This is a genomic window from Thalassospira tepidiphila MCCC 1A03514, assembly GCF_001662875.1.
GTDB classification, from domain to species: domain Bacteria; phylum Pseudomonadota; class Alphaproteobacteria; order Rhodospirillales; family Thalassospiraceae; genus Thalassospira; species Thalassospira tepidiphila.
This window is the reverse complement of record NZ_JPVZ01000009.1, coordinates 57672-114607: the sequence shown is the minus strand read 5'-3', so window position 1 is coordinate 114607 and position 56936 is coordinate 57672. Positions and strand designations below refer to the sequence as shown.

Below are 56936 nucleotides of genomic sequence, written 5' to 3'. Positions count from 1 at the left end.
ATCAGGGCAGCAAATCGGCCCACGCCGCCCGTCTTGAGGAACTGACAGTGCAAGGCCCGCTTGAATCCGGCAGATGCATCGAACTGGGCGCGCTGCAAAACCTGATGCGGCGGATCAGTCATCAGGCCCGCGCCAGCGATAAGGACACAGGTAATGATGCCGATACCGCAATGGGCGAAGGCAAGTGCCGGATCGAAATCATGGTCATTGCGGTCTATAGCTCGGAAAAGGGCGTGATCGGTGCCAGCCGGGCCTTTGTCTGTGACGAGGATGGGCAGTTGCACCCCGAAATGGTTCAGACAACCCAGCATGCAGGCTTTTTCGCGCGCAGACGCATGGCGCGCCTGCATGCGCAATATGCCTGATCCGCTCAGTCAATCGCCAAACGGAAAACGGGCCCCGCAAAGGGGCCCGAATTGTTTGTTCGATTGTGGTGTGTGCCGATCAGGCCGCCGTTTTGGCGTCCTCGGACTTGATGACCTTGTGGGTGTCTTCATTCATGCCAAGCTTCCAATAGCTTGAGATATAAAGATCATCCTTGCCAAGGCCGCGTTCCTCGCGGAAGTAGCTGCGCAGTTCCCGCATGGAGGTGAATTCGCACGCCGCCCAGACTGAAAGCCGACCGTCTGCGTGCCAGGGGATGCGTTTGACCACATCACTCAGGACCGTGTTCTGTGCGCCCGGACGCGGATTGATCACCCATTCGATTGTGATGTTGTCGGGCTTTTTCAAATCCTGCATGTCGGCTTCTGACCGGACTTCGATCACGGCATAGCCGCGTGCGTCACCCGGCAGGGTTTCCAGATTGACCGATACGGCCGGAAGTGCCGTCATATCGCCAACAATCAGGAACCAGTCGGCGGTCGGATCAACAAGCTTTTTCGGGCCGGGGCCCCCGATGGTGATCACATCACCGGGCTTGCAATTGACCGCCCAGTTTGAGGCGGGGCCGCCATGGTCATGATCATCCACACCATCATCACCATTGCCAGCACCATGCATGACGAAATCAATATCGATCTCGCGGCCCTGATCGGTCACGCGGTCATGCCGCACGGTGTATGTCCGGCGCAAAACGCGGCCCTTGTCGTCGCCTTCAATCGGGAACATCAGTTTGACATAGGCGCTTTCCTGATCGTCTGGGAAGTCCTTCATGCCGTCACCGCCAAGGGTAACGCGTAGCATATTGGGGGTGACGTATCCCTTTCTGATCACGGTCAGATCGCGTGTGGAAGGTTTACTCATTTCTTCACTCCTTGGTCCTTTGGGCCATCGGCCGCAAAGTCCAGTTTCTTGCATTTGTGGGTTTCCAGATTGTCGGACATCAGATTGGCGATCTCGACAAAATCATGGATCTGTTGTGGCGTAAGGCCGCTGGTCATTCGGGATCTGACTTCTTTTTCAACAGCGCGGAAATCTTCCATTTTTGCGCTGCCGGCGGCCGTCAAATGCAGTGTTTGGCTCCGTCGATCTTCGGGGTGCGGGCGGCGTTCAATCAGCCCGTCATTTTCAAGTTCTTTCAAAAGCCGCGTGATCCGGCCTTTGTCCTGACCGGATTTTTCGGCCATTTGCTGGGCGGTGATGCCGGGGATTTTGACAATCCATTTCATCACCCGCTTGTGCGAAATCGGCATCGGCATGTCGGCTGCCTGCATCGCATGCATCAGTCTGCGTTTATAGGCATGCACCAACCGATGCAGGGTTTCACCCGGGACGTGGACCTGATCTTCTTCGGTCATGACAATCGTTTCTTCCTCACAGGCCAGCCGGGCTGGCAATCAAGCCGGAACGAAGGGCATGGCGGCGTCCTTCGCATATGATGGCGGAAGTAACGGCCGAGCCACTGGCGACCACCATGATGGTCGCAAGGTCAAAGCCACCACCGGTACCAATCAGAATGGCGGCAAGCGCCGCACCAACCGACTGGCCAGTCAGGCGCGCAGTCGACAAAAGCCCGCTTGCCCCGCCAGAACGTTCACGCGGCGCACTGGTCAGCATCAGGCGGTTATTGGGTGCCTGAAACAGTCCAAATCCCGCACCACAAAGCGCAAGGGCGGCAATGATCGGCGCCAGCCCACCGGCATCGGCCGCCAGCGTCGTGCCATACAGCCCGATGGCAAAGACCGCCATGCCAATCCCGGTCAGACGGATCGGCGAAAACCTGTCGGCCAACCGTCCGGCAATCGGGGCAATGATCGCGGTCGCCACCGGCCATGGCGTCATCAAAAGACCTGTCATGGTGGCACTTTGTCCCAACACATCGTGGAAATAGAACGGCAGGGTGACGAACGCAATCATCTGAGCACAAAAACCGGTGATTGATGACCCGATGGAGCAGGCAAAGACCGGAATTTTCAACAGATCAAGCGGCAGCATCGGGCGGGTGCGTGACAATTGGCGATGCACCAGAAAGACACCGGCAACAAACGATACTGCAAATTGTACGCCGATCAGGATCGGGTTGCTTTCGATGCCCATATTGCCAAGCGCCGCGACAAGCCCGCCAAAGGTCAGGACATTTAAAAACGCACTGATGAAATCAAACCGTGCGCGGCTTGGCGTATTGAACGGCAGGCTGAAATAGCCAATCACAACCGCCAGAACCGACATCGGCAGATTGATCAAGAACAGCCAGTGCCAGCTGGCAACCGCCATGATGGCCGAGGCAATGCTGGGCCCGGCGGCGGCCGAAACCGACACCGTCATCGCGATCCAGCCAATCGCCTGACCGAGTTTCGCATGCGGGAAAACATGGCGCATGATGGCGGCATTGATGCTCATGATCGCAGCCGCCCCAAGGCCCTGCAATACGCGCGCTGCCGTCAGAAGCTCGATCGTCGGGGCCATCGCACACAGGGCGGATGCCACCCCGAACAGGGCAACCCCACTCAGGTAAACCTTGCGAAACCCGATGGCTTCGCCAAGGGCTGCAAACGGCAAAAGGGCCACCACGATGGCCAACTGATACGCCGTAATCACCCAGATCGCGTGGGCCGGTGTTGCGCCCTGATCATGGGCGATGGCGGGCAGGGCGACATTCATGATCGTGCCATCAAGCACCGCCATCATGATTGTGATCAAAAGCGCCAGTGCCGCATAAATGCGCCGTGGTCCCGGCAGCCCATCGGGATGCACTTCGGGTGATATCTTAAGTCGGGGGATATGAGGGATCGGCATGGGGCAGTCTCTTTATCAAATGGTGTGCGCGAAGGGGCCTTTATTTCAGGCACGGCATGTCGCCTTGGTATCGCGTCGGCAAAGCGTGGGGCGCTTGTGGGGGCAGACGCGATCCTTAATTGGTTGATACTGTCAACTATATAAAAATGGTTGATCATGTCAACTATCTTTTTGACCTGCCCTTAAAGCTAGTATGTCTGCCGCGTGAGGATGTTATCATCACGGGATAAACAGGGAGGATAACGATGAAAACAGTTCTGATGATTGCCGCCGCCTTGCCGTTTGCGCTCGGCCTGGCGGTTATGCCGGAACCGACAAACGCGCAGCCGGTGACTGTGGATCAGGCGATTGAACATGGTGGCGGATGCCGCAAAAGCTCCCCACCCGGTCAGTGCTGCCACATGGATCGCAAGGCGGGCACGGTTCATTGCCACTAGGCGGGTGGGCATAGAGCCCGGATCGCAGGGTTATTTCACCCGGTACAGATCATAGAAAATGTGCTTCTTGTCGGCGAAATCTTCGTGGTTGGGCAGATAGGGCATCGGGTCGGAATGGGAAATCATCTCCCATTTTTTGGCCTTGATGGTGGCCTGAATGGCCTTGATGAAGGCGTCGTCATAAAGATCGGTGCGCTGGGTAAAGCACACAATCCCGCCGCGCTTCACAACCCGGCAAAATTCCGAAAACAGCTGCTTTATTTCGCGGACATAGGTCAGGGTGCCAATACATTGAACAGCGGCAAAGCCATTGTCGCCAAAGGCCAGCGTTTGGTTCATGTCGCGCTTCTTAAGGTGACGATAAACGCCCTTGGCCTCGGCCGCCTGCAGGGATTCCAGCGAAAGATCAATGCCGGTGATATCGCTATATCCGGCCTTTGAAAGCTCCAAACCCGTCAACCCGGTGCCACATCCGGCATCCAAAACGGGTGCGTCAAACGGCACCCCGTGCTCAACCATGATGGCCGCCGCCCGCTTGGGCGCGTCATAGCCCATCTTGGGCAAATCCGCATCATAGCTTTCCGCCCACTTGTCGTAATAGGCGGCAAGGGCCTCCGGTCCTGCATCGGTCATCCGCGTCAGGTCGGATGCGCTATCGGAAATATCCGTACCTCTGGAATTGCCATCACTGGCACCCGTCATGGCTCACCTCTCTGTTTTTATTCTTGGATTTTTGAAATTTGAAGGTGGGTATTAAGGCATAGACGATGTTGCATTGCAAATTTTGCCCCATCTTTTGATGGCGTGTGCCTTTTGGCCGGCTTTGGTTTGGTTGGTCATGTCTTTTATGACCTTTTAGTCGTAAAAGATGCATTTCGAACGGTATTGTTATCCTAATAGTATATATTTTCGGCGACCACATTCGAACAAGATTTGTTGTTGTTTGTTTGTGTTTATGTTATTAAAAGTTTGTATTTGAGGTGCGTGAGATGCTTCAGATCGTCTATGCAAGGGATGCGCGCAAAGCATTGCGCAAGATACCCAAAAAGACGCGTGACAGTATTTTGCAGAAAATCGACCTGATCGCCCAAAATCCACTGCGCACCGATCTCGATATAAAACCGCTTAGGGGTGTTTCGGCCCATAGGCTGCGCGTTGGGCAATACCGGGTGGTCTATACCGAGGATGGCGTCATTCTTGATGTGCTGAAAGTTGGCCCGCGTGGTGACGTTTACGACAAGCTTTAGGAGACAGGCGATGAATGTGCCTCATCAGATCATTTACAAAGATGAAAAACCCGAATTCGCCGTCGTGCCATGGGATGAATATGTAAAACTCTTCAAGCCGACAGAAGATGATCTGGACAGAATGGCCTATGATCAAGCCGTGGCGCACGATGATGGTGTGCGTTTTCCTGCTGCGGTGATCAAGCGTCTGAGTGACGGTGAAAATCCGGTGCGCGTATATCGCGAGTATTATGATCTCACACAGGAAGAATTGGGCGCGAAAGTGGGGGTGACCGGAACCTATATCGGTGCTGTTGAACGGAACGCGCGTCCGCTGTCAAAAAAGCTGGCGACGAAAATTGCGTCTGTCTTCAAGGTTGATGCGGATGATTTGGAACCTTGGTCGCAAGAGTGACCTGACGTTTTGGGCAGAAAATAAATCTGTCCCTTTTTTTCTATGGAGGAGTGGGGTTTGGTGACACAGCTACAGAATGTCTCCACTACTGATCTTTACTACATTTGTCAGATCGTCGATACAGTCACACGAAATCCATCCAGCTATATTAGAAATATAGAAGACATTTTTGGCGATATGGCATCAATTAGTCTTACTCACAGCTTTCCAAAATGGACGCCTTTTCACATATTCATAGAAAGTGTAATATCAAGCGTTATTTATGAGGAAGCTGAAAAAAGCAAAACCATCGGAACCTTCTGGGTTGATTATTTGCTTGATGCAAACGACATAAAAGTGAGCTCAGCATCAAACGACCCTCATGGGGGCAGCCTTGTATATGGGTATGAGTATCTTGAGCAACTGTCTCAGGACAACTTGATCAATGACGTTTGTGAGAATGTTACCAAGCAAGTGTTTCATGTGCTTTTTTCAAACCGAGCTACTCTTGCAGCATTCTGGGACGTTGTATCTTGGTACGTCTCGGATACCGCTCGGCTATTTAGGCCTGAAGCATTTACTAGATCAGGTCATCTAAAAAGGTCTCGTATCCCGATGTGGGCCCAAAATTCCATTTATCACAGAGATAAGGGGCGCTGCGTTCTGTGTAAGACGGATTTAACAAAGTTGGTCACGCAAGAAAACTCTCTACATTTTGATCACATCATCCCTTTAGCAAAAGGAGGCGGAAATTGTGTGACAAACCTTCAGTTGACATGTTCATCCTGCAATACCCGAAAGGGAGGGCGTGCATCCACCACTTCGAAAGATTATGAAGCTTGGTATAAATACGACTAATGAGATGAAAATATACGCCATAAATTAACTAACATGTATGGTGTCATTTTCTGTCCAAATCAGAGTAGGGAATGATATTTGTGAAAATTGGAGCCGGAAATGATTCGCTTACAAGAGGTGCGAATTGAAACGAATAAAAAATGTTCTTTTTCAATTCATTTAGTGGAAAATGTTGCGAATAAAACAGATTTCAGTTGTGAAGTGGACGTATTTGACTTTGTATCAAATCATCCGGGAAGTTACCGGATATCAACAAAAAATACTTTCCCGACACCTATTGAAGCTCTTGAAGACGGGCTGAATCAAGCTAAAAATTATAGTAAAAATTCTCATGTCACGATTTGCGTAATTGATAATCCTTGTAATTGCGAACTGGTTTCAAAGAAAGACCAACAAGATTTAGTACGCAAATTAAACCTCTCAGCACAGGTAACTGAAAACGGCAGTACTGAAGACGGCAGTTAAGTACGTCCAAATTAATTTGGCATTCAATTAGTATTTGATTAGGCACCCACTCAACAAATACCCACCCGTTGGTGCTTCCCAATCAATCATTTCGCCGAGGCAGTAGGTGCCGGGGCGGTTGATTAGTTGGAAGGTGTCGTCGAGTTCTTCCCATGCGACACCGCCTGCGGTGCTGATGGCCTCGTCCAGTGGACGGGGCTTTTTGATTTGGAGTTTCAGGTTTTTGATCGCCGTGGCGAGGGCGGTTGGGTCGTTCAGGGTTTCGCGCGGGGTGACTTCGAAAATCAGTGCTGTTTTGGTGGCATCAAGGCCGAGGGTTTTGCGTAAATGGTTACCCAGTGAGTTTTTGCCGCGTGGCTTTGACAGGCGGTTGGTGACGTCACCCAGCGTGCGGTCGGGGCAGAGGTCAAGCGTGAGGGTGCCAACCCCGGTTTCAAGCCACTGATCACGCAGCGTTGCCGAGATGGCGTAGACCGCGCTGCCTTCGATCCCGGTTTTGGAAATGACGAATTCGCCGCGCACGGTTTGGTCGCCACAGGTGAGTGTCACGGCCTTAACCGGAGAGCCAGCGCATTTGTCGATCAAATGGTCGGTCCAATTGAGTTCAAAGCCGCAATTGGCCGGTTTGAACGGGTTGCACTTGATCCCGGCGTTAAGCAGGATTTCCATCCATTTGCCGTCTGAGCCCAGCCGTTTCCAACTGCCGCCGCCAAGGGCCAGAATGGTGATGTCGGCGGTGGCGGTGATTTCGCCATCGGGCGTTTTGAAAACCGCCTGATCAGCGTCGTTCCAGCCGGTCCAGTAATGGCGATAGTGGATGGTGCAGCCCAGATCATCAAGTCGCCTAAGCCAGGCGCGCAAAAGCGGGCTTGCCTTCATCGCGGTCGGGAACACCCGGCCTGACGAGCCGACAAAGGTTTCAAGACCCAATCCCGCACACCATTCGCGGATTTGATCGGGCCCGAATTTGCGCAAATGCGGTTCAAGCCGTGCGCGTGATGTGCCATAGCGGGTGAGAAAGGTTTCAAGATCTTCGCTGTGCGTGATGTTAAGCCCCGATTTCCCGGCCATGAGCAACTTGCGCCCGGCACTTGGCATGCCTTCATAGATCGTGACCGCGTAGCCATCACCGGCCAGCCGTTCGGCCGCCATCAGGCCAGCCGGACCGGCACCGATCACCATGGCGGTTTTGCCATTCGGGGCAGGGCGGGCGTGCGGCGCATTCGGTGTTGGGCTTGGCATGTGCGGCCTTTGGTCAGGGTTGATATCGGCTGGTTTTAGCGGCTTTGGGTCCTATTGGCAATTTGTCCGGCGTCAGATGATGGGATGCGGGTGGGTTCGTGGTGCTTGACCGCACAGAGCTCGCTGTTTACCACTGCCATCTTGTAACGCCACCACCAGCCCATCAGGACCACAGCCATGATTACCGGAACCTGGCAAACGCCAACCGATGAAGAACTTCTGCGCATTCGCGACATGATGGAAGATGCGCAGTTTTATGACGCGATTGCGCGTGTGCCCGATGATGCCCTGAGCGCGGCACTGGCGGGATCAGAGGACACCGCACTTTGGGTGTTTCGTGTTGATCAGAAGGCGGTTGCCTATGTCTATATGACCGAGATGGCAACAAGCCTGCCAAAGGTCGATGAGTTTGGGGTGTTTGAACGCGGGCAGGGCTTTGGCAAGGCGGCATTATCAAGCTTAGCTGCCAAGATTGCCGAAACGCCTGATTATGAAAAGCTGTGGCTGAATGTTGTGGATGGCAATGACAATGCGCTTAATCTGTATCGCAAGGTCGGGTTTGGCGAGGAAAAGTTCATTGCCAAGGGTTGGAAAACGCGGTCTGGCCGGGTGGTCGATCAGGTGCGCATGTGGCTAACACTTGATACGTTGCGAAGCTAGGAGCCCCAACGCCTAAAGCCTATCGATTATCGGTGCGAAACCGGGCAGGGGATACCCCGGCCTTTTTTGTAAAGAAGCGCGAAAAATATCCGGCATCGCGAAAGCCCAGACTATCTCCGATCTGTTGAATGGCGATGTCGGTATAGATCAGGGTCCGCTTGGCTTCCAGCATCAGGCGGTTTTGCACCACCTCGCTTGCGGTCATGCCATAAATGTCCTTGGCAATGCGGTTAAGCTGGGTTGTGGTGACGCCGATTTCACGGGCATAGAAATCAAGCGATTTGTGCTGCTTATAGAACGTTTCGACCAGCGTCTGAAACTTGCGGAATTTTTCGGCCTTTTGTTCCTGGCGCGACAGGCGTGCCGAATGATCCTGCGGCACGGTGCGTCCGATACCAAGCAACAGCAATCCCAGAATATGACGAAGCGCAAACAACCGCCCGGTATTGTGGCTGTAATATTCCGTGACCAGTTGCGATATCAGGAAATCGGTCGGGCTGTTGGCATCGCCAGAGGATGACCGCGTATCAACGCAGATCGCCTGATCAAGCCGGGCGAGGAGTTTGGGTGCGGGGCTGAGAATTTCCTGCAGGTGATAGTCGGTCAGAGAAATCACCCAGCCATCAATATCATCACTGAATTTAAAGCCATGTACGGTGCCGGGCGGCACCGTAATCAACTGGCCTGCCTGCATGGTCAGATGTTGATCATCAAAGCTGATCTCGGCCGTGCCATGGGTGATATACAGCAGCTGAAACAGGTTGGTATGGCGGTGCGGTTTGATGTGCAAATCATGCAGGCGTGATCGTTCCGGGATGCTTTCAAGATGAAAGAATTCCGGTTCGGTGATCGGTTGCGGATCGGATGCGGGGATATTTTCCAGATCATAGCCATCACGTGCGCGGGGGCTCGTTGCCGCATCGCGTTCGCCGTAAAGCTTATAGATCGGGATGGTGTTGCGCATGGATGCTCTGATTTGCGATTGGTTAATCTTCGTTATGTCAGGGCGGTTTAGACTGTTTTCGAGCCGGAAAAAAGAAATGCATGTGCCAAAACTGGCGCGGGCTTATCACCAAAGTAGACAGTCAAATCATAGACAACTGGAATCTCATCGCATACTCCGAAACAACTTTCGCATGAGATGACCGGTATCAGAATAGTCACTTCGGATCTGACGAAGTTGAGCACTCAAGCACTGCTCCGCAATCATACAGAGACTAGTTGCAGTAGTTATGCTGCTGATCGTTGTACTATGGGTTTTGTCCCGCTGTGACCTCCGAAGATCCCATGTATCAATACTGGATACCGCCAAAGCGCATTTCTCTTGCACCTGCAGGAGAGCAGCAGCCGTTTCACCAGTAAATTCCCTTGGCCCAATCTGTCTAACGATATCACCGACGTGCGCCAGAAGTGGGTTTATCTTTCTGCATTCATTTGTGTAACGATCAATATATTCTGCTTCATAGAACTGCTGGTTTGTGATTTTGTCGGCGTCTCCCGCAGTCCGCACCAACACAACGTGCAGTTCTTCCAATGCAAGCCTCAACTGCTCAACTGCTGTTTTCGCGTTGGAAATTGGCCGTTGCAACGTATCGCTGTGTATGTCGTATGTCTGGTCGACAAGCCGCATCGTCGACCGCAACTGAGCGGATATTTGCAAGCGGGTCGCAGATATTACAGACAGGCCGCCTGCCAAGCCAAACAAACCAGCACTCATGGCTTCCCATTCTAAGGAGCGGATAGCATTGCAAATAGGGGACGTGCACCCTCCCACCATGGAGGGTCCCCATATTCCAGCAATAATAACCAATGCAGCTGCGAGGACAGCGACGTACACCAACATCCAACTCTGGAAATGCGCCCACGTCGCCCAAAGAACGTTTTGCAATCGGACACGAAAATGGTCCTTATCTTCTGCCAAACTCCACGCCTTTCAAACATTGTTTGTGCAAAAGATTTTACACCACCGAACACCAACAGAAAAGCCCGCCAAGATGATGGGCGGGCTTTTCCGAGTTCTGTTAGCGTCGCTAATTGCCAAGCAGCGTTGGCACAAACAACGTTAATATCGGCGCAAAGATCAGAAGCAGAATACGAATGATCTCGGCGCCAAAGAACGGCATCACACCGCGGAATGTCTGGCTCATCGGGACTCCCTTGGCGAGTGCGTTAATGATAAACACGTTCAGTCCCACCGGTGGCGTAATCAACCCAAGCTCAACGACAATGAGTGCGAGGATCCCGAACCAGATCTTCAGATCCTCGGTCCCCATGCCATAGGCCGCTGTTGCCGCCGTCGCCCAGTCGCCGCCATTGATATCAACAAGGGCCGGCCAGAAGAACGGGATAACCACGACAATCATCGACAGGCTTTCCATGAAGCAGCCCAGTAGGATCAGGGCAAGCAACATCAAAACCATGACAAGCCACGGATCAAAGCCGCTGGTGGCGGCGGCTTCTGCCATATAGGCCGGAAGGTTGGCACGGCTAAAGAAGCCCTTGAGGATTTCTGCACCCAACAGGATGAAGAAAATCATCGAGGATGTGATCGCGGTGTCTTTAAGCGACTGGCGCAGACCTTTCCAGGTCAGGCCACCTTTGCCACGAATGCGCATATAGACGCCGTAGACCAGAATGGCGAACACGCCCACACCCGCCGCCGGTGTCGGGGTAAACAGACCGGCACCGAGCCCCAGAATGATCGATCCAAAGATCACCATCACCGGGATCAGGCGCAGCAATGCTTCCTTGCGCTCAGCGGCTGGCATCGGTTCGGGTTTCGGGGCCAGTGACGGGTTCAGGCGCACCTGAATGGCAATCACCGCCATAAAGAACAGAACCGCAATCAGGCCCGGAATGATGGCGGCCTGAAACATCTGAATGATCGATGCTTCGACCGTGACCGCGTAAATCACAAGGGCGACTGACGGCGGGATCAGAATGCCAAGCGTACCACCCGCAGCCAGCGTACCGGTTGCCAGACGCGGCGAATATTTCAGCCGATCAAGTTCGGGCAGGGCGACCTTGCCCATGGTCGATGCGGTGGCAAGCGATGATCCACACACCGCGCCAAAACCGGCACACGCCCCGATGGCCGCCATGGCAACGCCACCACGGAAACGGCCAAGGATGGCATTTACACCCTGAAACAGATCGCGCGACAGGTTGGCCTGACTTGCGAGATACCCCATCAGAACAAACAGCGGCACGACCGACAGTTCGTAGTTCGACACAATCCCGTACAACAGGGATTTAAACTGCTGCAGATAGGGATCAAAGCGCAGGAACGGGAAAAACAGGCTAAGCACATAGTTGCCGCCGATGCCGACACCCACCATGGCAAGGCCGACGGGCACACGCAGTGCCAGGATCACAAAGAGAAGGGCAAGGCCACCAAGGCCGATCAATTCACGTTCAGACATCGGCCTCTCTCTCGAAAATCTGGTTTCCGGCAATTGCCGCCCACAGGAACATCGCAATGATGCCCGGGACATAGAACGGCCAGATCGGCCAGCCCAAAATTGCCGAAAGGGTATTGTCGCTGCGCACTTCGATCAGGCCATTGACCATCATATACCCCAGGAACAGCGCAAGTGCGGTCATCAGAACGGACGACAGGGTATCGACCACCCGCGCAAACCAGTCGGGAAACATCTTGATGAAAACGTCCACCGCGACATGGCCGCGATGTGCCTGACAATAGGGGAAAAACATCAACGCCGCCGAACTGACGATCATGCTGACAAAGTCCTCATAGCCGATAATGGCCGGGACGTTGGCATCAAACAGCCGGGCGATCTTGTCGAGACCAAAGGCGGTCACGTTAACGATCGTAACAATCGAGATCAGCAGGGCAAGCATGCCACCGGCAATAGCAAGCCACGAAGCGGCCTTGTAGAGCACGTTTTTCATATCTCTAACATTCTTGCGGGAACAGAGGGTCACGTATCGACATGATACGTGACCCCACAAGATTTACCAGCAACGTCGGGATGTTACTTGGTGTGGCTCTGAACAGCGGCCTTGGCATCTTCGACAAGTTTCGCGCCATCGATGCCGTTGGAATTGGCTTCTTCGATCCAGCGATCAACAACAGATGCAGACGCATCGTCAAAGGTTGCCTTTTCGGCAGCGGTGATCTGAACGACCTGACCTTTGCCTTCGTTGACCATGCGCTTGCCGACTTCTTCAACGCCGTTAAACACGTCACCGATTTCAGCCGCAAAATCACGGCCGGAATTACGGTCGATGATTTCTTTCAGGTCGTCGGGCAGGCTCTCATACCGGTCCTTGTTCATCGCAAACAGGAAGGTCGAGGTGCCAAAGCGTGAATTTACGCCTTCGCCTTCAACAGAATAGGAAATCAGTTCAGCCAGTTTCAGCGGCGGAACAACTTCGAACGGCACCAGACCGCCATCAACCACGCCAAGCGACATGGCCTGCGGCAGGGCCGGAACCGGCATGCCAACGGGCTCGGCACCCCAGGATTCAATCACCCAGGAACCGGTACGCGTCGGGGTACGCAGCTTCAGGCCCTTGACGTCATCAACGGTGCGGACTTCCTTGCTGGTCAGGTGGATTGCCTGACCGGCATGCACGTGAACGGCAAGCGGGTGAATGTCAGTAAGGTCTTCGGCATATTCATCACGAAGATCCCACATCGCAAGGTTGGTTGCGCGTGCATCGCCAAGGTGAACACCCGGAAGTTCAAACACTTCAAGGCGCGGGAATACGCCCGGGGTGTAACCCGGAAGGGTCCAGACGATGTCGGCAACGCCGTCGCGGACCTGACGATACAGTTCCGGCGGATTGCCGCCCAGCGACATGGACGGGAAGATTTCAAACTTGATACGGCCGTTTGATTCTTCTTCGATTTTCTTGGCCCACGGTTCGATCATTTTCGACTGGGCCGGTGCTTTCGGACCCAGGAAATGGTGGACGGTCAGGGTGACTTCCTGTGCGTGTGCGCCGAACGACACCATCGTCGCGACAGCTGCACCGGCAAGCAATTTGGTGATCTGTTTCATTCTCTTCCTCCTTTGAACGTCTTGTCGCGTTCATTGCGCTGACAAACGTTCAGCCACGATGCGCATCTAGCGTGCGAAGTTTTCCAAGAGTTCTTTTTGTTATTGTTTTTGTTCTTCTTTTTATCACATGACTTGCGTTTGGCGCATTTCAGCCATGTCGAATTAAAGGCAATCTAATCGGTACGTGATGGTTATGTATAATGATATGTAAGCACATATCCATAACCAAATGATTATCCTTTCGCCCCTGCCTGTGCACTGTGATGACGTTGTGCTTCTTCGCGCACAGCATTGATCAGCATTTCAACCGGCGGCGAAATTGGCGAATCAATTCTGGTCGTCAACCCAACGGGACCAAAGGTATCGCTGGTATCGATCGGCAGTTCGACCAGATGCCCTTCGGCAATGTCGGATGCCACAGCCCCGTTCGAAATGATCCAGATCGCGTCGGTTTCGCGCGTAAAAGCACGCCCGAAAGATGTCGAAACGGTTTCGATACGGTCGGGGATCGCACCAATGCCATGCGCAATCAGCATCTTGTCGACCGTTGGGTGAATAATCGCGTGTTTCGGCGGCACCAGAACGGTGAATTCGCGAATGCGGGTAATGTCCGGGTTCTTGTCGGCCAGCAACGGATGGCCCGGTCTGGCGACCAGCGAAATATGCTCGGAATATAAATGTATGAACGACAATCCCGACATCTGATCGGGTTCGGCCAGTCGTCCGACCACCAGATCAAGTTCACCCACGCGTAATTGTCCCATCAACATCACGTTCGGACCAGCCACGACCTTGACCGTCGTATCGGGGCTCAGCGTTTTGAAATGACGAATGGCGTTGGGCATCACGCTGGCGGCAACTGTGGGCAGGACCCCAAGATTGATCGAAAGCCCGCCTTGCATGCGCACCTGGCTGATGCTGTCGACACCTTGGCGAAGGGCCGTAACACTTGCCCCGGCATAGCGTAGGAAAACCTTGCCAAAGTCGGTCAGGGTGACGCCGCGCTTTGATCGGTCAAACAACCGCGCATCAAGATGTTCTTCCAGCTCGCGAATGGTTTTGGAAACAGCGGGTTGGGTGATCGAAAGCGTATCGGCTGCCTTGACGACACTGCGTTGGCGCGCGACCTCAAGAAAGCAGGTCAGATGGCGGAATTTAATGCGTTGATCAAGCATGGGTGCCCTATACATCAACAGTTTAGAATGTTCTTATGGCTGGTTCATGCATAATTATATAGTTATGCAAATTACGCAATTCCTCATTTTACATAACCAAAACCATCTGCGAATGTGAGTGCAAACAAGCAGGGTGGAAACGATAATGAGTCTGCAAGTCGCCCCGGTCAACGGGACACACATTCATTACAGCCAGTCAGGCCCGAAAAACGGCCCGGCACTGGTCTTTGCAAATTCTCTGGGGACGGATCTTCGCATCTGGGATGATGTCGTTGATGCGCTTTCCTCAACGTTCAACATCGTGACCTATGACAAACGCGGGCATGGCCTGTCGGGGATTGGTGATGCGCCTTATGACGTCGCGCTGCATGCCAATGATCTGATCGGGTTGCTTGATTACCTTGGCCTTGATCAAGTGATCATTTGCGGTCTGTCTGTTGGCGGTCTGATCGCCCAGAAAGTCACCGAACTGGTGCCAAACCGCGTGCGGGGTCTGATCCTTTGCGATACCGCCGCCAAGCTTGGCGATTATGACAGCTGGAACACCCGGATCGAGGCGATCAAGGCCGACGGGATTGCATCCATGGGCGATGCGATCATGGAACGCTGGCTTTCGCCGACCTTCCGCAAGGAACGGGTTCTCGAAACCGCGATGTATCGCGACATGCTGGTGCGTACCACGGTTGAGGGTTACATCGGGACCTGTATTGCGCTGCGCGATGGTGATCTGCGCGATGCGGCGGCAAAAATTGCTGTGCCGACATTATGTATCTGTGGATCGGAAGATCTGGCAACGCCGCCCGATGTGGTACGCGCCACGGCAGACATGATCCCCAATGCCGAATTCGAATTGATTGACGGGGTCGGGCATTTGCCATGCATCGAAACCCCGGAATTGCTGACCCGGTTGATCGACCGATTTACCAAGGAGAAGAACCTTGTCTGAGAGCCGGTATGACGTTGGCATGAAAACCCGCCGTTCCGTTTTGGGCGATGCACATGTGGATCGCGCCACCCAAAAAATTACGGAAATCGACGAAGGTTTTCAGCGCTATATCACCGAGAATGTCTGGAACGGTGTCTGGACAAGCGACGCCTTCACCAAGCGTGAACGCTCCATCGTGACCATCGCACTGCTTGCGGGGCTTGGCCACGAAGAAGAACTTGCCATGCATATTCGGGCGACTTTGAATACCGGGGCAACACGCGATGATATCCGTGAAACCCTGATGCATGTTGCGGTTTATGCCGGCGTTCCCGCCGCCAATACGGCCTTCCGCATTGCCAAACAAACCTATGCCGAAATCGACGCGGCATCAGACGCGTCACCCAAGGGAGAGTAAGCCTCATGTCCACCTTTAAACCGCGTGACTGGGGCTCCCACGCCCCCTATATCGCACCCGGTTACAAATCGACCCTGTTGCGTGGTCCGACCCAAGCACCGCTTGCCATCAAATCGGGACTGACCGAGGGCACCGGTCCGCGTTTTGCCCCGGCATCTGTGCGTGAGCTTGATTTCGATCTGACCAAGAACGGTGTCGTCAATGGCGAGCCGCTTGGCGAACGCATTGTTGTGCATGGCCGGGTGATGGATACCGATGGTCGTCCGCAGCCCAATATCCTGGTCGAAGTCTGGCAGGCGAACGCAGCAGGCCGTTACGTGCACAAGGTCGATCAGCATGACGCGCCGCTGGATCCGAACTTCCGCGGGTCGGGGCGTTGCTTTACCGATGATCAGGGCAACTACAAATTCTATACCATCAAGCCGGGGGCCTATCCGTGGGGCAACCACTTCAATGCGTGGCGTCCGAACCATATTCACCTGTCGTTGTTTGGTCCGGGTTTTGCCACCCGTCTTGTGACCCAGATGTATTTCCCGGGTGATCCGCTGCTTGATCTTGATCCGATTTTCCTTGGCACCGAGGACGCAGCAGCCCGTGAACGCCTGATTGCCAAATTCTCGATCGACAAGACCGAGGAGGGCTTTGCCCTTGGTTATCAGTTCGACATTGTCCTGCGTGGACGCAACGGCACCCCGATGGAGAATTAAGTCATGGCTTATGGTGAAACCCCCTCTCAGACGGTTGGTCCGTATTTCGCCTATGGCTTGACCGCAGGCCAGTACGCATACGACTTTACCGACATCGCCGATCCGACCGTTGCCGGCCCGGATGCCAAGGGTGAACATATCCGCATTACCGGTACCGTCTTTGATGGCGACGGCAACCCGGTCAATGACGCGATGATCGAAATCTGGCAGGCCGACGCCGACGGCAATTACAACGAAAAGCCGATTGATGTGGCTGATACCGGTTTCCGCGGGCTTGGCCGTTGCGGCACCGGCACGGATGCCAAGCTGCGCTTCTGGTTTGATACGGTAAAGCCGGGTGTTGTTGCCGATGCCGAGGCGCCGTTTGTCAACGTTATCGTCTTTATGCGCGGCATGCTGGTTCACGCCTTTACCCGTTTTTACTTCGACGATGAGGCGGATCTGAATGCCAAGGACCCTGTCTTGCAGTCGGTGCCAGCGGATCGTCGCGACACCCTGATTGCCAAGCGTGTCGAAACCCCGACGGGGATTGAATACCGGATCGATATTCACATGCAGGGGGACGCGGAAACCGTGTTCTTCGACGTGTAAGTCGATCTGGCCCGATGGCTGCGTCCGCTGCTTTGGGGAAAGCCGGCGGTCGCAGCCATCGACCTGAATTTCCTGCACTGCCGGGGCAGTTGCCCCGCGTTTCTAATGTTTTGGATTGATGCCACAGGAGTTTTGCCGTGGTTGCACGTTTCATGTCGCTTAAAGAGGCCGTCGCATCCTGCGTTAAGGATGGCGACACCATCTCGATGGAAGGCTTTACCCATCTGATCCCGCACGCCGCAGGGCACGAGATTATCCGTCAGGGCATCAAGAACCTGACCTTGGTCCGCATGACACCTGATGTGATCTATGATCAGTTGATCGGTGCCGGTTGTGCCAAGAAGCTGATCTTTTCCTGGGGCGGTAACCCCGGTGTCGGCTCGTTACACCGTCTGCGCGATGCCTATGAAAAAAGCTGGCCGACCAAGCTTGAAATCGAAGAACACAGCCACGCAGCGATGGCAAATGCCTATGACGCGGGTGCGGCTGGCCTGCCTTGTGCGGTGTTCAAGGGCTATCGCGGGGCGGAACTGCCGCGTGTGAACCCGAACATCAAGTTCATCGAATGCCCATTCACTGGCGAAAGCCTTGCCGCTGTTCCGGCGATCCGCCCGGATGTCACTGTCGTGCATGCCCAGAAAGCCAACAAAAAGGGCGACGTCCTGTTTGAAGGTATTGTCGGTGTGCAGAAAGAAGCCGTTCTGGCCGCTAAAAAATCGATCATCACTGTCGAAGAGATCGTCGATGATTTCGGCGATATTTCACCCAACGCCGTCATGCTGCCGAACTGGGCGGTGACTGCGATTGTTGAAGTGCCGGGTGGGGCGCATCCGTCCTACGCCCAAGGATATTATAAGCGCGACAACGCGTTCTATAAGGCATGGGATCCGATTGCACGTGATCGCGAAACGTTCCAGGCCTGGCTCGAAGAGCATGTCATTAATGGCGGTCCCGAAGATTTCGCGGCCAAGCGTGAAGCAAACAAAGGCTAAGCGGAGGAAAAATCATGGTTGAATATACCCCGACTGAAATGATGACGGTATCCGCTGCACGTGCGCTTAAAAACGACGATGTGTGCTTTGTTGGCATCGGGATGCCGTCGGCTGCGTGCAACTTGGCACGCCTGACCCATGCGCCCGACATTACGCTTATTTATGAAAGTGGCACGATTGGTACCAAACCGGACGTCCTGCCGCTGTCGATCGGTGATGGTGAGTTGTGCGAAACCGCTGTGAACACCGTCGCCGTGCCGGAAATGTTCCGTTACTGGCTGCAGGGTGGCAAGATTTCGGTTGGCTTCCTTGGTGCGGCCCAGCTTGACAAGTACGGCAACATCAACACCACCGTGATCGGCGATTACGACAACCCCAAAGTCCGTCTGCCGGGTGGCGGTGGTGCGCCGGAAATCGCGACCAGCTGTGGCGAAGTGTTTTTGGTGATGAAGCAAAGCAAACGTGGCTTTGTCGAAAAGATCGATTTCGTGACATCGCTTGGTCACGGCAAGGGTGGCAATGATCGTGCATCGTACGGCGTTGATACCAAGGGGCCGTCGCGTCTGATCACCGATCTTTGCATCATGGAACCGCATCCGGAGGGCAAGCAATTCGTTGTGACCTCGATCCATCCGGGCGTAACCCGCGAAGAAATCATCGAAAATACCGGTTGGGATGTTGAGTTTGCCGACGAAGTCGCGGAAACTGCGATCCCGTCCGAGAAAGAATTGCAGGTTCTGCGTGAACTGCATGCTCGTACCGCCAAGGCCCACGGGGACCAGCAGTAAGAGCAATAATAAGGATCTTAGAAATGGCTGACGCATATATTTGCGATTATATCCGCACCCCGATTGGCCGCTTTGGTGGCAGCCTGTCGCAGGTGCGCGCCGATGATCTTGGCGCTGTTCCGCTTAAGGCGCTGATCGACCGCAATCCGGATCTGGATTTTGCCGCTGTTGACGATGTCATCTTTGGCTGTGCCAACCAGGCTGGTGAAGACAACCGCAACGTTGCGCGTATGTCGTCGCTTTTGGCAGGGCTTCCGGAAACAGTGACCGGAACCACGGTCAACCGTCTGTGCGGTTCGGGCATGGATGCGATCATTATGGCCGCCCGCGCCATCAAATCGGGCGAAGCCGAACTGATGATTGCCGGTGGCGTTGAAAGCATGTCGCGTGCGCCGTTTGTCATGCCAAAGGCGACGTCGGCATTTTCGCGCAATGCGGAAATTTATGACACCACCATCGGCTGGCGGTTTGTCAACCCGGTGATGAAGAAACAGTACGGCGTGGATTCCATGCCCGAAACCGGCGAAAACGTTGCCGAGGATTTCAATATTTCCCGCGAAGATCAGGATGCCTTTGCCGCCCGGTCGCAGGACAAGGCGGTCGCCGCACAGGAAAATGGTAATCTGGGCGAGGAAATCACGCCGGTCACCATTCCGCAGCGCAAAGGCGATGCCATTGTCGTGGACAAGGATGAACATCCACGTCCGGGCACCACGGCCGAAAAGCTTGCCAAACTGCCGACCCCGTTCCGCGAAGGCGGTTCGGTTACGGCTGGCAACGCATCTGGTGTCAATGACGGGGCTGCGGCCCTGATCATCGCATCCGAGGCCGCGGTCAAGAAATACGGCCTGACGCCGATTGCACGGGTTGTTGGTGGCGCGACTGCGGGTGTTGCACCGCGCATCATGGGCTTTGGCCCGGCACCGGCATCGAAAAAACTTCTCGCGCGTCTTGGCTGGTCGACAGAGCAGCTTGACGTGATCGAACTGAACGAAGCCTTTGCCTCACAAGGGCTTGCAACGCTTCGTGATCTTGGCATTGCCGATGACGATGCGCGTGTGAACCCGAATGGTGGTGCGATTGCCCTTGGTCATCCGTTGGGTATGTCGGGTGCACGTATCACCGGCACGGCTGCGCTTCAGATGAAACGTTCTGGTGGCAAGCGTGCATTGGCAACCATGTGCATTGGTGTCGGTCAGGGTATCGCGATTGCGCTTGAAGCTGTTTAAGGCTGATGGCTGATTGATCTTTGAAAAAGGTGCCCCTGTGCCGGTTGTCGGGCAGGGGCTTCTTTTTGCGTTATTGACCAATATGGTTGCTGGCGCGACACTATCGACTTGATTTCACACCTGTTTGAACGGTGGATGAACCCTGATGAGCGTTTCGCCCTTTGACTCTGCCCTGCTTGGAAATCTGTTTTCCGATCCGGAGATCGCGGCCCTGTTTGATGACCGGGCACAGATTGCATCCATGCTGCTTTTTGAATCGGCCCTTGCCGCGGCCGAGGCGCGCGCAGGTGTGATCCCCGAACAAAGTGCCACCCGCATCGCCGAAGTCTGCCGTGATTTTACGCCCGATCCGGAAAGCCTTGCGGCGGGAACGGCGAGTGCCGGTGTGCCGGTGCCAGCCCTTGTTAAGGCGCTCAAGGCGGAAATTGGCGGTGAAGACGCGCGCTATGTTCATTTTGGCGCCACCAGCCAGGATGTGGTTGATAGCGCACTTGTCCTGCAGCTGCGCGATGCGGTTGCGATCATTCGTCGCCGCATTCGTAAATTGGCCAAGGCGCTTTCTGCCCATGCCGACACCCATCGCACAACGGTGATGATCGGGCGGACGCGATCCCAACAGGCTGTACCAACCACCTTTGGTCTCAAGGCTGCCGGATGGCTCGCACCGCTTGTGCGGATTGATCACCGGATTGATAGCCTGTCATCAGATTTGTTGCGGATTTCGTTTGGCGGTGCCGCAGGTACATTGGCCTCGATCGGGGTGAAGGCCGCAGACGTCGAAAGCAACCTTTCCGAGGAACTTGATCTTCCGCTTGCTGATATGCCCTGGCATGCGCAGCGTGACGTCCTTGTTGATTTCGCAAGCCAGTTAACAGCGTTAACCGGCGCACTTGGCAAGATGGGGCAGGACTTGGTTCTGCTGGCCCAGTCCGAAATTGCTGAGGTTCAACCGGGCAAGGGCGGCGGGTCATCGACCATGCCGCATAAATCAAATCCGGTGCAGGCGGAAATGCTGGTGACACTGGCCCGCTTCAATGCCGGGCTGCTTGGTACCTTTGCCCAGGCGCAGCTCCATGATCATGAACGAAGCGGGGCAAGCTGGCTTTTGGAATGGTTGACCTTGCCGCAGATCATTACCGCAACCGGTGCGGCACTTGCGCAGGCGGTTGATATGGTGCCGGATCTTAAAATCAATGCAGACCGCATGGCCGAAAACCTCGAGCTGTCACGCGGGGCGATGTTGGCAGAGGCCGCAACATTTGCGCTGGCCGATCACCTTGGCCGCGATGCCGCGGATAAACTGGTCAAGGATGCGATTGCCAAGTCGGCAGAAAACGCATCGAACCTGTTTGATGAATTGCCAAAACTGACCGACGCCCCGGTGGATTGGGATCATGTCCGTAACCCGGTCAATTATATCGGGCAGTCGGACGTGTTTATCGATCGTGTTTTGGGGGCCGCCAAGCGTGGCTTGCGCGACTAGGAAAAAGGCTGCCGGATGGCAGCCTTTTTTTGTGTGTGATGCAGTGATTTGGTTCAGCGTGGTGCCCGCAGGCGCTTTTCAACTGCGTAATTGTGGATGGGTACGCCAGCGACTTCGAAATCGCGGCGTTCCACAACGCCAAAGCCCTGTTTAAGCAGGAAGGATTTGGCAAATTCACTGGCTTCGGAATAAAGCTTGCCAATATCCTGTTTGCGCGCGTGCGCTTCAAGTGCGTCGTACAGCTTTGTCACAATACCTTTGCCCGCAAAATCGGGCAGGGCATACAGAAACCCGATATGGCCATCGGCCTCGACATCGCCAAATGCGACAACCTGATCATTGTCATCAACCGCGACCAGACTGAACCGACCATCTGTCATGATTTCGATAAACCGTTCCGGTGTCGGCAGCAGCTTTGCCCACACGGCAACCTGTTCGGGGTTATAGGCGTTGGGCCCAATTTCCGTAACGGAGTGTCGGTAAATCTCGACCAAGGCCTTGGCATCACTGTTCGCAAACGGACGAATTGTGATCATTCTTGTGGTCCCCATGCCGTATCAAAGAATTGACATTCAAGATCGGTTGCACGTGTGAAATAGGACAGGCATTCGGCGCGGTCTTCCTCTGACAGTGACGGTCCGACCTGATCCAGTTGGCTATTCAGATAGGCAACCACACTTTCAAAATACACCCCGATATGCAGATCAATCCATTCGGCGTACCAGAAATCCTCGGGACGTTTGGCGATGGCCTTGTTGACCCGATCCGCCCAGCCAAGATAGGTGCCCTCGGCAACGGCCAGAACGGCCAGCATATTGGCGTAACGGTTGCTGTCCGTGGCGTCTTTCATAAGTTGCTTGAATGCCGCTGTTGCTGGCCAGTCTGGCATGTTTTCACGTGCATCATCAGATACGCCAAGGGCGGCAAAGGATCGTTCGAAATAGGTGTTTTCTTCGCCCGTGACCAGCGCAAGGAACTGACACCCTGGAATGCGATCCTTCAGGCTTGGTGCACGCGATACGGCCGCGGCCAGCAGGGCAACAAACCGATCAATAAACCGGTGATCCTGAATAAGGTAGTTTTCAAGATTGGCCTTGGGAAGCGCGGCATCACCCCAGGCATCGGTAAAGACATGGTGGGTTACCGCATGCCATTTATCCGCGCAGGATGCCTTCAGCCAGTCTGAAAACACACCATTCGGATTGGTTTGATGCCATGACGGAAAATCCGGGACGGCTTTTGCGGTGTTGCTCATATCTGCGCGTTTCCTGAGGAGCTTGATATCATTTGGGTTTTGAACTTTTGGCATGGACGCAACCATTGGGCAAGCCACGAAACAGGGCATCCGCCAAAGTACCGATCCGCATGGAGGCGATTGATAAGTATCAAAGTAATCGATTGGATTATAATGTTATAAATCACTCCATCAGAGCTTTTCCCAAGGAGGAAGTTATGGCGAATGTTGGAACCCTGGACCGTATTGTCCGTGCGATTGCCGGTGTTGTTTTGCTGGCCATTCCGTTTGTTTCTGCCGCGCCCGAAGGTGGTGGCATGGCGTATGGCGTTTATGGCTGGGTGATGATTGCTGCCGGTGTTGTCATGTTGGCGACTGCGGCACTGCGTTTCTGCCCGCTTTACATGCTGTTTGGCCTGCGGACCTGTCCGCTTTCCAAATAAGGTAATAAACGGCGTTTGAAACCGGAATATTCCGTTCGATCTGTTGTTGTTTGAACGTTATGCTGGCGTCCGTAGATCTCTGCGGTATGTTGGATAGACGTGCTGTTGATGCCCGACGTGTGGGCACGGCGACCAGCAACGACGAACGGAATATAAAAATGAAACGCCTGAGTGATGAACTGACTGTATCCCCGCAAATGCCGCTTGCTGCGATTGACGAAATCGCTGCGGCCGGTTTCAAAACCATCATTTGCAACCGCCCGGATGGTGAAGATCCCGGGCAGCCGTCATTTTCCGAAGTCGCCGCCAAGGCCGAGGCTGCCGGTATGAAGGCGATCTTCCAGCCCGTCGCAAGTGGCAATGTGTCGGACGCGGATGCAGATGCCTTTGCAGCCAATCTGACCGCCGCCGAAAAGCCCATCTTTGCCTATTGCCGCAGTGGTACACGCTGCACCATCCTGTGGTCGCTGGCCAATGCCGGGCAGATGCAGGTTGGCGATATCGTCAAGGCCGCGGCGGAGGCCGGATATGATATGGCGCCGCTGGCACCGCGGATTGCAGCACGCGGCTAAGCCGTTTGAATTTGCACGTTATGCGGTGCGTTGCTGTGCAAAAAACGCAGTGAGCATCGCATAAATTGCACTATTGCTTTTGTGTGTTTCATGACGATATGTCCGCGCATGCTGTATCTGGCATGGTTTTATCAAGTGGCACCGGTATGACGTCAAACGCAGACCAACTTTCCAATATCAGATTTCGACTGGCCAGGAACGAAGATCTCGACGCCCTGTGCGAGATTGAAAACCGGTCCTTTGAAGTCGACCGACTGACCCGGCGTGCCTTCAAACGTTTCGTCGGCAGTGAAACCGCCCGTCTGACTGTGGCGGAAGCCACCAGGGACGGGGGCGTTGTTGTTGGCTACGCGCTGGTGATTTTTCGCAGCAACGTCGCACTCGCGCGCCTTTATTCGATGGCGGTATCACCCGATCAGCGCGGGCAGGGGATTGGCCGTGCCCTGATTGAACGGGCCGAAGAACTCAGCCTTGATTTCGGAACACCGATCCTGCGCCTTGAAGTCAGCCAGAAAAACAAGGATGCGATCCGGCTTTTCAAATCGGTTGGATATCGCGAATTCGCGCTTTATCCGGATTATTATCCCGATCATTCGAATGCGCTTCGCATGGAAAAGGTATTGGTTCCCAATGCCATGCATTTGCCTTCGCCGATCCATTTCTATCACCAGACCCTGCCATTTACCTGTGGCCCGGCGGCCCTGATGATGGCGATGAATGCGCTCGATCAGAATATCGAACTTGATCGTAATCTTGAAATTGCGCTGTGGCGCGAAGCCACCACGATCTTCATGACGTCCGGGCATGGTGGTTGTGGCCCGCTGGGACTGGCGTTGGCGGCGCACAAGCGCGGCTTTGATGTCGAAGTGCTGAGCAGCCGGGACGGGCCGCTATTCGTTGATACCGTGCGCAAACCGAAAAACCGCGAAGTGGTCGAACTGGTCCATTACGACTTTGCCCGTCAGGCACTTGATGCCGGTATTTTGGTCACGACCGGCCCGTTTGGCATTGCCGAGATCGAAGAACGCACCAAACAGGGCAAAATGGCTCTGGTCCTGATCAGCCAGTACCGCATTTATGGCGATAAAATCCCGCACTGGGTGGTGGTTTCGGGCTTTGATGACCGGTTTGTCTATGTCAGTGATCCCGATATTGGCGAAGACCATGAACCCTATACCGGCAGTGACTGTCTGTCCGTGCCGATCCTGCGTCACGAGTTTGATCTGATGGCGCGTTATGGCCGCGATAAACTGCAAGCTGCTGTCTTCATTGACAAAAAGGCCGGGTAAAAACCCGGCCTTTTGCTTTTATGGGATGCTGCAGAGGCCCTTACGGGCGTGCGATCTTGCCAAGAAGATGCGCAATGATCCGGCGATACAAATCCATGCCCAGAACCACATCCTCAACCCCGGCATCGATATTGGGGTTGTCATTGACCTCGATCACCATCGGGCCATAGGGCGTTTCCTTAACGTCCACACCATAAAGGCCGTCGCCCATCAAACGTGCAGAGGCAAGGGCAGTCGCAACGATGTCAGCAGGGGCGTCTTCGACCGCAAGGGTTTCAAACCCGCCTTCCTCATAGCTTTTGCCATCATCTTCGTGTTTGACGATCTGCCAGTGGCCCGGTGCCATGAAATAGCGGCTGGCAAAGATGGCCTCGCCACCCAAAACACCAATACGCCAGTCAAAGGTGGTTTCGACATATTCCTGAATGACGAGAAGTTCGGAGTTTTTGAACATCTCGGTCGCAACTTCGTTCAGGTGTTCTGGCGACTTGACCTTGCGTACCCCGCGCGAGAAGCAGCCATCCGGCACCTTCAGAACCGACGGGAAGCTGAATTGCTTTGCGATGTCGGGAATGCGGCGCTTATCGAAAATCGCACTTTTGGGTGCCGGGATACGGTGTGTGCGCAGCAATTCGGCCAAATAGACCTTGTTGGTACAACGCAGCATCGAGTCCGGATCATCAATCACCGGAATGCCTTCCTTTACCGCCCGCTTGGCAAAGCGATAGGTATGGTGATCAAGGGCGGTGGTTTCGCGGATCAAAAGCGCATCAAATTCCGAAAGATGATGGAAATCCTTGGCCGTAATCAGTTCGGCCTTCGCCCCCAGATCGGACGCGGCCTGCACGAAATTGGCCAGCGCCTCCTTGTCTGACGGTGGCAGGACTTCATCCGGGTCATGCAGGATCGCGACAAGGGCAGTCGGCGGGGTGACGTTGCCCTGTTTGCGCACGCGCCCACGCAAATAGGCGCGCAATGCGGCCTCGAACTCGACAAGTTTGTCATCATCAAGCTGGCTGATCGACGGGGCTTCGATTTCGCGCAAAATTCTGCGGTCCTGCTTGTTCAGATGCAGACGCAGGATGGGGCAGCGGAACTGATCAAAGGCGCGTTCGCCAATCTGACGAAACTTCTTGTTGGCGGTTCGCCCGAAATAGACATCGATATGATCCGGGGCCTGATCAGGCGTCTGGCCGGACTTTTCCAGTGCCTCGATGATTTGCGGGCTGAGTTCCGCACGTGCGGTCTTCTGAAGGCGCTTCCAGTTCAAATCCAAAAGAACATCGGCCTCGGGAATGACGCGCTCTGCCCGGGCGGCCGCAAGAAGGCTGCAATAATAACCGCGCGACAGATATTCATAGGACTGGCACAGGTTGATCACACGCCGGTTACGCACACCGTGATCAAGTGCGAGATAATCGCGCACCCGCATCACGCGTGCCCCCGATACGGCAAAGCGTTGATCCGACAGACGGTCGACCAAAATCAGCGGCGCACCGGTGGCAACCGCCGGGCTGACAGCACTTTCGCCATCATAAAGCGCGTGTTCAAGGCGGACGCCATCACTACCATCTTCATAGTAACCTGGAAGATCGGCAATCCGGACATAGCCATGACGTTCGTATAGATTGCGAGCGGTTTCATTGGTGACGCGCACTTCAAGGCGCATGCGCGTGCATCCCGCATCCATCGCCAGATTTTCAAGGCCAGCCAAAAGCTGTGTGCCCAAACCCTTGCCGCGCCAGTCTTTTGCAATCGCCAGCGAGTAAATCCGTGCTGTAACGGTATTGGTGCGCAGCAACAGCAAACCATACCCGACAATTTCAGGATGATCGGCATCACCAGCGTCTGCGACAAGAAGGCGCGCGCTGGCCTGACGCAGGAACCTCGAGAAGGAGGCACGTGAAATCAGATCGCTTTCGAAATTGCCGCTTTCAAGCGCGCAAAGACCATCAAGGTCGTCGCGCACGGCTGCACGGATGATGACAGTATTGGTCTGGGGCAAAGTCACTGTGCAGCTCTCCTACGATGAGGGTAAATATGTTGCGCTCAACTTCCGGTACGCCCAAAGATCGTTCGTCGCAAGCGCATTTATTGTTCATAGCCATGCCTTTTTTTCATGGATCATGGCACAGGTCACACTCGACCAGTGCGTTCAATGAAAATAAGGTGTTTTCATTGGGCCTGCTGTGAAACATTTAATCATCCTGATCGTTTGCACTTATATAAACAAGAGATCAGAAACAAACAGGTTGGCGTACGTTGCACTGCGTCCGCAAAGCTTTCAAGGGCAAGATGGTTTGAATAAACGCATCCTAGACACATCTCCGATCCTCAGGCGCAGGTTTGCAATCGTTCCGCTTTTACTGGCAGGGTCGATGCTTTCGGCGTGCACCTCGGACGAGGGGCTAAGTGGTGTGCTTGGATTTGGCGACGGTGCTGACAGCGAGATTGCGCAAAATGATCTGCAACAAACCATCCCCTATGAAGTCGAAATTGCCGGCATTGATCCCCAGGAAGAAAATCTGATTGCGGCGTTGGACGGGGTTAGTACGGCGCGCCGTCTGCAGTCGCGCCCGACCGCTTCACGCGCGGGCCTGCAACGCCGTGCCGAAGACGATGTCGAACGGTTTCAGGCTGTGCTGCGATCCAAGGGATTTTACGACGGGCAGATCACCTTTGAAATTAATGAAAAGGCCGCCACAGACACATCGGATAGCGCGCCAGTCCAAGACGCACCTGATGCTGGTTCTGAACAAGACCCGGCCGATGGCCAGTCCGGAGATGATGCATTGGCATCAACATCCGAACAGCCGACACCATTGGTTCTGACCTATAATATCGATGTCGGTACACCCTATCTGATTTCGGCGGTGAACCTTGTGATCACATACCCTGATCGCGTGGTGGAACGCCATGCGACGGATAAGGAACTTGAAAAGACCCGCCTTGAGATCGGGCAGCGCGCGACCGCGGAGCCGATCATTCTGGGTGAACAATACGGTGTCGATATCCTGCGCGAACAGGGTTACCCGCTTGTCGAGGCTGGTAAACGAACCGTATTGGCCGACACCGCGCAAAAAACCATTACGATCAATTATGCCTTTGAAACCGGGCCGCAGGCCGATTTTGGCAAGATTACCGTCAATGGTGCAGAGGACGTCGATGCGGACTTCATCGCAGGATACCGCAGCTGGCGGTCGGGCGAACAATATCATCCCGATCAGGTGCGCACCACGCGCCGCGATCTGGCGCAAACCAACCTGTTTGACAGTGTGATCGTCAAGGTTGCCGGTCCGGTAAATGACAATGGCGAAATCCCGGTTGAGATCGAGGTGGTTGAACGCAAAATGCGTTCGATCGGCGGCGGGGTGAATTTTTCGACCGCTGATGGTCCGGGTGCCAACGCGTTCTGGGAACATCGCAATCTGTTTGGTGCGGGTGAACGTCTGCGGCTGGGGATTGATGTTTCAAGCCTTGAACAAGGTCTGTCGGCAGAATTCAAAAAGCCGCAGTTTCTTGAACGGCGTCAGTCCTTTGTGGCCGAGGCCAATGCCAAAAACAACGATACTGACGCCTACAAGGGCTCAACGCTTGACAGCTTTGCCGGTATCGAACGTCCGCTTTGGGAAAACTGGACAACGACATTTGGTGTCACTGCGGAATATTCCGACCTGACTGGATCAGACTCCCCGAACGAGGAATTCTATCTTGCCGGTTTGCGGGGCATCTTGCGCCATGACAACACCGACAATCCCCTTGATCCGAGCCGGGGGAACCGTTTTGAAATCAACGTATCGCCCTATATGGGCCTGACCGACAAGGATACCGGTTTCACCACCGTATCGGTCGTCGGGTCGCAATACCTGTCGATTGACGATGAGGGCGACTATGTTCTGGCGGCCCGTGCACGCACCGGTACCATTATCGGCGAGGATCGCGGCAACCTGCCATCGAACAAACGCTATTATTCCGGTGGTGGCGGATCAATCCGGGGCTACGAATACCAGAAAGTCGGTCCTCTCGACGATGATGATGATCCGCTCGGCGGGCGTTCCGTACTGGAAGTCGGTGCCGAATTCCGCGCCCGTGTGACCGAAAGCTTTGGCATCGTGCCATTCATCGAAGGTGGTAACGTGTATGCCAGATCCGAGCCCGAAGACATCCGTCTTCTATGGGCTGCCGGTCTTGGCTTCCGTTATTACACCGCCGTCGGGCCGCTGCGTTTTGATGTCGCAGTACCACTTGATAAACGCGACAACGTTGATGACGATTTTCAATTCTATATCAGTCTGGGGCAGGCATTTTGATCGGGTCTGACACGTCACCACCGAATAATCCCAAACGTTCCGCATCGCGCCGTTCTTCGACAAAGTGGTTGCGCTATGGTGCCTATGGTCTTGGCGGGGCCGTGCTTGGACTTGCCGGCCTGATTGCCGTTGCCGGGACCGGCCCGGTATTGCGGATGGCAACCCCGATGATCAACGAGGCCGTATCCGCCGCAACCGACAGCGAATTTGCGCTTGGCCGGATCGAAGGCAGTTTGTGGACTGAACTGGCCCTTGATCAGGTGACCATGGATCGCGCCACAGATGGGTTGCATCTTGATATCAATGATATCGAATTTGACTGGTCGCCGACCGCACTTTTGGCTGGTCGGTTGCAAATCAATAAGATCAGTCTGGCAACGACCAATGTCATTTTGCCCGACGGTACCGTACCGGAAACGGTTGAGGAAGAGGACGAAGACGGCGGTGGCTTTGCCATGCCGCTGGCGGTTTCGCTTGACGCGCTTGAGCTCGGCGAAATTGCCATTGTTGATCAGGTTACCGGCAACAGCTTCCTCTATAGCCTGAATGGGCGGGCAAAGGTTGGCACAAACCTGTCTGCGACAGCCTTTCTGGATTTGCAGCCGCGTGATGGCGGTACCGACCGCATAAAACTTGATCTGGATTTTGACGGCCCCGGACAACATCTTGCCGCCGAGATTGATGGGTTGTTGGGGCGCGAAGGGCTTGTCATGACCCTGGCTGGCGTTGATCCGGCCAGCGCAACGGATATCAAGATTGCGCTTAATGGCGATGGTCCGGCCAATGACTGGAAAGGCACGATTGATCTGTCGGCGGCGGGCTATGCATCACTTGCAAGCGACATTGGCGTTCAACTGTCTTCGGATGTTGTGGCATTTACGCTCGACGGTGCGCTTTCACCGCAAGAACGCATAACCGAACAATTGCCTGCAAGCATGGATAAAGAAGTCGCACTGGGCGTTGGCGGGGCATTTGATCAATCAGAACAAATCCTTTCGTTTGATCGCATTTCGATTGCGATGGCAGATGTGCTGGTGCTGTCTGGCACAACCGAACTTGACCTTGAAGACAGCCTGATGACGGCCGATTTAACGGCCGATATTGATCCTGCAATGTCGGCACTGCTTGACGATGCAGTTTCATGGGCGGAACTTGGGCTTTCCGTTCAGGCCAATGGCAATCTTTCGATGCCCGGTGTGGCGCTGCGGGTAAATGGCCGTGATGTGAAAACGCCAGTGTCGCGTATCGGCGACATCGCCTTGCAGGCGGATATGGCGGCCCCCGATGACGCGGATGAACCACTTGACGCAACCGTCGCATTTTCTGCGACCGGCACGGATTGGGATGACCCGGATCTGGGTGCGTTTCTGGGGGCGGCGCAGGACTTGTCATTTGATGCGCGGATGTCGCCGGACTTTGCCGATATTTCGATCCGCAATCTGGCATTGAACACGCCTGATATGACGCTCCGCGGGCAGGCGGACGTTAACGAGGATCTGGTCGTAACGACATCAAACATCGTGGCGGATATCCGGGATCTTGCGATTTTTGCGCCGATTTCGGGGCTTGATCTGCGCGGGCAGGGGCAGGTTTCCTTGCCCGGCCTGACCTGGTCGGAGGCCAGTGGTCTGGAAACCGGGATCGAGGTTTCAGCCAGTCAGGCCGGTTTCGGGATTGCCGATCTTGATCGTATCGTCGGGCCCGAGCCGCGTATCACGGGCAATGTGACACTTGCACCCGATCTTGATCTCAGCGTTGATGTCAGCGCACTTGATACCGCAATGATTGACGGTCCGCTGATGCTTCGCATTACAGAAGCATTCGAGAAGCTGTCGCTTGAAAGCACGCTTGATATTGCATCTGGTGCGGTGCCGCCGGATCTGGGCATCGAAATGGCCCCGGCAAAGCTGACAGCCAATCTCGAAGGTGACCTGACTGCACCCCCGGGGACATTTGAATTGAGTGTTCCAAGCCTTGCTGTTTCGGGTCAGGAATTCTCCGATATCGTGCTGACCAGCCGCATGGCGTGGTCAGAACAGGCGGTGTTGTCGCTTGCCAATAACGGCAACTTCACCTTTGCCAGCCGTCCTTACGAAGTGGCTGCAAATCTTGTTCTGCCCGAAGATGCGCTCCGTGTTGAGCAGATATCGCTTAAAGGCGAACATGTCGCGTTGAGCGGCAATATTGCCTTGCCCGACTACAGCATTCCAATGCGCGGTGATGTTGCGCTGTCAAATCTGGATGCCGAATTTCTCGATCAGTTTGGCGTCAGTCTGGTGAACGGAACCGTGACGGCCGATATTGCCCTTCGTCCGGATGGGCAACGCCAAAGCATTACGGCAAATGCATCGGCCAAGGGCATGCGAATGGCAAGCACAGATGGCACCAATCCGACAATGATCGAGGATGTTGAACTGACCGCGACGATCGGTAATGCGTTTGACGTGCCGGAAATTTCAGCGGAGCTGGGTGGACGTGACATAATTGCCGGATCAATTGCGGTTGACGAGCTTGCCCTTGATCTTGACGGTGGCATGGATGCGCTTGCCATCACGCTGACGAGTTCGGGTCTTTATCAGGGCAATGTACCGATTTCGACCGACTTGGCTGCTGATCTGTCGCTTGGCAATGATATCGCCGTAACGGCCACTCGGCTTGAAGCGATCATTGGCGATCAGACGATTGAGCTTCGAAAACCACTGGAACTTGCTTTGCGCGAAAACGGTCGGCAGCAACTCGACGCCGACCTGACCGTTGGCACCGGCCATCTTGTCGCAAGCCTTGATCAGGAAGCCGGGCAAAAATCCATTTCGGGTGAGCTTCACCTTAATGATTTTGATCTTGGTCCGTGGGGGCGTATTTCCGGTTTTGACGGGCTGAGCGGGACCGCAAATCTTGATGCGTCCTTGCGTGAAACACGCGGGAACTTGCCAAGTGCACAGGTCAATGGCCGCATTTCCGGCATCACGGCAAAGGCGGTCGCGGGGCTGAAGCCCTTTGAAATGCGGCTTGATATCACGCTTGAGGAAGGCAAACTTGCAGGGCAGGCGTCACTTGGTAATGGCGATGTCGAAGCACTGACAGCCGAGGGCAATGTTCCGCTTGCGATTTCTGTGCTTGAACAGGAATTCAGCCCGGATCTTGCTGCGCCGGTTTCTGCCCGCGTGCGTGTGAATGGTCAAATTGCCGAATTCTGGCCTTATGTCCCGGCACCCGATCATCAGATGTCGGGCAAGATCAAACTTGCGCTTGATGTCGCTGGAACGCTTGATGACATCCGCTGGAACGGGGATGTTGCGCTTGCCAATGGACGATATGAAAACCTTGAGTACGGCACACTCCTTGATCAGATAACGCTTGAGGGCACCTTTGATCAGGCGGGTCTTTCCATTCCGTCCATTACGGCCACGGATGGCGGCAAAGGCACTGTTGATGCATCGGTTGATCTTGATCTGCTACACGGTGGCGAGATGCGCTATGACGTGTCGGCTGATCTGCGCAATGTTGCCGTATCACGTAAGGATGAACTGCAATTCTGGGCGGATGTAGAAGCCAGTGTGACCGGATCCCAGTCGGAGGCCGATATCCAAAGCACGGTGTCGGTCCTGCGCGGGGAGGTCGATCTGACCCTGGCCTTGCCGGAATCGGTTCCGACCATCGAGATTGAAAATCTGCCGGACGCCGCGCAGGTCGAAAAGGCCGAGGATACACAGGAAGCGGACGATGCCTTTAGCGGTAATCTTGACGTGACTGTTGATATCCCGGGGCGTCTTTTTGTGCGTGGCAAGGGACTTGATTCCGAGTGGGGCGGTCGACTTGAAATTTCCGGCACCACAGATGATCCACGTATCACCGGGCAGTTATCTGCCTTGCGCGGGCAGCTTGATGTCATCGGCAAAACATTCGTGATCCGGGATTCTCAGATTACCTTTGCCGGTGCGTCGCCCCCTGATCCGATGCTTGATATCGAAGGGGTCTATACCACCGAAGACCTCGTCGTAACTGCGGGGTTCCAGGGGCCGTCAAGCGACCCGGAACTGGTGCTGTCGTCCAATCCGTCGCTGCCGGAAGACGAGATTCTGTCTCAGGTCCTGTTTGGCAAATCACAGGGCAGCCTGTCGGCAGTCGAGGCCGTGCAACTGGCAAGTGCCCTGAACGAACTTTCTGGCGGTGGTAGTGGCCTTGATGTGGTTGGCAGCATCCGACGCTTTATCGGTGCAGATGTGCTGCGCGTCGGTGGCGGCGAAGACGGGCCGGAGGTCAAGGTTGGCAAATACCTGACAGAGGGGGTCTATGTCGGCACCAAGGCTGGTTCAACACCGGGATCAAGCGGCGTCGAAGTCGAGATTGAAGTCACACCAAATATCAGTGTGACCAGCGAAAGCACCGAAATCGATAGCAAGGCTGGCGTTCAATTCAGACTTGATTACTAAGGCCGCACAAAGCTTAGCTTAGTCGCCGATGGGTTGGTGCCCGGTTGGGGGATTGACCGTCAGCAGCGACGAACGAATGCGTCGCAGCTTTTCCTTGGCCTGATCGGGCATGCGTCGAGCCACAGCCGTCGCAATCACATCAATCGTTGCCAGAAACGCATGGCGTGTGGCGGTTGGTTTATAGATGTCGGGGTTTTCCGGCATATTGATTGCGATGACCAAGTCACTCTCAGCGGCAAGCGGGCTGTCAGGGTTGGTCAATGAGATGACCTTGGCGCCATATTGGCGGGCAATGGCAGCGGAATGGATGATTTCCGTCGGGCGACCACTGGTGGAGATCGCGAATATCACGTCCTCGGCGCCAAAGGTCGAGGCCAGCATGCGCTGCAAATAGCCGTCACTTTGCGATTGCGCCGGAATTCCCAGCCGGAAAAAGCGGTTTGCGGCATCAAACGCTACAGTGGTCGATCCACCCCCAACCCCGAAAAACGCCACCTGACGTGCCTTGACCAGAATGTCGGCAGCCTGGTCAATTTGATCAGAAGATAACTGATCACGCAGCAGACGCAGGTTATCAATGATCACGCCAAGCACATGGTTTGACAGAACATCTGCGGCGGTTGTGTCGTCTGAAATGTCTTCGGATGTCAGATACTGAATGCTGACGGCAAGGTTTTGCGCCAAGCGGATTTTGAAATCACGGAACCCGTCGCACCCCAAGGTGCGGCAAAACCGAATGACGGTGGGTTCGCTGACCCCGACATTTTTCGCCAGATCGGACAGGGCGATGGTTGTGACATCTTCCAGATGTGCGCTGACATAGTCCGCGACGAGTTGTTCGCGGTTCGGAAATTTGCCGGACTGGCTGCGCAGCAGGCTGATGATGTCGGCGGTTTGTTGCATGGAATCGACCTGATCCGTCTATCTGGTTTGGTGTGTCAAAACCGACACCTTATTGGGAACTAACATTATTTCCGTTTGCAGGCGATAGCCACAATTTCAATTTAAGCGTCATGTCAGTACCCCGCATGCGTGTTTTCTCACATCAAGTATCATCGTTTTGCCCGACATTAACCCGGTCGAAATCGACCATGTAGTTATTCAATGCACGAGACGGCGAGGTTGCTGTTTCGGGCTTTGGTTTATCGGGATCCTGGGCGTCTTAATCCTTGATCCAATTGGCGAATTTCCTGCTTGAAAGTCTGGACGAAACAGGGGCGCTGCGAAATCCTATAATGTAGTTAAGCTACTTATAGCAGTTTAAAGGTCAGTTTAAGAGCAAAAATATGAAACTTCGGAGATAAATAATGTAGACAAACTACAAAATGGACCTCAGTATGTAGAAAAATTACATAACATTTGATCAGTGGAGAGTTTGGCGGAGATGGCTTTACGCCGTATTGAAACCACAGCTGCAACCGCAAGCCGGTGCCTGAATTGGGTTGTTGAACGCATCATAGCGGTTCTGATGCTTGTTCTTGTTCTGGACGTCTGGCTGGGTGTCGTTGACCGATACTTATTCCATTGGCAACTGCCATGGCCGGAAGAACTGGCGCGCTATCTGATGATCTGGGCGGCACTTCTGGCGATCTCGGCCGGGATTGCGCGGCGCGAACATATCGGGATTGGCATGTTTGTTTTAAGCCTGCCGATGCCGATCCAGCGCACAATCCTGTTTCTGGTGGACCTGATTGCGCTCGCAGCCTTCCTTTACCTTGCGATTTATGGATTTGATTTTGCCCAGGGCGGTATGCGCCGTCAGGCGATGATTTTCGGCATGTCACTGGCACTGCCTTATGCCGCTGTGCCGGTTTCGGCATTGCTTGCCGCCATTCAGCTCCTCCTCGTTGCCTTGCGTGATCAGGGCCGTTTTGTCCCGGTTGATCTTGCGGAGGGCGCAGAATGATCGTCGCCATTATCTTTGTCGTTCTGATGGTTCTGGGCATGCCGATTGGCTTTGCCCTGGGTGTGGCAGGCGTTGTTGGCCTGTTTGACATGGGCGGGGGGATGTTTTTGTCCCAGGGTCCAAGCAAGGTCTTTAACGGGCTGAATGTCTTCCCGTTCCTTGCCATGCCGTTCTTTATTCTGGCTGGCGAAATCATGAACCATATCGGCATTACCAGCCGGTTGGTGAAATTCGCCCAGGCACTCGTCGGGCACATGCGCGGCGGGCTGGCCCATACCAATATGTTGGCATCAGTGTTCTTTGCCGGTCTTACCGGGGCCGCAACCGCCGATGCCGCAGCCTTTGGCAAGACGCTGGTACCTGCCATGGTCGAGCGCGGATATCGCCGTGACTATGCCTGCGCGGTGACTGCCGCCGGATCGATCATCGGGCCGACCATTCCGCCATCGGGTTTGATGGTTGTTTATGGATCGCTGATGGGCGTTTCGATCGGTGGTCTGTTTGCCGCGGGTATCCTGCCCGGACTTATGATCTGTCTGATCTGCATGACGGTGATTGCCGTGACCGCACGGTCCAAGAACCTGCCGAAAAATGAACGCCGTGCGTCGCTTTTGGAAGTCTGGAAGATTTTCAAATCATCGATCACCGCACTGATCATGCCATTGATCATTCTGGGCGGTATCCTTGGCGGGATCGTCACCCCGACCGAGGCCGCATCGGTTGCCGTGGCCTATGCCCTGTTCATTGGTGTGTTTGTTTACCGCGCGCTTAGTTTTGCCGATTTCTTCAGGATGCTGGTACGCACAGCACGTGTGACCGGGGTGATCTTTGTCATCATTGCCTTTGCGTCGATCCTTGGCTGGTGGCTGAGCTTCAACCGCATCCCGCAAGAAGTCGCCAGCATGGTTCTGGGCGTTTCAGAAAATCCCTACATCGTGATTTTCATGATTGTCGGTCTGCTTTTGATGATCGGCATGGTGATGGATATCAACGCCATCCTGATCATTTTGGCCCCGGTTCTGGTGCCGCTGACCGTTCAGATCGGCATGGACCCGATCCATGCCGGGATCATCTTTATCCTGGCGCTTAACATCTCGCTGATGACGCCGCCTGTCGGGGCCTGTCTGTTTGTCCTGTCATCCGTCACTGGTGAAAAGCTTGAAAAGATTGCCGCACAACTTTGGCCATTCCTTCTGGCCGAGTTGGGCGTGCTGTTCCTGTTTGCCTTCTGGTCGGACCTTGCCCTCGTGATACCGCGATTGCTGGGCTTCCGCTAGGTCATCGGGATGAATATAGCCCCGGTCAGGTCCGGGCCGGGGCGCACACCACAATAACGCCGGACACATAAAGTCGTTAAATCAAGGAGAGGTAGAAATGAAAACTGTAAAGCGTTTGGGCGCAGCCGCCCTTGCAACCGCGATGCTGATGGGCAGCACCTCGATGGCATTCGCCGAGCCGAAGGTTCTTAAATTCGCGCACGACAACAAGACCGACCCGTTTGAAAACCCGGCACATGCCTGCACGGCTGTTTTCGCCAACATCGTCGAAGCCGACACCAACGGTGAAATCGAAGTCGAAGTTTATCCGTCAAACCAGCTTGGTTCGGCTGCCGAACATGTTCAGATGGTCCGTGATGGCCTGATCCAGGGCACGCTGACCTCGACCGGTGCGCTGGCGTCTTACTATCCGCGCATCGACGTTCTGAACCTTGCCTTTGCGTTTGATAGCAACGCATCGACCTATGATGTGTTTGATGGTCCGTTTGGCGAGACGCTTGCAAGCGACATCGAAGGCGAACTGGGTGATGTGAAGGTTCTTGGCTTCCCGGATACCGGCGGGTTCTTTGCTGTGACCAACTCGCAGCACTCGATTGCAACGCTTGAAGATTTCAAGGGTATCCGCATTCGTACCATGTCGCTGCCGTCCCATCAGAAAATCATGCAGGCCCTTGGCGCCGAAGCATATCCGATGGCCTGGGGCGAAGTTTATGCCGGTCTTCAGACCGGTGTGATCGATGGCCAGATGAACCCGGTTCCGACCGTGACCTTTGCCAAGTTCAACGAAGTTCAGGGCTACCTGACCCTGACCAACCACCTGTTCTCGCCTTATACCATGATGCTGTCGAAGGCATTCTGGGATGACCTGACCGCCGATCAGCAGAAAATCATTCGTTACGCTGCACAGTCTTGCGTTGTTGCAAGCCGTGGTGTGTCACGCGTGATCGAGGCATCTGATCGTGGTCTTGCCGGTCTTAAGGACAAAATGGAAATCACCGCGCTGTCGGCTGAAGACCGTGAAAAGTTCAAAGAGGCAACCCAGCCGGTCGTGGTCAAACACGTTCAGGAAAGCCTTGGCGATGAAGGTGTCAAACTTCTGAACCTGTTCAAGGAAGAAGTCGAGAAGGCCAACGCCAACCGCTACATGGAATAAGCCATTCCAATTACCGAAGGGGCGGGGTTCTCGCCCCTTCGGAATTCTTTAGCTGATATCAAAAGACCAATAACAAAGGCACGGGCCATGCGGATTTTTTGCGCCTCGATTGCAACCGAGACCAATACATTTTCACCTTTGCGCACTGATTTTTCCGATTTTCAGGAAAGCTTTTATGCCCCGCCGGGCCAGCATCCGGTCACCCCGACACTATGCAGTGCCGTCTTTACCGAAGGCCGCCTGCGTGCCGCCAAGGAAGGCTGGGATCTGATCGAAGGCACCGCCACCTGGGCCGAACCGGGCGGGTTGGTTAACCGTCAAACCTATGAACAGTTGCGCGACGAGGTGCTTGGCCAGTTGCGTGCGGCCATGCCGGTCGATGGTGTGATCCTTGGTCTTCATGGCGCAATGGTGGCCCAGGATTATCTTGATTGCGAAGGTGATCTGATTGCGCGCATTCGTGCACTGGTGGGTCCTGATGTCGTGATCGGCACAAGCTTCGATCCGCACAGTCATTTGACCGCAAAACGCATTGATAACGCTGACATTATTGTCGCGTTCAAGGAATTCCCGCATACCGATTTTGTCGAAACCGGGCGGGCTGTGGTTGATCTTGTATTGCGCACATTGCGCGGCGAAATCAAACCGACCAAGGAAGTTTTTGACTGCCATATGATCGAGGTCCTGCCGACCTCGCGCGAACCGATGCGGTCATTCATTGACCGGGCAAAGGCAATGGAAGGAACAGGCAATATCTTGTCGGTATCCTTCATTCACGGATTTATGGCCGGTGACGTGCCCGATCTTGGGGCCAAGGTGATTGTCACCACCAACGATAACCCTGCGGAAGCCAAGCAGATAGCACGAAACCTGGGGGTTGAGTTGTTTGGTTTCCGTGGGGCCACCCGGCCTGACTTTGCCAAACCCGAAGATGCCCTTGATCAGGCGCTGGCATCCGATGCCAAACCGATTGTCCTGACCGATGTCTGGGACAATCCGGGCGGTGGTGTTCCGGGCGATAGCACCATTTTGCTGCGTGCCGTGATCGAGCGCGGGCTTAACGATTATGCCTTTGGCACCCTGTGGGATCCGATGGCGGTGCGGACCTGTTTTTCCGCGGGCGAGGGGGCTGTTTTACCGCTGCGTTTTGGCGGGAAAACCGGTGCCCATGCCGGTGCGCCGATTGATGCCGAGGTCCGGGTCAAAACCTTGAAACGCGATGCCTGGCAGTATTTTGGCGAAAGCATCGTTCCGCTTGGCGATTGCGCCGTGATCATCCTGCCCGACGGGGGGGAGGTGATCCTCAATACCAACCGGTCGCAAAGCTTTGATCCCAGCCTGTTTTCCAACATGGGTATTGATCCGGTTTCGAAGAAATACCTGTTCATCAAATCGACGAACCATTTTTATGACTCGTTTGCCAAGATCGCGGGCGAGATCATTTATGTCGATGTGCACGGACCATATCCGTCCGATCCGAAAACGAACGGATATCGCCATTTGACGCGCGCCCTGTGGCCGATTGTCGAAGATCCGTTTGAAAAAAAGGCCGGTTAGAAAGTTTACCTTGTGCCAGTCGCAAGCGGTTCAAAAGCCACACATTCGAGCCGTTAAAAGTCTCCCTGCAAGGGACTGGCCAAGGATTGGGGCCATGATTGGGTTTAACACCCGGTCATGGCTCTTTTTTATGCGGGAGCGATCAGTACGCGTTGGTGAGTTCGGTTAAAAGCACCATCTATTTTGCGAAGTGTTTGCAAACAATCCGAAATTAAAGAAAGATTGAACCGGGCGAGATCGTTTTCACCGATAATAATGAGGTTCCGATGGCTTGGGGCGGTTTCACAGCAGCAGAGCTTGAATGGCAATATAATCCGCGCGAAACCGTGCCGGACTTCATGACCCATTTTGAACGGTTCGTGAAACTGTCCGATGAAACCCGTGTCCAGCTTGGCGGCAAGATTGATGTGCGCTATGGCGATGGGCCCAAGGAAACCATGGATATCTTCATGGCATCCGATCCGGGCGCACCGGTGCATGTGTTTTTCCATGGTGGTTATTGGCGCAGTCAGGACAAAAAGGATTACGCCTTTGTCGCGCGTGATCTGGTCGCCGCCGGGTTTACGGTCATCTGCCCGAATTATGATCTGTGCCCGGATGTAACCGTGGCCGACATCACCGAAGAAGCCGTGCGCGCGATTGCCTATATCTATCAGCATATCGAAGAATTTAACGGCGACCGTGACCGGATTTCGATTTCGGGCCATTCCGCCGGTGGTCAGATCGTCGCCCGTCTGGCCACCCATGACTGGACCGAAACGCTTGGCGATGCGATGCCGTTTGAGGCCATTGTGCCGATTTCCGGTGTTTTTGATCTTGAACCGATCCGGCACACGACGATCAATGATGATGTCCGCCTTGACGAAGCGTCAGCTGCCGACAATTCACCGATGTTGGACGGCGTGCCGCTTGATGCGCGTCTGATGGTGGTGGTTGGCGGTAATGAAAGCCCTGAGTTTGTCCGCCAAAGCGATGCCTATGGTGCTTATTGTGGCAGTGCAGGGCTTAAAGTTTCGGTCTATAAGGCATGGGGTGCCAACCACTTTACCGTGCTTGAAGAAGTGTTCCTTGGCACCGGATCCCTGTTTGGCACGCTCAAACGGTTTTTGTTGCCGTAAATCGCGCTGATTTTCCTTCAAAACAGCATAAAAAACTGCCGGTCTTCCTGTGACGTGCGGGCTGCGACGTGGTATAAAATATGACCGCTACCGCACTGAAAACAAAAATGCTTATACAGGAAGGCCCATGCGTTTCATTACTGCCGAAGATATCGAAAAATTCGTCTCGCCCCGTGATCTGGTCGAAGCCCTTCGCGACGGGTTCGAACAAGGCTGCGAAGCCCCGCTGCGCAGTCATTTCAATATGGAACGCAGCAACGAGGATGACGCAACCTTCCTGATCATGCCGGCCTGGCAAAAGGATGGTGCAGCGGGTGTGAAAATCGCCGCCGTCGTGCCGGGCAATTCGGCGCGCAATCTTCCGGCGGTTTCGGGCACCTATGTTTTGCTCGATGCCGTCACAGGTCAGCCGTCCGCGGTTATTGATGGCACAAAACTGACCACGCGCCGCACAGCCGCCGCATCCGCATTGGCATGCGACTATCTGGCGCGCCAGGATACCAGCGACATGGTCATGGTCGGGTCCGGGGCGATGGCCCCACAACTGATCAAGGCAAATGCGTCGGTTCGCCCGATCAAGAATGTCACCATCTGGAACCGCAATCCTGACAAGGCGGCAAAACTCGCGACCGAGATTGCCGAGCTCGGCTTTAACGCCAAGGGTACGGATGACCTCGAAACGGCGTGCAAGACAGCCGATCTGATTTCATGCGCCACCCTGTCGACCGCGCCGCTGGTGCATGGCGATTGGCTGCGCGAAGGAACGCACGTCGATCTGGTCGGTGCTTTCAAGCCGACCATGCGTGAAACCGATGACGCGGTCATGCAAAAGTGCCGCATTTATGTCGATAGTTTTGAGGGGGCCAGTGCCGAAGGCGGCGACGTCGTTCAGGCCATCGACAGCGGGGCGATTACCAAATCCGACATCATCGGCGATCTGTTCGGCCTGACCCGCGGGCAGGTCAAGGGGCGCGAGACGGATAGCGAATGCACGGTCTTCAAATCGGTTGGTCATTCGCTTGAAGATTTCGTCGCAGCCGTCGCGGTCGCAAAGGCCGTCGAAAAATGATCAGCACCGATCTGTTTGCGTCTGAGCCGCTTGAAGCCTTTCGCGGGCATATCAAACCCGAATGGATTGATTTCAATGGCCATATGAATGTTGGCTATTACGTGGTCGCGTTTGATCTGGGATCGATGGCGTTTCTTGATGCGGTGGGGATGGGATATAGCTATCCCGAACGGCGCGGCGGATCGACCTTCGGGCTTGAAATGCATGTGACCTATGATCGCGAAATTCATCAGGATGATCCGTATGTGATCCATACCCGTGTTCTGGATTGCGATCAGAAACGCATTCACATGTATCACGAAATGCGCCATGGCACTGAAGGCTGGCTGGCCGCGACCAATGAAATCATCACCATGCATATCAACATGAAGGAACGGCGTTCGGCCCCGTTCCCCGATGACATCATGGAAACACTAAACAAGATCAAGGACGCGCATGCCAATTTACCCATCCCGTCCGGGGTTGGTCGCAAGATCGGCATTCGCCGCAAATAATCAAAAACCCCGCATCATAAGATCGCGGGGTTTTGTTTTGGTCTTTGCGATGCGTCTTAGGGGCGGGTTGCCATATAAAGTCTGCACATCTCGCCAGAATGATTGACATCCTGATCGCGCAAATAAGTCAGGCCAAGCTTTTCAAGCATCCGAACGGACGCGATATTGTCAGGCAGGCAATAGCCATAAATCTTGTCAAACCCGTAGTGATGCCAGCCATGATTAATCAGTGCCGAACTGACTTCATAGGCATAACCCTTGCCCTGATGGGCCTCCGTCACGGCATAGCCGATATCAGGGGCATCAAGCGTGTCACGCTTTACAAAGCCGATCAGGCCAATCGGGCTTTGGCCTTGTTTTTCCAGTGCAACGCACATCCCAAAGCCAAGCTTGTCATAGTTTTCGCGAAAACGCAGATCGATATAATCCCGCGCCGCCTGAAGGTCATGAATGTTGCGATCGCCGATAAACCGAAGCCATCCGGGCTCATTTAGCAGCTGAAGAATGAACGGGGCGTCGTCATGTGTGGCTTCTCGCAAAATTGTGCGTTCGGTTTGAACGATCATCACTGAACTGTCCGTGTTACGGTGGCATCAAGAAGGATATTATCGGGGACGATCTGAAATAGCAGTATGATTTCACCCCTCAAAGGTCAGGAGAATGAGAATGCCCGGAAAACCGATCAAGGTGACATTTGAAGGGGCACATGGTGCCGAACTGGCTGCACGGCTGGACCTGCCGACTGGCCCGGTCAAGGCCTATGCGCTGTTTGCCCATTGTTTTACCTGTACCAAGGATCTGATTGCCGCCCGCAAAATTGCCGAGGCGCTGACGATTGAGGGGATCGGAGTCCTGCGGTTTGACTTCACCGGCCTGGGCGGATCGGGCGGTGATTTTGCCTCGACCAACTTTACATCCAACCTTGATGATCTTGAACGTGCGGCCGATTTCCTGCGTGTCGCGTTCGAGGCCCCCAAGCTTCTGATCGGACATTCACTTGGTGGGGCGGCGGTTCTGGCGGTGGCCGATCGCATCAAGGAGGCAACGGCGGTTGCAACCATCGGCGCACCGGCAGATGTCCATCACGTGACCCATAACTTTGCCGATCATCTTGATGAAATCCGCGAAAAGGGCGAGGCCGAAGTTTGCCTTGGCGGGCGGCCGTTTGTCATTCGCAAGCAGTTTGTCGATGACCTTGGCGGATATGATCTGCCAACACAGGTGGCAAAGATGAAAAAGGCGCTCCTGGTCTTGCATGCGCCGCTTGATCAGACTGTCGGGATTGAAAATGCCGGCAGGATTTTTGATGCGGCCAAGCATCCCAAAAGCTTTGTCTCGCTTGATCAAGCCGACCATTTGCTGCGTGATCCTGATGATGCGCAGTACGCCGCGTCCGTGATTGCCGCATGGGCAAAGCGATATCTCCCCGCAGGCAAATCGGCAAAACCGGATATCGGTGAAGGTGTGATTGTCCGTGAAACTGGCCTTGGCAAGTTCCAGTCGATGGTCATGGCGGGCAAGCATCGCCTGCTGGCCGATGAACCGGAAAAGGTTGGCGGGCTTGATAGTGGGCCGTCGCCCTATGATTATCTCTCAACCGCCCTTGGCAGTTGCACGGTAATGACGATCCGGATGTATGCCGATCACAAGGGCATCCCGATTGATTCCATCCGTGCTGAAGTCCTGCATCAAAAAGTCCATGCCGATGATTGCGCGGAATGCGGCGAACAGCATTCGGCAAAGGGCGGCAAGATCGACCGGTTCGAACGCATCATCCGGTTCACCGGCGATCTGGATGACGCAACCCGTCAACGCCTGATCGAGATTGCTGATAAATGCCCGGTGCACAGAACGCTTGAGGCGACATCCCTGATCGTCACGCGCGAAGACCGGGTATAGCCCGCCAGATTTCCGATTAAACAAAAAACGCCTGACCGGTTTCCCGTATCAGGCATTTTTTTTAATTGGTGCCAACGTGACTTATGGCTTGGCCGCAATCACGATGAACTCAACCAGGTAATCCGGGGTGGCAAGCTTTGCTTCGCCGCAGGCACGACCCGGGGTGTGACCCTGCGGGACCCATGCATCCCAAACCGCGTTCATTGCCGCAAAGTCTTTCATGTCGGCAAGCCAGACGGTGGTCGACAGGATGTTTTCTTTGCTCGAACCGCATTCGGCCAGAAGCGCATCAACCTTTTCAAGGCATTCCTTGGTCTGGTTGGTGATGTCGCTATCAGGGTTACCAACCTGGCCGGCCAGATAGATGGTGTTGCCATGGACAACGGCCTGGCTCATACGCGGGCCGGTGTGAAGACGCTGGATGCTCATGAAACGCTCCTTGTTAAAGCATTGGATATATTATTCGAATTGAGATTTAGGTATCACGCTTTTGTACGCCGCACCAGTCGGCAATGAACAGGGCAAGAACCTCGGTGACTTCCATCATCGACGCAATCGAAACCCGTTCGTCAATCCCGTGAATACGTTCGGCCTTCGGGCCATAACAGGTGGCCGGGATATTGCCATAAATCTGGAAAAAGCGCGCATCGGTCGTCGCGGTCGAGGCAAGGTTTCTGATCTCCTTGCCTGTGACTTCCTGATGAATGTCGCCAATCATCGACATCATCGGATGATTTATATCCATCTCGCAACCTTCGGCCTGGAAACCGCGATAGGTGATCTCGATCTTGGCCCCCTTGGAAGCCGGGTGGTTATCAAGCGCGCTTTGTTTGACAGCCTCAATGGTTTCGCGCACCTTTTCAAGCTCCATGCCCGGATAGAACCCGACGCGGATATCAGCGGTGCACACCGGTGGCACGGTCGATGCCCATTCGCCGCCGTCAATCTTGCCCAGATTGAAGTTCACCGGATGGACATGCGCACCAAACGCCGCATGACGATGGGTCGGGTGGTTCCAGATTTCCTCGACTTCCTTCAGGGTTTCAAAGAAACCAAAGGCCGCCTCAATCGCGTTGCTGCCAGCCGAGGTATCGAGAACATGTGCCGGGCTGCCCGATACGTGGATCTGGAACCACATGACACCAAGCTGGGCGGTCATCAGGGTCTGGTTGAACGGTTCGGGAATGATGGCGCAATCGGCCTTGTATCCGGCATGCAGGCAGGCCAGTGCGCCATTGCCGGTACATTCTTCCTCGATCACCGATTGCATTGTGACGGCGGCGGCGGGTTCAAGGCCGATATCGTGCAGCGCCTGAAGCGCCTGGCAATAGGCAATGATCCCGGCCTTCATATCGCCCGAACCGCGCCCGTAAATCCAGTCATCCTCGACATGCGGGGTGAAGGGGCCAAACCGCCATTGTTCAGCCGGACCGGTCGGCACAACATCCATATGACCATTCAGGATCAGGCTGCGCCCGGTCGGGTTTTGCGGGCGATGCAGGCCAACAACGTTTTCACGCCCGTCATAGCCATCAATCACCGGCGGCGAAAAGCCCGGCTGATCGCGGAGGGCATTGATGTCAATCTTGACCCGTTCGACATCGAGCCCCATCGCGGCAAACTTGTCGGCAATCCAACCTTGCGCAGATGCTTCGTTGCCAAGCTGACTGTCATGACGCACAAGCGCGCACAAATCATCAATCGCACTTTGGGTGCGCTTTGAAACAGCTTCGCGCAAGGCTGCACGGTCAAACTGGCTCATTGGTCTTTCTCCTGCTCGGTCGAGGCCGATGATTACTTGCCGCTGACAAGGGTGGGGCGGGTGGCCGAAAGCGCATCTGTGGTAATGCCAAGCTTTTCCATCTGCGGTGGAACGCCGTTTCCGGTGATGATGCTTGCGGCATATTCGCCCATCGCCGGGGCAGTCTGGATGCCGTAACCACCTTGACCCGCCAGCCAATAGAAACTGTCATCAGCCGGATCAAAGCTTGATACCGGATCGCCATCGGCAAAGAAGCTGCGCAATCCGGCCCAGCTTTCACCCGGACGGCGGACCTCGATGCTGGTGGCGGTCATCAGGCGATCAATGGTAATCGCGATATCAAGTTCTTCGGGCTGCACATCATGCGGCTCGGTCGGTGTGGTGTCGGCCGGCGACACCAGCAACCGACCGGCATCTTCCTTGAAATAAAGCGTCTCATCGAGGCTTGCGACCAACGGCCAGCCATGCGGCTTTACGTCTGCTGGGACATCGACCATCACCGCCGTGCGGCGTTTGGGAACGATGCCAAGCGGCTTGATCCCGGCCTTGGTTGCGATCTCATCAGCCCAGGCACCCGCCGCATTGACCACGATATCGCCGGTATAGACATCACCCTTGGCCAGCGTGACCTGCCATTTGCCGTCTGCTTTGCCAATCGCGCTGACATCGGCCTTGGTGATAACCGAACCGCCAAGTGCCTTGAATTGGCGGATAAAGCCCCAGTGAAGCGCATGCACGTCAATATCCATGGCATCCGGCTCATAGGCGGCCTTGGCCACCCGGTCGGTATGAATGACTGGCACAATTTCCTTAAGTTCATCGGGCGTCAGTTCAACAAAGTTCGCCCCATTCGCGCGCCCCTCGGTCAGGATGGCATCAAGTTGGGCTTCCTCGCCCGGGGCGGCGGTCATGATGATGCCGCGCGGGGTCAGGATCGGGTTTTCGGTAAACCCGTCTGGCGGGGTGATGAAGAAAGCCCGGCTGGCAGTCGACATCTTGCGGATGATCTTCGGGCCATAGGTCTCGCTATATAGGGCTGCTGACCGGCCCGTGCTGTGATAGCCCGGCTGGTCTTCACGTTCGAGAACCGTGACGGATTTACCGGCCTTGGCCAAAAAGAATGCAGCTGACATTCCGGCAATGCCGCCGCCGATGATCAGGATGTCCGAATGTGTCATGTGGGGCCTTCTTAAATCGGGTTTGTTTTGGTGGTCGCGCCAAAGCCGCTGATAAATTGATAAAGGTTTTCTGCAAGTGTTTCACTAACATAACCACCTTCCTGCACCAGAACGGTCGGGCAGGAAAGAGTGCCAATTTTTTCGCCCATCCGGGCAAAACCATCGGGACTGACCGTCAATCCGCCAAACGGATCATCGCGTGATGCATCAAGGCCAAGCGCAATGACAACCGCATCAGCAGCGAATTCGTCGATCTTTGCCAATGCCCGGTCAAGCGCATCAAGAAACACCACATCACCGCTGCCAAGGGGCAGGGGTTGATTATGATTAAAACCAAGCCCGTCCTGTGCGCCAGCTTCCTCGGCATGCCCCCAGTAAAAAGGATAAAAATCCATCGGATCTGCATGGATTGACAGGGTCATGACATCAGACCGGTCATAAAAAATATGCTGGGTGCCGTTGCCATGATGCAGATCGACGTCAAGGATCGCGACCCGGTCATATTTGCGGCGGAGCTCCTCGGCGGCAATCGCACTGTTGTTCAGGTAACAAAAGCCGCCAGCAATATTGCCACTGGCATGATGGCCTGGCGGACGGCAAAGGGCATAGGCGGTCTTGGCCCCCTGATCTCGCACATGGCGGGCAGCCGCAATTGCGGTTTGCGCACTGGCATAGGCCGAATGCCATGTGGTGTTCGAGACCGGGCAGGATGTATCGCCAAGATGAAAGCCCGCCTTGCCCGCCGGATGACGCGGGTAGGGGCCGTTGCGATCAAACGGGTGGATGTTTGGAATGACCTGTTCCGCACCCCCGACATCCTGCCATTCATCATGAATGGTCTGAAGGAAGTTCAGATATTGCGCATCGTGGATGGCGGCAATCGGGGCCAGCCCGGCGTCAGTGGGGGCATGAAGATCAAGCCCCAGACGCCCGACCGCACCGCGCAGGATTTCCGCGCGTTCAGGGACTTCGGGGATCGGCTTTTTCTCGCCCGCGACAATGAATGTCTTGCCGTGATGGCGGAGCTGATCGTCTGAGAAATAGGCATGCATCATCTCTGCCGCCTTTCACGTGATGTGGTCAAACGGTGGTGGCTTCATCCGGCCTGCTGTCAGAAGGCGACCTTGTCGCCGCCTTTCAGACCCAGGATCGCGCGCGCCTCGTCCGGAGTTGCGATTTCAAGCGACAACCCGTCAAGCACTTCGCGGATTTTGCGCACTTGCGATGCGTTGTCCGGCGCAAGTTCGCCCTTCTTGATGTAAAGGTTGTCTTCAAGCCCGACCCGCACATTGCCGCCCATGGCAGCCGACATGCTGCCAAGCGGCATCTGGTGGCGTCCGGCACCCAGTACAGAAAACTGGTACTGATCACCAAACAGCTTGTCAGCGGTGCGTTTCAGATGCGCCAGGTTATCGGGATCGGCGCCAATGCCACCCAGAACGCCCAACACGAACTGAATGAAAATCGGCCCCTTGATCAGGCCACGATCAACGAAATGCGCCAGGGTATAAAGATGACCGACGTCATAGCATTCAAACTCGAACCGGGTGCCATTGGCATCTCCCAGTTCGGCCAGAATGGTTTCGATATCCGAAAACGTGTTCTTGAAAACAAAATCACGGCTGCTTTCAAGGAATTCCGGTTCCCAGTCATGTTTCCATTCACTGCGGCTGGCAAGGGCCGGGAACAGGCCGAAATTCATCGTGCCCATGTTAAGCGACGCCATTTCCGGGGCGGCTTCACGTGCGGCCCGGATGCGGTCACGGACATTCATGTTCATGCCGCCACCGGTCGAAATGTTGATCACCGCATTGGTCGCCGCCTTGATCTTTGGCAGGAACTGCATGAACACGTCCGGATCCGGGCTTGGATACCCCGTTTTGGGATCACGCGCATGCAGGTGCAGGATTGATGCTCCGGCATTGGCGGCATCAATCGCCTGCGTTGCGATCTCATCGGGTGTGACCGGCAAATGCGGGCTCATGGACGGGGTATGAACCGATCCGGTAATCGCACAGGTGATGATGACTTTGCGGCTCATGCGAAGGCTCCTGCGACTTCGAGTTCGTCTTGCAGTTCACTCAATGCCTTGCGCAGCGGCACAAGGATATCGGCAAACTGTTCCTTGGTAATCGTCATGGGCGGGCAGACCATGACATGATCGCCGCGATAACCACCACGCGTGCGGCGCCAGTAAATGATTAGGCCCATGTCATAGGCGATATCGACCAGTCTCGCTGCCGCCATATGTTTGGGATCAAGCGGTTCCATGCTGTCGCGGTCCTTGACCAGTTCAACCGCCAGCAACAAACCTTTGCCACGCACATCGCCGATCATCGCGAAATCATCGGCCAATTTGGTCAATTCATCCTTGAGGGCCGCGCCATTGGTCGCGGCATTTTCAAGCAGATTGTCTTCTTCAATAACATCAAGGACGCCATTTCCCGCCGCACACGCCAACGGGTTCCCGGCATAGGTATAGCCATGAATAAACCCGCCATGATCAAGAACCGGACCGACAATGCGGTCCGGTGCGATCATCGCACCAAGTGGCGCGTAACCAGCCGCCAATCCTTTGGACACGGCAAGGATATCGGGCACGATGCCCCAATGCTCGGCGGCGAAATACTTGCCGGTACGACCGGCCCCCGTCATGACCTCGTCATAGATCAGAAGAATGCCGTACTGATCGCAAATCTCGCGAATGCGGCCATAGTAACTGTCGGGGGCAACCAGTGCGCCGGTGGCCGCCCCACCAACCGGTTCGATGATGAAACCAAGAACGGTTTCCGGGCCCTGTTTGATGATTTCGGCTTCCAGCATGTTGGCATATTTGATGCCGCGGTCATGATCGCTCAGATCATCACGATCCAGATAGCATGTCGGTGCGGGAATTTTCGGTTGATCAACCATCATCGGGGCAAAGGGCGCATGCATCGGCGTATAGCCGGTAATGGCAAGCGCACCCAGTGTGGCACCATGATAGCTCGGAAAACGTGAGATGATCTTTGTACGCTGTGCCTGGCCCTTGGCCAGTGCATATTGTCGGGCAAGCTTGATGCAGCTTTCAACCGCCTCCGACCCGCCAGAAACAAAGAAGACGCGTTCAAGATCACCCGGTGCACGCTCGGCAAGGCGGATGGCAAGGTCTTCGGCCGCGTCATTTTCGAAATGCAGGCGATAGGCGAAGCTGGCCTTTTCAAGCTGCTTGGTCATGGCGGCGATCACGCGCGGGTCGCTATGGCCGATATTGCTGACCATGGCGCCACTCGACGCATCGATATAACGTTTGCCATCGACATCCCACATATAAACGCCTTCTGATCGTTCGATCAGCGGGCGACGGGACCGGCTTTGATAAAACAGACGGGATTCCCGGTTATGTCCGACGGGGCTTTTGGGATCATGCGTCATTCTGGTGGCTCTCCTGAACCGGCGGAGGATTAATCCTGATGGCCGGGTAACAACACACAATTACGGGCCGCTATATGCATGAAGATATCGGCCCCTTCCTTATGGGGGTGGGCATCAATCGGGTTGATGACCTGCCAGTCGCGGCCATTGGCCTCGACAAAGTAACGGGCCTGTTGGCCCAGATAGTCAACGGTTTTGACCTTGCCGGGGATCGAAGTCACGCCATCGGTGGCGCGGTTTTCTTCGGAAAGATCAATTTTCTCGGCCCGGATCACGGCGCGAACGTCTTTGGAATTCTTTGCCTTGGCGGTTTGTTCGTCCGTAGTCAGCAATGTCTCGCCACTTTCAAGGGCCACCTGGGTAAAGGCGGCGTCGGGGCTACCAAGGTTGGCTTGAATGATATTGGAATGACCAAGGAAGTCGGCAACAAAGGCCGATGCCGGATTGTTGTAAACCTCTTCGGGCGCGCCTTCCTGTTCGACAAAGCCATTGTTCATGACAACCAGCTTGTCGGACATGGCAAGCGCTTCGGACTGGTCATGGGTGACGAATACTGTGGCGACGCCAAGCTCGCGCTGGATGCGTTTGAGCTCCACCCGCATTTCTTCGCGCAGGTTTGCATCAAGGGCCGAAAGCGGTTCATCAAGCAGCAACACATCCGGCTCAATCACAATCGCACGCGCGAGCGCAATGCGCTGCTGCTGGCCACCGGAAAGCTGATTGGGATAGCGGTCGGCGACATGCGGCAGTTGCACAAGATCAAGCGCCTTGTTGACCTTCTCAGCAATGTCGGACTTCGACACCTTGCGGTATTTCAGGCCAAAGGCGATGTTGTCAAAGATCGTCTTGTGCGGGAACAGGGCATAGTTCTGAAACACAAGGCCAAGATTACGCTTGTGGATCGGCAGGCTGTTGACCCGTTTACCGCGGATCAGAAGATCCCCCTCTGTAATATCGGTCAGACCCGCAATCATGCGCAGCGTCGTTGTCTTGCCACAGCCCGACGGACCGAGGAAAGTTACAAAGCTGTTGTCCGGGACGGTCAAATCAATGCGTTTGACGGCGGTGAATTCACCAAACCGTTTAACGACATTGTGCAGTTCAACAGCGTTTTGTCTGTCTGCCATTGTTAAATACCCTGTCTGAATTGCGCCGCACCCGACATAAGGCGGCAAGTCTGTCCTGGCCGGTTGTGCACGGCCAGGACACAGTTTCAGGCAAGCAGGCGGGGCTTAGTAGCCGCGCTGCACACGCGAGAACGTTTTCGACCAGTCAGCTTCGTTTTCGTTCCAGTACGCCGGATCGAAGAAGCTAAGCGACGACAGTGTTCCACTCGGATCAAATGCCGGAAGGGTCGGGATGACCGCGCCCAGTTCGATCTTCTGCGGATCAAGGGCCGGCGGATAGCTCTGACCTTCGGCAACAGCAATCGCCACTTCCGGCTCCAGCATGAAGTTCAGAAGTTCTTCACAGGCCGCCATCGGGCTGCCACGCAGCACGAACAGGCATTCCTGCCAACCAAGGCCACCGGCCGGATCAAGATAACCGATGTCATGACCCTGATCCTGCAGCGCCTTGATGCGGCCAGACCAGCCTTCGGTGACATAGATTTCTTCTTCGGCCAGAAGGCTCATCAGTTCGGCCCCCGAAGACCAGTATTTCAGTGCAAGGTCACGGTGCGCACGGACCATGTCCCAAACAGCTTCAATGTCCTGGATGTTGTTCGGGTCCTGATCGGACTGCATTGCGCCGTACCAGATACGGGTTTTCCATTCACCCCAGCCGCCGATTTTGCCTTTATAGGCTTCATCAACCATCAGCTTGGCACCCTTGGCCTTGGCTTCGTCGTCGCTGATATATTTGCGGTTATAGGCAATACCGGTGGTGCCGTAATCATACGGAACGGCTGAAATCGTGCCGCCGGTGATCTTGCGCAGCGGCTCGACCAGTGTCGGAATGACGTTTTTCAGGTTCGGAATGTTGTCTTCATTGAGTTCCGACGTCAGTTCCAGACCATGATACCGCGCATAGTCAAACACACCTGACAGGTGGGCGAGGTTGAATTCACCCGGCTGGCTGGCCTTGACGCGGGCAATATATTCATCCGCACCGCCAAAGGTGCCCGAAACGACTTCAATGCCGGTTTTCTTGGTATAGGGCGCGAAGGCATATTTTTCGAATGCCTCGGAAACAACACCGCCCCAACCGTCAAAGCGGACCTGTTCCGGGGTTGCGGCCATCGCCTTGCGGGCCAGCATGCCCATCGGGCCGCCGGTGACCCCGGCAACAACGCCGGCCGCACCCAGTGCGGTCAGGAAAGTACGGCGGTTGATGTCCCCGTCGCGAAAACGGGTAAGTAGGCGTTCATAACGTTTGGTATCGTCCATTTAAGGCCTCCTGATAAAACGATATATCCGTTGATCGGTCTTGTTGTTGGTCGTTGTATTTTTGGTGTTGTTCTTGGTTTTGGCGGTTGTCCGCATTGTGCAAAAAGTTACTTTGATGCGCCCACCTTACGCATGGCCATGACCCGTGCAATCGATGCCGCCACAAGCGGCAGGGCAATGGTGAAGATCACCATCACAGCACCAAGCGCATTGATTTCCGGGCTGATCGAGTTGCGCAGCATGGCAAAGATCTGCGTCGGGACGGTTTCAACGCCGCCCGGCTTCCAGAACAGGGTTCCGGTGATGTCATCAAACGAAATGGTAAAGGCAAACAGCATCCCGGCCATGACGGCAGGCAGCATCAAGGGCAGGGTCACTTCAAAGAAGGTCTGCACCGGTGTTGCGCCAAGGCTCATGGCGGCTTCTTCGACGTCGCGGCGGATGGAAACCAGACGCGCCTGAACCACCAGCACCACAAAGGGGAGCGTAAAGACCACATGGCCCATCAACAGAAGCCCGAAGCTTTTTGGCATCGACAGGAACTGCAGGAATAGCAGGAGCGCCACAGCCAGAACGACTTCCGGGATCAGGATTGGGGCAACCAGAAGGGTTGAAATAGTCCGTTTTCCCGGGAAATCGTATCTGACCATGGCAAGGGCTGCGAGGGTGCCAAGCGTTGTCGAAATGGCGGCTGTCAGCACACCAAGCAGAAGCGACGTCTTGAACGCCCGCACAATCGCATCATTGTTCCAAAGCGCTTCAAACCAGCGGAATGAAAAGCCTTCGATCGGGAAGCTGCCAAACTGGTTGGCATTGAACGCCAACAGGATGACAACCGCCACCGGCGCAAACAGGAACAGATAGACAAGGATCGTGGCAATTCGGATTACTGACCAACCGGACATCATCATATCTCTCCCTTACTTGAAGCTCTTGGCGATCTGATCGATGCCGAGATAGCGGGTGTAAATGACGACCAGTGCGCCCAGAAGGGCTAGCAGCACGAGCGAAAGTGCTGAGCCAAGCGGCCAGTTGAGCTGTGTCACAATGGCTTCGAACACGAGGTTGGCAAACATCGCATCACGCGGCCCGCCAAGAACGATCGGGGTGATATAGGTGCCCGCTGCCAGAACGAAGCACAGCAACGATCCCGCCGCCAAACCGGGCATGGACAGCGGCAATGTCACTTCGCGGAAGGCCTGAAAGCCGGTGCAGCCAAGGCTTTGGGCGGCTTCGGTCAGGTTCTTGTCGATGCCATCAAGGCTGACATAGACATTCAAAATCATGAAGGGCAGCAGATAATGCACAAGGCCCAGAACGACAGTTTGCTGGTTATACAACATCTGGATCGGGTCATCGATGATGCCGATTGATATCAAAAGGGTATTAAGCGCCCCGGATGTGCCCAGAATATTGATCCACGACATCGTTCTGATGATGTAGCTGATCCAGAATGGCAGCATCAGCAGCAGCAACAGGAAAGCCTTGGATTTCATCCGCGTATTGGCAACGAAATAGGCCGGGATATACCCGACAAACGCGCAAATAACCGTGGTGTAAAAGGCAATCAAAAGGGTCTGGAACAGGATGTCGCGATAAAACCGATCACCCAGAACTTCAATCCAGTTATCGAGATAAAAGCCGACCTGATCCGCACCGGTCGCGGTCCGCAACCAGAATGAATAAACGACAATGAACAGCATTGGCACAATCAGCAGCAGGCTGATGGTTGCCAGTGATGGTGATAGCAGTACCCACGGAGTCCTGCGGGCTCCGGCGACATCTGCGGCCATTTGTGCCTCCCGTTATTATCTGCGGTCAGTGCCGCACCCGGTTATTTGGCCGTGAAGAAATTTGTTGGAGGCATTCCAACCCAGACTTGCACATAGCGCAAATAGATAAGTAGAATAGATCTCATAGCCAGTATCTATGTGTGGTGCTGTAAATGTCGGAAAGGTCAGCAGAATGAACGAGTTAATGCGTCGGCAGTTCGACTGGAATCTGCTGCACACCTTTACCGTTATTGTCGAGGAACGCTCGATCACCGGGGCGGCCAACCGGTTATTGCTGCGCCAACCCAGTGTCAGTAATGCGCTCAAACGGCTTGAAGATCAGATTGGCGCACGCCTGATTGACCGCGAACGCGGCCGGTTTGAAGTCACCGAACAGGGACTGGCGCTTTATCACGAGTGCCGCGAAATTTGCGGTGCCATCGGCCGATTGTCGGATGTGATGTCTGACAGTGGCAATCAACTGACCGGGCATTTGCATATGTGGCTGGCCAGTCATGTGGTGTTTCCGCCGCTTGATGATGCCCTGTTTGAATTCAATCGCGCCCACCCGGAAGTCACCTATGAAATCGATGTTGCGACCTCGGTCAATGTCGTCGATCAGGTGCTGTCACAGCAGGCCAGCTTTGGCATCTGTCTGGTCAAGGAACGCCATCCCAGACTGGAATATCGCCGTTTGTATCGCGAACATTTCGGCTTTTTCTGCGGGCCGACCCATCATTTGTTCGGCCAAAAGGACCTGACCCTGGCCGATTTGCGCCGCGAGGCATTTGTGTCCTTTGCAACCGACCAACTAAGCGATGCACTGGCCCCGGTCGCGGTCCTGCGCGCGCAGGAAGGCATGAAGGGCAAGGTCGTCGCCGTCAGCCCGCACCTTGAAGAAGTCCGTCGCCTGATCAATGCCGGGCTTGGTATCGGGCCGTTGCCGATCCACGTTGTGCAAAGTGCGACCGACCGCGGGCAGCTTTGGCGCTTGCCGCCCTATATTGACCCGCCAGCGATTGATATTTATCTGGTGACCAACCCGCGCATGTCGCTTAGCCGGGCGGAACGGTTCTTTATCGAAAACCTGACTGCGCGGCTGGATGCGGCGCCGGACGGCTATTTTGTCTATCCATAGGGCGTAAATTCGTCGGATCACGCCATTGGGACTTGCCACCGGGCAGGGTCTTGCGCAAGCATGCGGGCAAATTGAAGTTTGTTGTCAGGATTAAACATGAAGCTGATCTATTTTTCATGGGTCAAGGATCGCATCGGCATGGCGGAAGAGGCTATTGACCTTCCCGATACCGTCAAAACGGTTGCCGACCTGCTGGCATGGCTGCCCGCTCGCGGCGAAAACTTTGCCAATGCCCTGGCTGATCCCGCGATCATTCGGGTTGCAGTCGATCAGGAATATGCCACGCCTGAAACCGACGTCACCAAGGCGACCGAGATTGCATTGTTCCCGCCGGTCACTGGAGGTTAATAGTCGTTAGATGCATTTTTTGCGAATTCTTGAAGCTGCTTTCTTGCTTCTTGTATCGCGAGTTTGTTCGTCATCTTTGAGGTCATTTTACTGCAACTAGGTAATCGAACGATGATCGGGCAATTTTGACATCTGCCTGTTTGAGTGTTCATGCGTACAAATGTCACCTTTATTACGCTGTATCCGGGGTCGCAACTCAAGCTTACGATAGGCACGACTTGGGGCTTTATGTACGTGAACGCCGCGTCACCCTTAGGGAAATCAAGTTCTAGCTGCACTCCAGACCGCATAACTATCTCCTTGGTAAATGAAAAATGGGCGGTCGAAACCAATCAACCGCCCATATATCTCCGCGCGTAAACGCTAGAAATCAATCTACCACAGATGCC

At 54.9% G+C, this 56936-nt stretch carries 57 protein-coding genes (2 of these 57 cut by a window edge); 30 read left to right on the top strand and 27 right to left on the bottom strand.

Features of this window, described 5'->3' with window-relative positions; translation table 11 throughout:
* On the top strand, positions 1-365 hold the 3' portion of the coding sequence (locus tag TH4_RS17045; protein WP_064782058.1) for a hypothetical protein. Its footprint begins 295 nt before the window's first position; only the last 365 of its 660 coding nucleotides appear in the window; its start codon lies off the left edge, out of view; the stop codon is at positions 363-365.
* A 79-nt stretch (positions 366-444) separates the two neighbouring features.
* On the opposite strand, the gene TH4_RS17040 is transcribed toward TH4_RS17045, so the two are convergent.
* From TH4_RS17040 to TH4_RS17030, 3 genes are read right to left on the bottom strand one after another with little or no spacing between them, the layout of a single operon-like run.
* Entirely contained in the window at positions 445-1245 is an 801-nt protein-coding gene (locus TH4_RS17040) for a siderophore-interacting protein (RefSeq protein ID WP_064782057.1), read from the bottom strand.
* Positions 1242-1739 (bottom strand): MarR family winged helix-turn-helix transcriptional regulator, encoded by a 498-nt coding sequence (locus TH4_RS17035; protein WP_064782056.1) that lies wholly within the window; start codon positions 1737-1739, stop codon positions 1242-1244. Before TH4_RS17035 ends, TH4_RS17040 begins: the two co-directional genes overlap by 4 nt.
* Positions 1740-1755: 16 nt before the next feature.
* Positions 1756-3177, bottom strand: coding sequence for an MFS transporter (locus tag TH4_RS17030; RefSeq protein WP_064782055.1), 1422 nt, complete (start codon positions 3175-3177; stop codon positions 1756-1758).
* A 245-nt stretch (positions 3178-3422) separates the two neighbouring features.
* Between TH4_RS17030 and TH4_RS17025 the strand changes: the two genes are divergently transcribed.
* Positions 3423-3614, top strand: a complete 192-nt coding sequence (locus tag TH4_RS17025) for a hypothetical protein (protein ID WP_064782054.1) — start codon at positions 3423-3425, stop codon at positions 3612-3614.
* Positions 3615-3644: 30 nt separating this feature from the next.
* Here the strand turns inward: TH4_RS17025 and TH4_RS17020 are convergent, their stop codons facing one another.
* On the bottom strand, positions 3645-4316 hold the full coding sequence (locus TH4_RS17020; RefSeq protein WP_064782053.1) for a class I SAM-dependent DNA methyltransferase: 672 nt from the start codon (positions 4314-4316) through the stop codon (positions 3645-3647).
* A gap of 287 nt (positions 4317-4603) precedes the next feature.
* Between TH4_RS17020 and TH4_RS17015 the strand changes: the two genes are divergently transcribed.
* The 4 genes from TH4_RS17015 (at position 4604) to TH4_RS20705 (ending at position 6557) form a co-directional block, all read left to right on the top strand.
* A complete protein-coding gene (locus tag TH4_RS17015; protein ID WP_064782052.1) occupies positions 4604-4861 on the top strand; it encodes a type II toxin-antitoxin system RelE family toxin in 258 nt (85 codons plus the stop codon).
* A gap of 10 nt (positions 4862-4871) precedes the next feature.
* Positions 4872-5255: a helix-turn-helix transcriptional regulator gene (locus TH4_RS17010; protein ID WP_064782051.1), complete on the top strand. Its 384-nt coding sequence runs from the start codon at positions 4872-4874 to the stop codon at positions 5253-5255.
* Positions 5256-5315: 60 nt separating this feature from the next.
* Positions 5316-6092, top strand: a complete 777-nt coding sequence (locus TH4_RS17005) for an HNH endonuclease (RefSeq protein ID WP_167351231.1) — start codon at positions 5316-5318, stop codon at positions 6090-6092.
* A gap of 99 nt (positions 6093-6191) precedes the next feature.
* Positions 6192-6557 carry a hypothetical protein gene (locus TH4_RS20705; protein WP_157097781.1) on the top strand — a complete coding sequence of 122 codons (366 nt, stop codon included), beginning with the start codon at positions 6192-6194 and terminating at the stop codon, positions 6555-6557.
* 27 nt (positions 6558-6584) lie between these two features.
* On the opposite strand, the gene TH4_RS17000 is transcribed toward TH4_RS20705, so the two are convergent.
* Positions 6585-7799, bottom strand: coding sequence for a TIGR03862 family flavoprotein (locus TH4_RS17000; RefSeq protein WP_083997163.1), 1215 nt, complete (start codon positions 7797-7799; stop codon positions 6585-6587).
* Between the two features lie 177 nt (positions 7800-7976).
* Between TH4_RS17000 and TH4_RS16995 the strand changes: the two genes are divergently transcribed.
* Entirely contained in the window at positions 7977-8459 is a 483-nt protein-coding gene (locus tag TH4_RS16995) for a GNAT family N-acetyltransferase (protein ID WP_064782049.1), read from the top strand.
* Positions 8460-8478: 19 nt separating this feature from the next.
* Here the strand turns inward: TH4_RS16995 and TH4_RS16990 are convergent, their stop codons facing one another.
* The 6 genes from TH4_RS16990 to pcaQ form a co-directional block, all read right to left on the bottom strand.
* Positions 8479-9423, bottom strand: a complete 945-nt coding sequence (locus TH4_RS16990) for a helix-turn-helix domain-containing protein (protein ID WP_064782048.1) — start codon at positions 9421-9423, stop codon at positions 8479-8481.
* Positions 9424-9567: 144 nt separating this feature from the next.
* Positions 9568-10176, bottom strand: coding sequence for a hypothetical protein (locus TH4_RS16985; protein ID WP_157097780.1), 609 nt, complete (start codon positions 10174-10176; stop codon positions 9568-9570).
* Between the two features lie 313 nt (positions 10177-10489).
* Positions 10490-11881 carry a TRAP transporter large permease gene (locus TH4_RS16980; protein WP_063086895.1) on the bottom strand — a complete coding sequence of 464 codons (1392 nt, stop codon included), beginning with the start codon at positions 11879-11881 and terminating at the stop codon, positions 10490-10492.
* The gene (locus tag TH4_RS16975; RefSeq protein ID WP_064782046.1) at positions 11874-12371 is read right to left on the bottom strand and encodes a TRAP transporter small permease; all 498 of its coding nucleotides are present in this window, start codon (positions 12369-12371) and stop codon (positions 11874-11876) included. The genes TH4_RS16980 and TH4_RS16975 overlap by 8 nt, the downstream gene beginning before the upstream one ends.
* Before the next feature lie 83 nt (positions 12372-12454).
* A complete protein-coding gene (locus tag TH4_RS16970; protein ID WP_064782045.1) occupies positions 12455-13486 on the bottom strand; it encodes a TRAP transporter substrate-binding protein in 1032 nt (343 codons plus the stop codon).
* Between the two features lie 233 nt (positions 13487-13719).
* A complete protein-coding gene (pcaQ, locus tag TH4_RS16965; protein ID WP_008891899.1) occupies positions 13720-14661 on the bottom strand; it encodes a pca operon transcription factor PcaQ in 942 nt (313 codons plus the stop codon).
* 145 nt (positions 14662-14806) lie between these two features.
* Here pcaQ and pcaD point away from each other — a divergent pair, with 145 nt between their 5' ends.
* The 8 genes from pcaD to pcaB all read left to right on the top strand — a co-directional run bounded on the left by pcaD (position 14807) and on the right by pcaB (position 21794).
* On the top strand, positions 14807-15607 hold the full coding sequence (gene pcaD, locus TH4_RS16960; protein ID WP_083997162.1) for a 3-oxoadipate enol-lactonase: 801 nt from the start codon (positions 14807-14809) through the stop codon (positions 15605-15607).
* Positions 15600-16004 (top strand): 4-carboxymuconolactone decarboxylase, encoded by a 405-nt coding sequence (gene pcaC, locus TH4_RS16955; RefSeq protein WP_008891897.1) that lies wholly within the window; start codon positions 15600-15602, stop codon positions 16002-16004. Before pcaD ends, pcaC begins: the two co-directional genes overlap by 8 nt.
* Before the next feature lie 5 nt (positions 16005-16009).
* Positions 16010-16711: a protocatechuate 3,4-dioxygenase subunit beta gene (pcaH, locus tag TH4_RS16950; RefSeq protein ID WP_008891896.1), complete on the top strand. Its 702-nt coding sequence runs from the start codon at positions 16010-16012 to the stop codon at positions 16709-16711.
* 3 nt (positions 16712-16714) lie between these two features.
* The gene (gene pcaG / locus TH4_RS16945) at positions 16715-17302 is read left to right on the top strand and encodes a protocatechuate 3,4-dioxygenase subunit alpha (RefSeq protein WP_064782044.1); all 588 of its coding nucleotides are present in this window, start codon (positions 16715-16717) and stop codon (positions 17300-17302) included.
* A 137-nt stretch (positions 17303-17439) separates the two neighbouring features.
* Positions 17440-18294 (top strand): CoA transferase subunit A, encoded by an 855-nt coding sequence (locus TH4_RS16940; RefSeq protein ID WP_008891894.1) that lies wholly within the window; start codon positions 17440-17442, stop codon positions 18292-18294.
* Between the two features lie 14 nt (positions 18295-18308).
* Positions 18309-19082 (top strand): CoA-transferase subunit beta, encoded by a 774-nt coding sequence (locus tag TH4_RS16935; protein WP_064782043.1) that lies wholly within the window; start codon positions 18309-18311, stop codon positions 19080-19082.
* Positions 19083-19105: 23 nt separating this feature from the next.
* Positions 19106-20311, top strand: a complete 1206-nt coding sequence (gene pcaF, locus TH4_RS16930) for a 3-oxoadipyl-CoA thiolase (RefSeq protein WP_064782042.1) — start codon at positions 19106-19108, stop codon at positions 20309-20311.
* Between the two features lie 145 nt (positions 20312-20456).
* On the top strand, positions 20457-21794 hold the full coding sequence (gene pcaB, locus TH4_RS16925) for a 3-carboxy-cis,cis-muconate cycloisomerase (protein ID WP_064782041.1): 1338 nt from the start codon (positions 20457-20459) through the stop codon (positions 21792-21794).
* A 53-nt stretch (positions 21795-21847) separates the two neighbouring features.
* On the opposite strand, the gene TH4_RS16920 is transcribed toward pcaB, so the two are convergent.
* Positions 21848-22330, bottom strand: coding sequence for a GNAT family N-acetyltransferase (locus TH4_RS16920; RefSeq protein WP_064782040.1), 483 nt, complete (start codon positions 22328-22330; stop codon positions 21848-21850).
* Entirely contained in the window at positions 22327-23049 is a 723-nt protein-coding gene (locus tag TH4_RS16915) for a TenA family protein (RefSeq protein WP_083997169.1), read from the bottom strand. Before TH4_RS16915 ends, TH4_RS16920 begins: the two co-directional genes overlap by 4 nt.
* Positions 23050-23246: 197 nt before the next feature.
* Here TH4_RS16915 and TH4_RS16910 point away from each other — a divergent pair, with 197 nt between their 5' ends.
* The 3 genes from TH4_RS16910 (at position 23247) to TH4_RS16900 (ending at position 25332) form a co-directional block, all read left to right on the top strand.
* Entirely contained in the window at positions 23247-23471 is a 225-nt protein-coding gene (locus TH4_RS16910; RefSeq protein ID WP_064782039.1) for a YgaP family membrane protein, read from the top strand.
* Positions 23472-23629: 158 nt separating this feature from the next.
* Complete coding sequence (locus TH4_RS16905; protein ID WP_064782088.1) at positions 23630-24043, top strand: protein tyrosine phosphatase family protein; 414 nt, start codon at positions 23630-23632, stop codon at positions 24041-24043.
* 146 nt (positions 24044-24189) lie between these two features.
* A complete protein-coding gene (locus TH4_RS16900; protein WP_064782087.1) occupies positions 24190-25332 on the top strand; it encodes a peptidase C39 family protein in 1143 nt (380 codons plus the stop codon).
* A gap of 40 nt (positions 25333-25372) precedes the next feature.
* Here TH4_RS16900 and TH4_RS16895 read toward each other — a convergent pair whose 3' ends face one another.
* A complete protein-coding gene (locus tag TH4_RS16895) occupies positions 25373-27343 on the bottom strand; it encodes a GNAT family N-acetyltransferase (protein WP_083997160.1) in 1971 nt (656 codons plus the stop codon).
* 367 nt (positions 27344-27710) lie between these two features.
* Between TH4_RS16895 and TH4_RS16890 the strand changes: the two genes are divergently transcribed.
* Entirely contained in the window at positions 27711-29642 is a 1932-nt protein-coding gene (locus TH4_RS16890) for an autotransporter assembly complex protein TamA (protein ID WP_064782038.1), read from the top strand.
* On the top strand, positions 29639-34075 hold the full coding sequence (locus TH4_RS16885) for a translocation/assembly module TamB domain-containing protein (RefSeq protein WP_064782037.1): 4437 nt from the start codon (positions 29639-29641) through the stop codon (positions 34073-34075). Before TH4_RS16890 ends, TH4_RS16885 begins: the two co-directional genes overlap by 4 nt.
* Positions 34076-34093: 18 nt before the next feature.
* Here the strand turns inward: TH4_RS16885 and TH4_RS16880 are convergent, their stop codons facing one another.
* Complete coding sequence (locus TH4_RS16880; RefSeq protein WP_064782036.1) at positions 34094-34978, bottom strand: MurR/RpiR family transcriptional regulator; 885 nt, start codon at positions 34976-34978, stop codon at positions 34094-34096.
* Positions 34979-35459: 481 nt separating this feature from the next.
* Here TH4_RS16880 and TH4_RS16875 point away from each other — a divergent pair, with 481 nt between their 5' ends.
* The 7 genes from TH4_RS16875 to TH4_RS16845 all read left to right on the top strand — a co-directional run bounded on the left by TH4_RS16875 (position 35460) and on the right by TH4_RS16845 (position 42649).
* A complete protein-coding gene (locus tag TH4_RS16875) occupies positions 35460-35981 on the top strand; it encodes a TRAP transporter small permease (RefSeq protein WP_008891881.1) in 522 nt (173 codons plus the stop codon).
* Complete coding sequence (locus TH4_RS16870) at positions 35978-37258, top strand: TRAP transporter large permease (RefSeq protein WP_008891880.1); 1281 nt, start codon at positions 35978-35980, stop codon at positions 37256-37258. Before TH4_RS16875 ends, TH4_RS16870 begins: the two co-directional genes overlap by 4 nt.
* A 97-nt stretch (positions 37259-37355) precedes the next feature.
* On the top strand, positions 37356-38411 hold the full coding sequence (locus tag TH4_RS16865; protein ID WP_063086912.1) for a TRAP transporter substrate-binding protein: 1056 nt from the start codon (positions 37356-37358) through the stop codon (positions 38409-38411).
* An 87-nt stretch (positions 38412-38498) separates the two neighbouring features.
* Complete coding sequence (locus tag TH4_RS16860; protein WP_064782035.1) at positions 38499-39968, top strand: M81 family metallopeptidase; 1470 nt, start codon at positions 38499-38501, stop codon at positions 39966-39968.
* Between the two features lie 266 nt (positions 39969-40234).
* Positions 40235-41086, top strand: coding sequence for an alpha/beta hydrolase (locus tag TH4_RS16855; RefSeq protein WP_064782034.1), 852 nt, complete (start codon positions 40235-40237; stop codon positions 41084-41086).
* Between the two features lie 127 nt (positions 41087-41213).
* Positions 41214-42155 carry a bifunctional Delta(1)-pyrroline-2-carboxylate/Delta(1)-piperideine-2-carboxylate reductase gene (gene lhpI / locus TH4_RS16850; RefSeq protein ID WP_064782033.1) on the top strand — a complete coding sequence of 314 codons (942 nt, stop codon included), beginning with the start codon at positions 41214-41216 and terminating at the stop codon, positions 42153-42155.
* A complete protein-coding gene (locus tag TH4_RS16845) occupies positions 42152-42649 on the top strand; it encodes a thioesterase family protein (RefSeq protein ID WP_064782032.1) in 498 nt (165 codons plus the stop codon). The genes lhpI and TH4_RS16845 overlap by 4 nt, the downstream gene beginning before the upstream one ends.
* A gap of 56 nt (positions 42650-42705) precedes the next feature.
* Here TH4_RS16845 and TH4_RS16840 read toward each other — a convergent pair whose 3' ends face one another.
* Entirely contained in the window at positions 42706-43215 is a 510-nt protein-coding gene (locus TH4_RS16840; protein WP_083997159.1) for a GNAT family N-acetyltransferase, read from the bottom strand.
* A 100-nt stretch (positions 43216-43315) separates the two neighbouring features.
* Here TH4_RS16840 and TH4_RS16835 point away from each other — a divergent pair, with 100 nt between their 5' ends.
* On the top strand, positions 43316-44548 hold the full coding sequence (locus TH4_RS16835; protein WP_064782030.1) for a bifunctional alpha/beta hydrolase/OsmC family protein: 1233 nt from the start codon (positions 43316-43318) through the stop codon (positions 44546-44548).
* Positions 44549-44629: 81 nt separating this feature from the next.
* Here TH4_RS16835 and TH4_RS16830 read toward each other — a convergent pair whose 3' ends face one another.
* From TH4_RS16830 to TH4_RS16785, 10 genes are all read right to left on the bottom strand, one after another.
* Entirely contained in the window at positions 44630-44977 is a 348-nt protein-coding gene (locus TH4_RS16830; RefSeq protein ID WP_008891872.1) for a RidA family protein, read from the bottom strand.
* A 46-nt stretch (positions 44978-45023) separates the two neighbouring features.
* Positions 45024-46310, bottom strand: a complete 1287-nt coding sequence (locus tag TH4_RS16825; protein ID WP_064782029.1) for a M20 family metallopeptidase — start codon at positions 46308-46310, stop codon at positions 45024-45026.
* Positions 46311-46342: 32 nt separating this feature from the next.
* On the bottom strand, positions 46343-47488 hold the full coding sequence (locus tag TH4_RS16820; RefSeq protein WP_064782028.1) for an NAD(P)/FAD-dependent oxidoreductase: 1146 nt from the start codon (positions 47486-47488) through the stop codon (positions 46343-46345).
* A gap of 11 nt (positions 47489-47499) precedes the next feature.
* Positions 47500-48543: a histone deacetylase family protein gene (locus TH4_RS16815; protein WP_083997158.1), complete on the bottom strand. Its 1044-nt coding sequence runs from the start codon at positions 48541-48543 to the stop codon at positions 47500-47502.
* Positions 48544-48599: 56 nt separating this feature from the next.
* Positions 48600-49529 carry a 3,5-dioxohexanoate:acetyl-CoA acetone transferase gene (kce, locus tag TH4_RS16810; protein WP_064782027.1) on the bottom strand — a complete coding sequence of 310 codons (930 nt, stop codon included), beginning with the start codon at positions 49527-49529 and terminating at the stop codon, positions 48600-48602.
* Positions 49526-50902, bottom strand: coding sequence for an aminotransferase family protein (locus TH4_RS16805; RefSeq protein ID WP_064782026.1), 1377 nt, complete (start codon positions 50900-50902; stop codon positions 49526-49528). Before TH4_RS16805 ends, kce begins: the two co-directional genes overlap by 4 nt.
* 29 nt (positions 50903-50931) lie before the next feature.
* Positions 50932-52029 carry an ABC transporter ATP-binding protein gene (locus TH4_RS16800; protein ID WP_064782025.1) on the bottom strand — a complete coding sequence of 366 codons (1098 nt, stop codon included), beginning with the start codon at positions 52027-52029 and terminating at the stop codon, positions 50932-50934.
* A gap of 105 nt (positions 52030-52134) precedes the next feature.
* Positions 52135-53289 (bottom strand): extracellular solute-binding protein, encoded by a 1155-nt coding sequence (locus TH4_RS16795; RefSeq protein ID WP_064782024.1) that lies wholly within the window; start codon positions 53287-53289, stop codon positions 52135-52137.
* A gap of 107 nt (positions 53290-53396) precedes the next feature.
* The gene (locus TH4_RS16790) at positions 53397-54194 is read right to left on the bottom strand and encodes an ABC transporter permease (protein WP_040824589.1); all 798 of its coding nucleotides are present in this window, start codon (positions 54192-54194) and stop codon (positions 53397-53399) included.
* Positions 54195-54209: 15 nt separating this feature from the next.
* Positions 54210-55082 (bottom strand): ABC transporter permease, encoded by an 873-nt coding sequence (locus tag TH4_RS16785; RefSeq protein ID WP_008891863.1) that lies wholly within the window; start codon positions 55080-55082, stop codon positions 54210-54212.
* Positions 55083-55254: 172 nt separating this feature from the next.
* Between TH4_RS16785 and TH4_RS16780 the strand changes: the two genes are divergently transcribed.
* Together TH4_RS16780 and moaD are read left to right on the top strand one after the other, a co-directional pair.
* The gene (locus TH4_RS16780) at positions 55255-56199 is read left to right on the top strand and encodes a LysR family transcriptional regulator (RefSeq protein ID WP_129542731.1); all 945 of its coding nucleotides are present in this window, start codon (positions 55255-55257) and stop codon (positions 56197-56199) included.
* A 96-nt stretch (positions 56200-56295) separates the two neighbouring features.
* Positions 56296-56547, top strand: coding sequence for a molybdopterin converting factor subunit 1 (gene moaD, locus TH4_RS16775; RefSeq protein ID WP_064782023.1), 252 nt, complete (start codon positions 56296-56298; stop codon positions 56545-56547).
* A 370-nt stretch (positions 56548-56917) separates the two neighbouring features.
* Here moaD and choV read toward each other — a convergent pair whose 3' ends face one another.
* A protein-coding gene (gene choV, locus TH4_RS16765) for a choline ABC transporter ATP-binding protein (RefSeq protein ID WP_064782084.1) crosses the window boundary here: on the bottom strand, positions 56918-56936 show its 3' portion. The gene runs 1178 nt beyond the window's last position; the window shows 19 of its 1197 coding nt (coding positions 1179-1197); its start codon lies off the right edge, out of view; its stop codon occupies positions 56918-56920.

Bases quoted from the DNA above. Each gene is read 5' to 3' on its own strand.
- TH4_RS17040 (WP_064782057.1), bottom strand. From the start codon at position 1,245: ATGAGTAAACCTTCCACACGCGATCTGACCGTGATCAGAAAGGGATAC.
- TH4_RS17035 (WP_064782056.1), bottom strand. From the start codon at position 1,739: ATGACCGAAGAAGATCAGGTCCACGTCCCGGGTGAAACCCTGCATCGG.
- TH4_RS17030 (WP_064782055.1), bottom strand. From the start codon at position 3,177: ATGCCGATCCCTCATATCCCCCGACTTAAGATATCACCCGAAGTGCAT.
- TH4_RS17025 (WP_064782054.1), top strand. From the start codon at position 3,423: ATGAAAACAGTTCTGATGATTGCCGCCGCCTTGCCGTTTGCGCTCGGC.
- TH4_RS17020 (WP_064782053.1), bottom strand. From the start codon at position 4,316: ATGACGGGTGCCAGTGATGGCAATTCCAGAGGTACGGATATTTCCGAT.
- TH4_RS17015 (WP_064782052.1), top strand. From the start codon at position 4,604: ATGCTTCAGATCGTCTATGCAAGGGATGCGCGCAAAGCATTGCGCAAG.
- TH4_RS17010 (WP_064782051.1), top strand. From the start codon at position 4,872: ATGAATGTGCCTCATCAGATCATTTACAAAGATGAAAAACCCGAATTC.
- TH4_RS20705 (WP_157097781.1), top strand. From the start codon at position 6,192: ATGATTCGCTTACAAGAGGTGCGAATTGAAACGAATAAAAAATGTTCT.
- TH4_RS17000 (WP_083997163.1), bottom strand. From the start codon at position 7,799: ATGCCAAGCCCAACACCGAATGCGCCGCACGCCCGCCCTGCCCCGAAT.
- TH4_RS16995 (WP_064782049.1), top strand. From the start codon at position 7,977: ATGATTACCGGAACCTGGCAAACGCCAACCGATGAAGAACTTCTGCGC.
- TH4_RS16990 (WP_064782048.1), bottom strand. From the start codon at position 9,423: ATGCGCAACACCATCCCGATCTATAAGCTTTACGGCGAACGCGATGCG.
- TH4_RS16985 (WP_157097780.1), bottom strand. From the start codon at position 10,176: ATGAGTGCTGGTTTGTTTGGCTTGGCAGGCGGCCTGTCTGTAATATCT.
- TH4_RS16980 (WP_063086895.1), bottom strand. From the start codon at position 11,881: ATGTCTGAACGTGAATTGATCGGCCTTGGTGGCCTTGCCCTTCTCTTT.
- TH4_RS16975 (WP_064782046.1), bottom strand. From the start codon at position 12,371: ATGAAAAACGTGCTCTACAAGGCCGCTTCGTGGCTTGCTATTGCCGGT.
- TH4_RS16970 (WP_064782045.1), bottom strand. From the start codon at position 13,486: ATGAAACAGATCACCAAATTGCTTGCCGGTGCAGCTGTCGCGACGATG.
- pcaQ (WP_008891899.1), bottom strand. From the start codon at position 14,661: ATGCTTGATCAACGCATTAAATTCCGCCATCTGACCTGCTTTCTTGAG.
- pcaD (WP_083997162.1), top strand. From the start codon at position 14,807: ATGAGTCTGCAAGTCGCCCCGGTCAACGGGACACACATTCATTACAGC.
- pcaH (WP_008891896.1), top strand. From the start codon at position 16,010: ATGTCCACCTTTAAACCGCGTGACTGGGGCTCCCACGCCCCCTATATC.
- pcaG (WP_064782044.1), top strand. From the start codon at position 16,715: ATGGCTTATGGTGAAACCCCCTCTCAGACGGTTGGTCCGTATTTCGCC.
- TH4_RS16935 (WP_064782043.1), top strand. From the start codon at position 18,309: ATGGTTGAATATACCCCGACTGAAATGATGACGGTATCCGCTGCACGT.
- pcaF (WP_064782042.1), top strand. From the start codon at position 19,106: ATGGCTGACGCATATATTTGCGATTATATCCGCACCCCGATTGGCCGC.
- pcaB (WP_064782041.1), top strand. From the start codon at position 20,457: ATGAGCGTTTCGCCCTTTGACTCTGCCCTGCTTGGAAATCTGTTTTCC.
- TH4_RS16920 (WP_064782040.1), bottom strand. From the start codon at position 22,330: ATGATCACAATTCGTCCGTTTGCGAACAGTGATGCCAAGGCCTTGGTC.
- TH4_RS16915 (WP_083997169.1), bottom strand. From the start codon at position 23,049: ATGAGCAACACCGCAAAAGCCGTCCCGGATTTTCCGTCATGGCATCAA.
- TH4_RS16910 (WP_064782039.1), top strand. From the start codon at position 23,247: ATGGCGAATGTTGGAACCCTGGACCGTATTGTCCGTGCGATTGCCGGT.
- TH4_RS16905 (WP_064782088.1), top strand. From the start codon at position 23,630: ATGAAACGCCTGAGTGATGAACTGACTGTATCCCCGCAAATGCCGCTT.
- TH4_RS16900 (WP_064782087.1), top strand. From the start codon at position 24,190: ATGACGTCAAACGCAGACCAACTTTCCAATATCAGATTTCGACTGGCC.
- TH4_RS16890 (WP_064782038.1), top strand. From the start codon at position 27,711: ATGCTTTCGGCGTGCACCTCGGACGAGGGGCTAAGTGGTGTGCTTGGA.
- TH4_RS16880 (WP_064782036.1), bottom strand. From the start codon at position 34,978: ATGCAACAAACCGCCGACATCATCAGCCTGCTGCGCAGCCAGTCCGGC.
- TH4_RS16875 (WP_008891881.1), top strand. From the start codon at position 35,460: ATGGCTTTACGCCGTATTGAAACCACAGCTGCAACCGCAAGCCGGTGC.
- TH4_RS16870 (WP_008891880.1), top strand. From the start codon at position 35,978: ATGATCGTCGCCATTATCTTTGTCGTTCTGATGGTTCTGGGCATGCCG.
- TH4_RS16865 (WP_063086912.1), top strand. From the start codon at position 37,356: ATGAAAACTGTAAAGCGTTTGGGCGCAGCCGCCCTTGCAACCGCGATG.
- TH4_RS16860 (WP_064782035.1), top strand. From the start codon at position 38,499: ATGCGGATTTTTTGCGCCTCGATTGCAACCGAGACCAATACATTTTCA.
- TH4_RS16855 (WP_064782034.1), top strand. From the start codon at position 40,235: ATGGCTTGGGGCGGTTTCACAGCAGCAGAGCTTGAATGGCAATATAAT.
- lhpI (WP_064782033.1), top strand. From the start codon at position 41,214: ATGCGTTTCATTACTGCCGAAGATATCGAAAAATTCGTCTCGCCCCGT.
- TH4_RS16845 (WP_064782032.1), top strand. From the start codon at position 42,152: ATGATCAGCACCGATCTGTTTGCGTCTGAGCCGCTTGAAGCCTTTCGC.
- TH4_RS16840 (WP_083997159.1), bottom strand. From the start codon at position 43,215: ATGATCGTTCAAACCGAACGCACAATTTTGCGAGAAGCCACACATGAC.
- TH4_RS16835 (WP_064782030.1), top strand. From the start codon at position 43,316: ATGCCCGGAAAACCGATCAAGGTGACATTTGAAGGGGCACATGGTGCC.
- TH4_RS16830 (WP_008891872.1), bottom strand. From the start codon at position 44,977: ATGAGCATCCAGCGTCTTCACACCGGCCCGCGTATGAGCCAGGCCGTT.
- TH4_RS16825 (WP_064782029.1), bottom strand. From the start codon at position 46,310: ATGAGCCAGTTTGACCGTGCAGCCTTGCGCGAAGCTGTTTCAAAGCGC.
- TH4_RS16820 (WP_064782028.1), bottom strand. From the start codon at position 47,488: ATGACACATTCGGACATCCTGATCATCGGCGGCGGCATTGCCGGAATG.
- TH4_RS16815 (WP_083997158.1), bottom strand. From the start codon at position 48,543: ATGATGCATGCCTATTTCTCAGACGATCAGCTCCGCCATCACGGCAAG.
- kce (WP_064782027.1), bottom strand. From the start codon at position 49,529: ATGAGCCGCAAAGTCATCATCACCTGTGCGATTACCGGATCGGTTCAT.
- TH4_RS16805 (WP_064782026.1), bottom strand. From the start codon at position 50,902: ATGACGCATGATCCCAAAAGCCCCGTCGGACATAACCGGGAATCCCGT.
- TH4_RS16800 (WP_064782025.1), bottom strand. From the start codon at position 52,029: ATGGCAGACAGACAAAACGCTGTTGAACTGCACAATGTCGTTAAACGG.
- TH4_RS16795 (WP_064782024.1), bottom strand. From the start codon at position 53,289: ATGGACGATACCAAACGTTATGAACGCCTACTTACCCGTTTTCGCGAC.
- TH4_RS16790 (WP_040824589.1), bottom strand. From the start codon at position 54,194: ATGTCCGGTTGGTCAGTAATCCGAATTGCCACGATCCTTGTCTATCTG.
- TH4_RS16785 (WP_008891863.1), bottom strand. From the start codon at position 55,082: ATGGCCGCAGATGTCGCCGGAGCCCGCAGGACTCCGTGGGTACTGCTA.
- TH4_RS16780 (WP_129542731.1), top strand. From the start codon at position 55,255: ATGAACGAGTTAATGCGTCGGCAGTTCGACTGGAATCTGCTGCACACC.
- moaD (WP_064782023.1), top strand. From the start codon at position 56,296: ATGAAGCTGATCTATTTTTCATGGGTCAAGGATCGCATCGGCATGGCG.